Annotated in this window: 41 protein-coding genes (2 of these 41 cut by a window edge); 20 read left to right on the forward strand and 21 right to left on the reverse strand. The window is 72.7% G+C overall.

Annotated features, from left to right (window positions below; translation table 11 throughout):
- A protein-coding gene (locus E1287_RS01465) for a hypothetical protein (protein ID WP_131962733.1) crosses the window boundary here: on the forward strand, positions 1-2,577 show its 3' portion. Its footprint begins 918 nt before the window's first position; only the last 2,577 of its 3,495 coding nucleotides appear in the window; the start codon falls outside the window, past its left edge; the stop codon is at positions 2,575-2,577.
- 16 nt (positions 2,578-2,593) lie between these two features.
- On the opposite strand, the gene E1287_RS01470 is transcribed toward E1287_RS01465, so the two are convergent.
- From E1287_RS01470 to grpE, 13 genes are all read right to left on the reverse strand, one after another.
- Positions 2,594-3,283: a peptidylprolyl isomerase gene (locus E1287_RS01470; RefSeq protein ID WP_131962735.1), complete on the reverse strand. Its 690-nt coding sequence runs from the start codon at positions 3,281-3,283 to the stop codon at positions 2,594-2,596.
- A gap of 75 nt (positions 3,284-3,358) precedes the next feature.
- A complete protein-coding gene (locus tag E1287_RS01475; protein WP_131962737.1) occupies positions 3,359-7,765 on the reverse strand; it encodes a CHAT domain-containing protein in 4,407 nt (1,468 codons plus the stop codon).
- Complete coding sequence (locus E1287_RS01480) at positions 7,749-8,417, reverse strand: RES family NAD+ phosphorylase (protein WP_131962739.1); 669 nt, start codon at positions 8,415-8,417, stop codon at positions 7,749-7,751. Before E1287_RS01480 ends, E1287_RS01475 begins: the two co-directional genes overlap by 17 nt.
- A 1-nt stretch (position 8,418) precedes the next feature.
- Positions 8,419-9,096 carry a hypothetical protein gene (locus tag E1287_RS01485; protein WP_131962741.1) on the reverse strand — a complete coding sequence of 226 codons (678 nt, stop codon included), beginning with the start codon at positions 9,094-9,096 and terminating at the stop codon, positions 8,419-8,421.
- A 25-nt stretch (positions 9,097-9,121) separates the two neighbouring features.
- Entirely contained in the window at positions 9,122-10,777 is a 1,656-nt protein-coding gene (locus E1287_RS01490) for an Hsp70 family protein (protein WP_131962743.1), read from the reverse strand.
- A 10-nt stretch (positions 10,778-10,787) separates the two neighbouring features.
- Positions 10,788-14,843, reverse strand: a complete 4,056-nt coding sequence (locus E1287_RS01495) for a CHAT domain-containing protein (RefSeq protein ID WP_131962745.1) — start codon at positions 14,841-14,843, stop codon at positions 10,788-10,790.
- Positions 14,840-16,072, reverse strand: coding sequence for a VWA domain-containing protein (locus tag E1287_RS01500; protein WP_131962747.1), 1,233 nt, complete (start codon positions 16,070-16,072; stop codon positions 14,840-14,842). The genes E1287_RS01495 and E1287_RS01500 overlap by 4 nt, the downstream gene beginning before the upstream one ends.
- Positions 16,073-16,238: 166 nt before the next feature.
- Positions 16,239-17,909 carry a hypothetical protein gene (locus E1287_RS01505; protein ID WP_131962749.1) on the reverse strand — a complete coding sequence of 557 codons (1,671 nt, stop codon included), beginning with the start codon at positions 17,907-17,909 and terminating at the stop codon, positions 16,239-16,241.
- A gap of 12 nt (positions 17,910-17,921) precedes the next feature.
- Positions 17,922-20,348 carry a GTPase-associated protein 1-related protein gene (locus E1287_RS01510; protein ID WP_131962751.1) on the reverse strand — a complete coding sequence of 809 codons (2,427 nt, stop codon included), beginning with the start codon at positions 20,346-20,348 and terminating at the stop codon, positions 17,922-17,924.
- 1 nt (position 20,349) lies between these two features.
- Positions 20,350-21,567, reverse strand: coding sequence for a hypothetical protein (locus E1287_RS01515; RefSeq protein WP_131962753.1), 1,218 nt, complete (start codon positions 21,565-21,567; stop codon positions 20,350-20,352).
- A 6-nt stretch (positions 21,568-21,573) separates the two neighbouring features.
- The gene (locus E1287_RS01520; protein WP_131962755.1) at positions 21,574-24,291 is read right to left on the reverse strand and encodes a hypothetical protein; all 2,718 of its coding nucleotides are present in this window, start codon (positions 24,289-24,291) and stop codon (positions 21,574-21,576) included.
- 42 nt (positions 24,292-24,333) lie between these two features.
- Positions 24,334-25,962, reverse strand: a complete 1,629-nt coding sequence (locus tag E1287_RS01525; protein WP_131962757.1) for an Hsp70 family protein — start codon at positions 25,960-25,962, stop codon at positions 24,334-24,336.
- 55 nt (positions 25,963-26,017) lie between these two features.
- A complete protein-coding gene (gene grpE, locus E1287_RS01530; RefSeq protein ID WP_131962759.1) occupies positions 26,018-26,728 on the reverse strand; it encodes a nucleotide exchange factor GrpE in 711 nt (236 codons plus the stop codon).
- Between the two features lie 208 nt (positions 26,729-26,936).
- Between grpE and E1287_RS01535 the strand changes: the two genes are divergently transcribed.
- The 5 genes from E1287_RS01535 to E1287_RS01555 all read left to right on the forward strand — a co-directional run bounded on the left by E1287_RS01535 (position 26,937) and on the right by E1287_RS01555 (position 31,621).
- On the forward strand, positions 26,937-27,971 hold the full coding sequence (locus tag E1287_RS01535; RefSeq protein WP_207933958.1) for a macro domain-containing protein: 1,035 nt from the start codon (positions 26,937-26,939) through the stop codon (positions 27,969-27,971).
- A gap of 141 nt (positions 27,972-28,112) precedes the next feature.
- Positions 28,113-28,748 carry a sigma-70 family RNA polymerase sigma factor gene (locus E1287_RS01540; protein ID WP_131962761.1) on the forward strand — a complete coding sequence of 212 codons (636 nt, stop codon included), beginning with the start codon at positions 28,113-28,115 and terminating at the stop codon, positions 28,746-28,748.
- Entirely contained in the window at positions 28,732-29,811 is a 1,080-nt protein-coding gene (locus tag E1287_RS01545) for a hypothetical protein (protein ID WP_131962763.1), read from the forward strand. The genes E1287_RS01540 and E1287_RS01545 overlap by 17 nt, the downstream gene beginning before the upstream one ends.
- A complete protein-coding gene (locus tag E1287_RS01550; protein ID WP_131962765.1) occupies positions 29,808-30,776 on the forward strand; it encodes an ABC transporter ATP-binding protein in 969 nt (322 codons plus the stop codon). Before E1287_RS01545 ends, E1287_RS01550 begins: the two co-directional genes overlap by 4 nt.
- Positions 30,773-31,621 carry an ABC transporter permease gene (locus tag E1287_RS01555; protein WP_131962767.1) on the forward strand — a complete coding sequence of 283 codons (849 nt, stop codon included), beginning with the start codon at positions 30,773-30,775 and terminating at the stop codon, positions 31,619-31,621. Before E1287_RS01550 ends, E1287_RS01555 begins: the two co-directional genes overlap by 4 nt.
- Positions 31,622-31,643: 22 nt before the next feature.
- Here the strand turns inward: E1287_RS01555 and E1287_RS01560 are convergent, their stop codons facing one another.
- Both E1287_RS01560 and E1287_RS01565 read right to left on the reverse strand, forming a co-directional pair.
- Positions 31,644-32,651, reverse strand: coding sequence for an alpha/beta fold hydrolase (locus tag E1287_RS01560; protein ID WP_131962769.1), 1,008 nt, complete (start codon positions 32,649-32,651; stop codon positions 31,644-31,646).
- Between the two features lie 40 nt (positions 32,652-32,691).
- Complete coding sequence (locus tag E1287_RS01565; RefSeq protein WP_131962771.1) at positions 32,692-33,756, reverse strand: substrate-binding domain-containing protein; 1,065 nt, start codon at positions 33,754-33,756, stop codon at positions 32,692-32,694.
- Positions 33,757-33,821: 65 nt separating this feature from the next.
- Here E1287_RS01565 and E1287_RS01570 point away from each other — a divergent pair, with 65 nt between their 5' ends.
- On the forward strand, positions 33,822-34,259 hold the full coding sequence (locus E1287_RS01570) for a MarR family transcriptional regulator (RefSeq protein WP_207933959.1): 438 nt from the start codon (positions 33,822-33,824) through the stop codon (positions 34,257-34,259).
- A gap of 42 nt (positions 34,260-34,301) precedes the next feature.
- Here E1287_RS01570 and E1287_RS01575 read toward each other — a convergent pair whose 3' ends face one another.
- A complete protein-coding gene (locus tag E1287_RS01575; protein ID WP_243718492.1) occupies positions 34,302-34,952 on the reverse strand; it encodes an N-acetylmuramoyl-L-alanine amidase in 651 nt (216 codons plus the stop codon).
- Positions 34,953-35,224: 272 nt separating this feature from the next.
- Here E1287_RS01575 and E1287_RS01580 point away from each other — a divergent pair, with 272 nt between their 5' ends.
- The 10 genes from E1287_RS01580 to E1287_RS01630 all read left to right on the forward strand — a co-directional run bounded on the left by E1287_RS01580 (position 35,225) and on the right by E1287_RS01630 (position 49,832).
- Entirely contained in the window at positions 35,225-36,811 is a 1,587-nt protein-coding gene (locus E1287_RS01580) for an FAD-binding oxidoreductase (RefSeq protein ID WP_131962773.1), read from the forward strand.
- Between the two features lie 340 nt (positions 36,812-37,151).
- Positions 37,152-37,565 carry a hypothetical protein gene (locus E1287_RS01590; RefSeq protein WP_131962777.1) on the forward strand — a complete coding sequence of 138 codons (414 nt, stop codon included), beginning with the start codon at positions 37,152-37,154 and terminating at the stop codon, positions 37,563-37,565.
- 113 nt (positions 37,566-37,678) lie between these two features.
- Positions 37,679-38,983: an erythromycin esterase family protein gene (locus E1287_RS01595; protein WP_131962779.1), complete on the forward strand. Its 1,305-nt coding sequence runs from the start codon at positions 37,679-37,681 to the stop codon at positions 38,981-38,983.
- Positions 38,984-39,272: 289 nt separating this feature from the next.
- On the forward strand, positions 39,273-40,796 hold the full coding sequence (locus tag E1287_RS01600; RefSeq protein ID WP_243718494.1) for a cellulose binding domain-containing protein: 1,524 nt from the start codon (positions 39,273-39,275) through the stop codon (positions 40,794-40,796).
- A 482-nt stretch (positions 40,797-41,278) separates the two neighbouring features.
- Entirely contained in the window at positions 41,279-42,820 is a 1,542-nt protein-coding gene (locus tag E1287_RS01605) for a glycosyl hydrolase family 18 protein (RefSeq protein ID WP_165968840.1), read from the forward strand.
- A gap of 63 nt (positions 42,821-42,883) precedes the next feature.
- Positions 42,884-44,650 carry a glycoside hydrolase family 18 protein gene (locus tag E1287_RS01610; RefSeq protein ID WP_131962785.1) on the forward strand — a complete coding sequence of 589 codons (1,767 nt, stop codon included), beginning with the start codon at positions 42,884-42,886 and terminating at the stop codon, positions 44,648-44,650.
- Positions 44,651-44,705: 55 nt separating this feature from the next.
- Entirely contained in the window at positions 44,706-45,563 is an 858-nt protein-coding gene (locus E1287_RS45340) for a lytic polysaccharide monooxygenase (RefSeq protein ID WP_243718495.1), read from the forward strand.
- 39 nt (positions 45,564-45,602) lie between these two features.
- On the forward strand, positions 45,603-46,508 hold the full coding sequence (locus tag E1287_RS01620) for a DUF305 domain-containing protein (protein ID WP_131962787.1): 906 nt from the start codon (positions 45,603-45,605) through the stop codon (positions 46,506-46,508).
- A gap of 9 nt (positions 46,509-46,517) precedes the next feature.
- Positions 46,518-49,085 (forward strand): glycosyl hydrolase family 18 protein, encoded by a 2,568-nt coding sequence (locus tag E1287_RS01625; RefSeq protein ID WP_131962789.1) that lies wholly within the window; start codon positions 46,518-46,520, stop codon positions 49,083-49,085.
- 201 nt (positions 49,086-49,286) lie between these two features.
- The gene (locus E1287_RS01630) at positions 49,287-49,832 is read left to right on the forward strand and encodes an NADH-quinone oxidoreductase subunit B (protein WP_131962791.1); all 546 of its coding nucleotides are present in this window, start codon (positions 49,287-49,289) and stop codon (positions 49,830-49,832) included.
- A gap of 7 nt (positions 49,833-49,839) precedes the next feature.
- On the opposite strand, the gene E1287_RS01635 is transcribed toward E1287_RS01630, so the two are convergent.
- Positions 49,840-50,469 (reverse strand): TetR/AcrR family transcriptional regulator, encoded by a 630-nt coding sequence (locus E1287_RS01635; protein WP_207933960.1) that lies wholly within the window; start codon positions 50,467-50,469, stop codon positions 49,840-49,842.
- Between the two features lie 272 nt (positions 50,470-50,741).
- Between E1287_RS01635 and E1287_RS01640 the strand changes: the two genes are divergently transcribed.
- The 3 genes from E1287_RS01640 (at position 50,742) to E1287_RS01650 (ending at position 53,737) form a co-directional block, all read left to right on the forward strand.
- Positions 50,742-52,013, forward strand: a complete 1,272-nt coding sequence (locus tag E1287_RS01640; protein ID WP_207933961.1) for an acyltransferase — start codon at positions 50,742-50,744, stop codon at positions 52,011-52,013.
- A 326-nt stretch (positions 52,014-52,339) separates the two neighbouring features.
- Positions 52,340-53,089 carry a serine protease gene (locus E1287_RS01645; protein ID WP_165968841.1) on the forward strand — a complete coding sequence of 250 codons (750 nt, stop codon included), beginning with the start codon at positions 52,340-52,342 and terminating at the stop codon, positions 53,087-53,089.
- A gap of 84 nt (positions 53,090-53,173) precedes the next feature.
- A complete protein-coding gene (locus E1287_RS01650) occupies positions 53,174-53,737 on the forward strand; it encodes a snapalysin family zinc-dependent metalloprotease (protein WP_131962793.1) in 564 nt (187 codons plus the stop codon).
- A gap of 127 nt (positions 53,738-53,864) precedes the next feature.
- Here E1287_RS01650 and E1287_RS01655 read toward each other — a convergent pair whose 3' ends face one another.
- From E1287_RS01655 to E1287_RS45345, 4 genes are all read right to left on the reverse strand, one after another.
- Positions 53,865-55,268 (reverse strand): MFS transporter, encoded by a 1,404-nt coding sequence (locus E1287_RS01655; protein WP_131962795.1) that lies wholly within the window; start codon positions 55,266-55,268, stop codon positions 53,865-53,867.
- A 92-nt stretch (positions 55,269-55,360) separates the two neighbouring features.
- Complete coding sequence (locus E1287_RS01660; RefSeq protein ID WP_131962797.1) at positions 55,361-55,660, reverse strand: hypothetical protein; 300 nt, start codon at positions 55,658-55,660, stop codon at positions 55,361-55,363.
- A 1-nt stretch (position 55,661) separates the two neighbouring features.
- Positions 55,662-56,792 (reverse strand): RHS repeat-associated core domain-containing protein, encoded by a 1,131-nt coding sequence (locus E1287_RS01665; protein WP_243718499.1) that lies wholly within the window; start codon positions 56,790-56,792, stop codon positions 55,662-55,664.
- Between the two features lie 176 nt (positions 56,793-56,968).
- Positions 56,969-57,671, reverse strand: partial view of a DUF6531 domain-containing protein gene (locus tag E1287_RS45345; protein ID WP_131962801.1) — the end only. 1,799 nt of this gene lie beyond the right edge of the window; the window shows 703 of its 2,502 coding nt (coding positions 1,800-2,502); its start codon lies off the right edge, out of view; its stop codon occupies positions 56,969-56,971.

Consider the following 57,671-nt stretch of genomic DNA (forward strand, 5'->3'; position numbering starts at 1 on the left):
GAGGCGGCCGGCGGGGTCCACGGCGCGATCGCCGACACGGCCGAGGAGATCTACCAGCGGCTGTCCGAGCCCGACCGGCGGGCGGTGCGGCGGCTGATGACGCGGCTGGTCGTGGTCGGCGACACGGCGCCGGAGCTGGTCGTCCGGCGGCCCGTGTGCCGCTCCGAGCTGGACGGTGCGCCGCACTCCGCCGCCCTGGTCGAGCGGCTGGCGGACGCCCGCCTGGTCACCCTCCACGGTGACGAGGTGGAGATCGCGCACGAGGCGCTGATCCGCACCTGGCCGCGGCTGCGCGAATGGCTCGCCAAGGACCGCGAAGGGCTGCGCCTGCACGCCCGGCTGGCGGCGGCCGCCGCGGAATGGGACGCCATCGGACGCGACGAGGGCAGCCTCTACCAGGGCCCGCGCCTGACCATGGCCGCCGAGTGGGCCGAGGCGCACGACGAGGACCTCGGCGACCTGGAACGCGACTTCCTGGACGCCTCGTCCGCCGCGCACCGCAGGCGCACGGCCGCGGCCGAGCGGCGGACGCGCGTCCTGCAGGGCCTGGTGTCGGCGCTGTCGGTCCTCCTGCTGGTCGCCGTCGCGTCCGGGGCGCTGGCGCTGAGCGAACGGGCGGAGGCCGACGAGCAGCGGCGGCTGGCCCGGTCGCGGCAGCTCGCCGCCGAGGCGATCGCGCGGCTGCCCACCGACGTGCGCGGGGCCGCCCGCGGCGCCGCCGAGGCGTACCGGACCGCCCCGACCCTGGACGCCCGCAGCGCCGTGCTGAGCATCGCGGCGCGCAGGCCCTACCAGACCAGGCTGGACGGGCACGCGGGCATGGTGAAGGCGGTCGCGATCCGGCCGGACGGCGCGGAGCTGGCCACCGGCGGGCAGGACGGCGCCGTGATCCTCCGGGACGGCCGCACGCACGCCGAGAAGGGCAGGCTCCAGCCGGGCGGCGGCGCCGTCCGCGCCCTGGAGTACAGCCCGGACGGCGGCCTGCTCGGCGCGGCCGACCTGGGCGGCGGCGTCACGCTGTGGCGGACCTCCGACAGGACGCGGGCCGTCCGCATGCAGACCAAGGGCGTTCTCGACGGGCTCGCGTTCAGCCCGGACGGGCGCCTCGTCGCCGCGTCAGGGGCGGCGGGGAAGACCGTGGTCTGGGAGACGTCCACCGGACGGAAGGTCGACGAGCTGGACGGGTACGGCGGCAAGCTGACCGAGGTCGCGTTCGCACCGGACGGCCGCCGGCTGGCGATCGCCGACCGCGGTGGCCGCGTCGCCCTCTGGACCCCGCGCACCGGCGACGCGGAGGTCGAAACACTGAACGTCGGCGACACGCCGCTCTACGCCGTGGCGTTCAGCCCTGACGGCCGCCGCCTGGCCGCCGCGGGCGAGGACGGCGAAGTCCATCTCTGGGAGTTGGAAGACCGCCGCCTGCTGCGGCCGGAGCGGCGTATGTCGCATGACGACCCCGTCCGGGCGCTGGCCTTCACCGACGGCGGCCGGACGCTGATCTCCGCCGGGTACGACCAGGTCGCCAAGCTGTGGGATACGGCCTCGCAGACCTTCGTCACCGAACTCACCGGCCACACCAGCGGGCTGTACGACGTGGCCGCCGCCCCGGACGGATCCGCGATCGCCACCGCCGCCGGGGACCAGAGCGCCTTGATCTGGGACCGGCGGACCATGCCGTACATCGGCCACACCGGGTGGGTCAACGCCGTCTCCCTCGTCGAGGACGGGCGGGCCGCCGTTTCGGCGGACCAGGAGGGCGGCGTCCGCTGGTGGGACACCCGCGACCACCGCCCGGCCGGCGCGCCCGCCACCGTCGGCGAGGCCGGGACGGGGGCCATGGACACCACCTCCGGCGGGCGGACGGTCGCGACCGGCGGCGGCGACGGGACGATCCGGATCTGGCGGGACCGGCGCCACGTCGCCACCCTGGAGGGACACGCCGCCGGAGTGCGCAGCGTCGCGTTCGCCCCGGACGGACGGACGCTGGCCGCAGCCGACCAGAGCGGCGCGGTCATCTGGTGGGACCTGGCCGCGCGCCGCCCGGTCGCCACCCTCAAACGCGGCCGTCCCCTGGTCGGCGACGTCGCGTTCAGCCCCGACGGGAGGACGCTCGTCACCGGCGGCGACGACCGCGCCGTGACGTTCTGGGACCTCGGTGCGCGGCGTCCGGTCGCGCGGCTGCCCGGGCACGCGGGCGACGTCGAGGAGATCGACGTCAGCCCGGACGGGCGCCTCGTGGCGTCCGGCGGCGGCGACGGCAGGGTGCTGCTGTGGGACGCCCGCTCGCGCCGCCGGGTCGGCGTCCTCGCCGGGCACGCGGCGGAGATCCGGGCGATCGAGTTCGGCCCGTCGTCCGGCCGCCTGGCCACCGCGAGCCTCGACCGCTCGGTCGTGGTGTGGGACGTCCCGCGGCGGACGCGATGGGCCACGCTGACCGGGCACACCGACCTCGTCCTGGGCCTGTCGTTCGGGAAGGACGGGCGCACGCTGCTCTCGTCCGGCGGCGACCACACGATCACCGCGTGGGATCTCGCCCCGGAGCGCGCCGCCGTGTCCCTGGCCGCCCTCTCCCGCTGAGAAGGGTTCGGCCGGGTCAGCCGCGGATGAAGACGCGGTGGATCTTGACGGGCTTGGCGGGCTCGCCGTCCTCGGGACCGTTCGGGCCGGGGATGATCCCGCCCTTCACGATCCGGTCGAGGACCGGGAGGCCCCAGGTGACCTTGCCCAGGACCGTGTACGCGGGCGGGATGTTCGCCCGGGAGTGGACGAGGAAGAACTGGCTGCCGTTGGTGTCCGGACCCCAGTTGCCCATGGCGACCGTCCCGCGCGGGTAGGTCTCCTTGCCGGTGAGCTCGTCGTCGAACTTGTAGCCGGGGCCGCCCTCTTCCGCCCGGTAGATGTCACCGCACTGCAGGACGCCGAGCCGCGCCGAGTTGGTCAGCCGCCAGCACCGCGTGTCGTTGTAGAACTTCTGCCGGGACAGGCTCACGAAGCTGTGCACGGCGCACGGGGCGTTCCCCCGGTCCATCCTGATGGCGACGATGCCGAAGTTGGTGACCAGGACGACGTCGACCTTGCCGTGCGCGCGGGCCTTGGAGCGGGGCGGGCGCACCGGCTTCGCGGGCGGGTTGTCGGGCGTGGGCGTGTACACGCACCGGACCGTGTGCCCGCCGCCCGCGGGGATTGCGGGCGGGGCCGCGGGCGATGCCTGGGCGGCGCCCGCGGGGAGGAGTGCGGCGGCCAGGGCGGCGGCCAGCGTGAGGACGGTCCGGCGCGGTCTCATAACGCCCCAACGTAGTGATCATCGAGGTGCCGGGATAGTGGCAAATCACGACGAACATGCGGCGGCCGCGGGAGGTCACCGGCCCTGGCAGGTGAAGGCGGCCCACGCCGCGGGGGCGGCCAGGTCCGCCAGGGCCGTCTCGTCGGCGAGCTTCGGATCGGCTTCCGCGGGGAGGCGCCGCGCGGGGTCGAGCATCCAGAGCTGAGCTGCGCGCAGGGCACGCGCCGGGTCGTCGTACCCGGAGTTCAGGTAGTGGTGGAACATCGCCATCAGCAGGGCCGTCGGGACGTCGTCGACCGGCCAGCGGGCGCCGACCGCGCCGGACGCCCCGGCCGCGAGGAACGCCGCCGCCAGCGTCAGCGCCTCGTCGTGGTCGGTGGCCGTCAGGTCGCTGCCGCAGGCCGCGAGGACGACCAGCCCGCCGGGCGAGCCGGGCGGACGGGCCCGCGCGCGTTCGAGCACCTCGCTCATGCTCAGCTCCTCGCCACGCAGCAGCGCGAGGGCGGCGTCGACGGGACGCGGAGCGGGGTGGGCGTGGCAGCCGAGATGCAGCAGCGACGCGCCACCGGAACCGCGCCTGGGCAGGAGCCCGCTCACGTTGTCCTTGGTCGCGTCCGGGGATCGCGGGCCGCCGCGCCTGCGCCCGCCGAGCAGGACGCCGTGCGGGTACTGGCGCCGGTGGATCTCCTCGATCTCCTTCGACGCCCAGTACAGCGCGCTGCCCCCGACCCGGACGAGCGCGGGCGCGTCGCGGGGCGGGAGCCGGCCGCGGGTGCACGCGTCCGCGAACTGCCGGGCCGAGGCCGCGTAGGAGATGACCGCGTCCTGGCACGCGTACCGCCACCGCCCGTCGGCCACCCGCCGCCGTGCCGCGTGCCACGGCACCTGCCCGAGCCCGCCGACCGGGACGAGGACGACCCGCGCCGGACGCCCGCCGGGCACGGCGGCGAGGACCTCCTCCATCGCCGCCTCCCACGCCCAGTCGCACAGGTCGCCGAGCGCGTGCGTCCAGCGCCGGCGGATGCGCTTCTCGTCCGCCGGGCCAGCCTGGACGAGGTCGCGTTGCGCGGTCGCGAAGGCGTCCACCCTGCTGTTCGGACCGGCGATCAGGCGGGGCAGCGGGACTTCGCGGACGGCTCCGGCCGCGTCCACGACGACGGCCGTGCCGGGCCCGTGCCGGTCGCGCGCCAGCAGGTACACCAGCGCATCCGCCCCGGCGGCCTTCAGCGCGCCCGCGATGTCTGAGACGGACGGCGGCGCGAGCAGGCTCCGCTCCACCTCGGTGCCTTCGATCGCGGTGAGCACGCGATGCCGCAGATCGCTCGGCTCCCTCGATTCGGGCAGCCGCGCCAGGACCTCCGCCACGTCCGGTGTCTCACCGGCACCCGGCCGGAGGTTCCACGGCGCGGGTTCGGTGGCCGTGTGCGGTGCGTCCTCCCACTCCTCGGCGAGGTCGGCCAGGCCCGCGCGGCGGAGCATCTCCGGGACGCCGGAGTCGGTGGTGGCCGCGTGCAGGACCGTCGCCCGGCCACGCTCCAGTGCCTCGACGGCCGCGTCGGCAAGCCCCTCGCCGAGCGCCCAGCGGGCCACTTCCACGGCCTCCGCGGCTACCGAGAAGGCCATCTCGAAGGCGCGCTGCGGACCGGCCTGGAGCAGGACGGCGGCGGCGCGCTCCCCCAGCGCCTCAAGCCCCAGCCGGACGGCGCGCCGCCTGTCCTTCAACGACCGGTCGTTCCGCTGGTGGTAGGCGCGGGCCAGGTTGCCGAGGGTCTCTACGGGGGCGAACGCGAGCGCGACGCCGGTCATGGCTCCGCGCGCCGCCTCCAGCCGGTCGATCCCGTTGCTGAGATCGGCCCGCTCCCCGGTCAGCTCATGCCGGAGGATCAGGCCCATCCCGAGCATGCCGAGCACGCCCGCGAACGCCGGTTCCCAGCGGCGGCCCGGCGGGAGCGCCTGGACGAGCCCGTACGCGTCGCTCACCACCCCGAGGCCCTCGTCGAGCGTCCGCAGGTCCCGCGTGGAGTACCCCGCGCCCACCTTGAGGTTGCCGGCCAGCGCGAGCTGGAGCGGGTAGCCCGTGTTGTCGGTGCCGGTCCCCTTCAGCGATGCGGCCAGCATCTCGGCCACCGCCGCCGTCTCTCCCGTGTCGCCGCCCAGCCCCTGCGGGTTCAGCATCCCGCCGGACCCGACGCGGGCGCGGAAGAAGCGCGCGAACGCCAGGTCCGCCGCGACGTCGGTACGCGCGGACAGTGCCTCCAGTCGCTCGATCGCCTGGTCGAGCACCTCGCGGGTCACCTGCCTCGGGTTCCTGAACACGGGTGAGATCGCGAGGTGGCGCTCGCTCATCAGCACCTCGTCGCTGGAGGTGTCGCCGCTCTCCCGCCCGGCCCGCACGACGAGCTCGGCGTAGTGGTCGGCGGCGTCCAGGAACTCCAGCCCGCCCTCGGCGTCGTGGCGCTGGCCGTACAGCGATGACAGCGCGTTCAGGATGGTGATCCGGAGCCAGTGCCCTTCGGGGACGAGGGCGGCGGCGTGCTTGAGCCGGTCGGCGACTCCGTCCAGCCGCCGCGTGTCCCCGCCGAGGTAGGCCTCGACCTGGTCCACGCGTGCGAGGAGGTAGTGGTTGACCGCCTCGTTCTCCGGGCCGGCGGCCGGGCGGTCGACGGCCTCGCGGAGGAGCCCGCGCACCCGCTCGAATCGTTCCGGGGAGTGGTCGAACTTCGCGTGCCCCATCAGTACCCGGCCGAGGTGCGTCAGCGTCTGGGCACGGGACGGGTGGCCGTCCGGCATCTGCCGCAGCACGCGCTCCAGCAGCGCGACCACGGCGTCGCGCCGCTCGGCCGATCCCGGCTCGTCGGCCCAGGAGCCGCCGAGCGACTCCCCGAGCATGCCGAGCAGCGCAGGACGGAACCTGTGGTCGGGATCGAGTTCCTCGGCGGCCCGCGCAAGGGTCTCGACCACCCGTTCCTCGTCGTCGGGCCGTCCGGACCGGTCGGCCCGGTAGGAGAGCCACTGGGCGAGCAGTCCCAGGCGCATGCCTCGATCGGGATCGTCCTGCCCGGACTGCCGGAAGGCGGCCTCACCGTCCCGGACGGCCCGTTCGACGTCCTCTTCCGTCGGCCCGTCCGGACGCAGGTAGAGCGTGGCGTACGCCCTCAGTTCCAGGACCTCCTCCGGGGGCACGGCGCCGCGCTCGGCGGAGATCATGTCCAGGTTGGCGAGAGCGCGCTCGGCGTCCTCGGGACGCGGCCCGGAGTCCGGCGCGGAACCGAACTCGGCCATCCTCCGGTGGACGTCGTAGTCGTACGTGCCGAGGCTCTGCAGCAGTCCGGACGGCATGGGTTCGACGACGAGCACGCGGGCGAGGTTGAACCTGCAGACGTCCGCGAGGTCGGCGTCGATGCCGGGTGAGGCCGCGAGCGCATCGAGTTCGGCGAGCGCCGCCGCGCGGTCGCCGGCATCGCCGCCGAAGGCCAGGAACCTCAAGGCCAGCGTCATCCCGAGCTGGAACCATGCCTGGGCGCGGAACGGATGCTCGGGGTGCAGCGCGTCCCGGGCGCAGGTCAGAAGGCGGATCACCTCGTCCGCGCGGTCCCGCGTCTCCTCGGCGGCGCCCGTGCCCCACTCGACGTCGGCTCCGACCCAGGACGAGAGCGCCAGGCCCAGCACCGCCGTCAGCTCGTCGGGGGACGGCTCCGGGATCGGCGGCATCGCCAGCGCCCGCCGCAGGCAGCCGACCGCGTCCGCCAGCTCGGCGCGGGGATCCGCCGTCCCCTGCACGGCGCGCCGCAGACGGCCCCAGCCGAGCAGGTAGAGGACGAAGGCCCGATCGGTCTCGGCGTCGTCCGGCAGGACCGCGAGGGCGCGCTCCGCGTACCCGATCGCGGCGGTGTAGCCGGCGGCGTCCATCGTCTCGTCGGCCTTGTCGACCATCAGCTCGGCGAGCCGCTGGACGTTCACCAGCACGTCGCGTCTCCTGGTGAGGAACAACGCGTCGAGCGCCGTCCGGTACCAGCGGATCGCCTGGTCGCGGTCGTCTTCGGCGTCGAAGACGTCGTAGCGGTCCGCGAGCGCGTCGGCGAGGTCGGCCGCCGCGAGCGGGTCCGGTTCCGGGCCCTCGGTCGCGGCGGCCAGCAGGTCGATGGCCGCGTGGAGATCGTCCTCGTCGCGCCGGTGCAGGCGGAACCGGGTGTGGAGCATGTCGCCGCAGGACGCGGCGATCGTCCGCCGGTCCTCCCCGGACGCGTTCGCCAGCGCGTCGCGCATGGTCTCGATCGCTTCGTCCAGGTCGTCCAGCGCCTTCATGGCGTCGTCGTCGCCGGTCGCGGCGTCCAGGGCGCGCCAGAACCGCAGGAAGAGCGCTTCGCCGAGATCCTCCAGGGCGGACGCCTCGCGCAGCAGCTCGATCGCCTCGTCCAGGACGTCCACGTCCCCGTCGAGGGCCTGGAGGAAGAGCTGCCTGCCGTCAGGGGCGCCGGTCATGGCGGGGCCTGGTGACGCGGGCGCGGTAGGCGGCGAGCTGCTCGTTGATCCAGGCGGCTCCTTCGAGATCGTCCAGGTCCTGTCCCGAGGCGGGGTCGGCGACGAGGCAGCCGTCCGGGCAGCGGTCCCGGAACAGCACGAGCGCGGGCCTGCTTCCCTCGCGCTTGGACGGCCAGATCAGCCCCTGCGCCTCCGGGACCTGCTCGCGGATCCAGCCCGCCCAGCGCCGGGTGGCGTGGTACTCCCCGGATTCGGCCTGGACGAGCCAGGTGTCCTGCGCGACGGCCGCGAGCGCCTCGCCGGAGCACAGGTCGACAAGGTTCAGCGCGTCGGTCGTCTCGACGACGCTGGCCCGGCGGCCGTGGACGCGGGCGCGCCGGATGGTCCGGAAGCCCTTGTCGTTGAACGGGACGTCCCGCAGCAGCGTCTCGGCCAGCGCGGTCCCGGCCTCCAGGCCCGCGTAGTACGCCGGGTACGGGGCGCGGTCGGTGCCGTCGAAGCGCCCGCCGCCGAAGTTGTCGTCGGACGGCCTCGGGTTCACCGACGTCGGGTCGTGCCTGCGGTCGTGCACCCGCCACAGCCGCTCGCCGGCCTTCAGCAGGTGCATGTGGGGGGACGGGCGGAAGAGCCGCGGGGGTTCGGCGTTCGGCATCTCACGCTCCCCCGGTCTCGGCGCGGGCGGCGGCGATCAGCTCGTCGTCGGGCAGGCTCCCGATGAGCCGGGCGGGGGCGTCGCCGAGCCTGCCGTTGCCGCCCAGCCACCAGTCGGCCGCGCCGTACGGGTCGTCGGCCGCCGCCAGGATCCGGTTGATCTCCAGGACGATCCGCAGCGGGCCGCCGCCGGCCGCGAACTGGAAGGCGGGCCAGCGGCCGTCGCCGTCGGCGCGGTCGAGGCGGATCAGGCCGGGGTCGCCGGGATCCACGCCGCGGGCGCGCAGCTGGTCGGCGTCCAGTGCGGGCGCGTCCAGCAGCCACGACTCGGCCTCACGCTCGACCTCCGCGGACGTCGGCCCCGGAGCGCGGCCGAGGCGGACCTGCAGCGGGCCGGTCAGGCTGAACCAGGCGGACAGCTCCACGGCCCGGCGGGCGGCGTCGGGCGCGAACCGCTCCTCCCGCGCGCGCAGCGCCACGAGGAACGGGTGGTCGCGGGGCAGGCGGGCGCGGAGCAGGTCGGCGATGTCCTCGGCGAGCTCCTCCGACGCCACCCGGTCGCCCTCCCGGGTGAACGCGTCGACGAGCGCCTGCACCTCGTCGAACTCGCCGGGCGACAGCCGTTCGCGGACGTCGTCCCACTGCTCGGCCAGCGCCGTCAGCGCGTGGCGTAGTCCCATCGTTCTCCTTCGGGCCTTCAGGCGGTCACGAGGTGGTGTCGTGGCGGGCCACGGCGGCTTTGGCGTCGGCCACGGCGGCCTTGTCCATGCCGCCGATCTGCAGGTCGAAGCGGACCTCACGGCCCGACCGCGGCTCCACGGCGTGCACCGAGAGCCGTCCCGTCTCGCTCATGTGGAAGGTGATCTCGATCGGCGTCTTGCGCGGCAGCCTGGGCGGGAGGCCGCGCAGCATGCCGCGCCCGATCATCGTGTTGTCGGCGAGCTCCTCCGTGCCGTCCGGCCGCGTCTGCTCCCACACCTCCACCTCCAGCATCGGCTGGTTGTCGAGGACCGTCCCGAACACGACCGGGCCGGAGTCGGCGGGCAGCGGGGTGTCGGCGGGCAGCAGGTGGACGACGAAGAACCGGGCCCGCATCGGGTCGGTGGCCGCGAGCGGGTCGTGCTCGTCGATGACCTTCACCCCGAAGCCGCGCGGCACGACCGTGGTCACGTTCCGGGACCGCATCGACTCCGCCTGCTCGGCGCTGATGCCGAGCCGGTCGGCGACCCGCTCGTCCCGGCCGTCCGGGCCGTCGCGGCCGTCCGGGCCGTCGTCTTCCTGCTGGACCTGCTTGATCAGGGCGAACAGCGCGGCGCCCTGGGCGACGGCGAGGTCGGGTTCGTGGCGTCTGGGCATGCCGTCCGCGGGGCCGTCCTTGGCCAGCAGGCCCTCCAGCCGGGACGCGACCGCCGGCATCCGCGTCATGCCGCCGACCAGGACCACCTCGTCGAAGCCGGCCACGCCCTGCCGCCGCGCGCGGTCGATCGTGTCCTCGGTGATCTTCAGGGTGCGCTGCAGCAGGTCGGCGGTCAGCTCCTCCAGCCGCTCCCTGGTCAGCTCCACCTGCACGGTCGCGCCCGCGAAGCGCAGGTTCCGGCGCCGGGACCGGGCGCTGCTCAGCTCCTTCTTGAGCTGCTCCGCCATGATCCACAGCTCCTGCATGAACTGCTCGTCGGCGGTGGGGTCGAGCCGTGGGTGCCGCGCGGTGAACTCCTCCAGCAGGAACGCCCGGATCCTGGCGTCCCAGTCGGCGCCGCCGAGGTCACGGTCGCCGCCCGTGCAGACCACGTTGACGTCGTCGCCGTCCACGCGGATCACCGTCGTGTCGAACGTGCCGCCGCCGAGGTCGTAGACGAGCAGGTGGCGCGGGCTTCCGGCGGGGTGCCCGTGCTGGTGCGAGAGCGCCGCGGCGACCGGCTCGGCGAGGACGTCCAGGACGTCCAGCCCGGCGATCTCGCCCGCCCGGCGGGTCGCCTCCCGCTCCGCGACCCCGAAGTACGCGGGCACTGTGATCACCACGTCCCGGACGGGGCGGCCGAGCCGGCGCTCCGCCGCGGCGGCCAGCTCCTTGAGGATCAGCGCGGAGATCGTCTCCGGCGTGTACCGGGTGCCGTGGAAGTGGAAGTCGACGTCCTTGCGGCCCATCCGGCGCTTGACGTGCCGGACGGCCAGCTCCGGGGCGAGCAGCGCGGCGTTGGCGGCGGCGCTGCCGATCACGACCGAGTCGCGCCGCTCGAAGTAGACGACGGACGGCGTGGTGTTCTCGCCGATGGAGTTCCGGACGACCGCCGGCCTCCCCGACTCGTCGATGTAGGCGAGACAGGAGTTGGTCGTCCCGAGGTCGATGCCGAACGCGGTCATGCGGGCCCCCTCATCGGCCTTGGTAGGTGAACGCCGCCCAGGACTCCGGCTCGTCCAGCGGCGCCGCGTCCAGCAGGTCGGCCAGCTCGGCGGACAGGTCCGCCGGGACGCGCCGCCGCGGGTTCAGCATCCACAGCTGGGCCGCGCGGAGCGCGACGGCCGGGTCGTCGTAGCCGGCGTTCAGGTAGTGGTGGAACAGGGTCATGAACAGGGCGGTCGGGAGGTCGTCCACGGGCCAGCGGGCGCCGACCACGCCCACCGCCCCGGCGGCGAGGAACGCCGTCGACAGCGTCAGCGCCTCGTCGTGGTCGCGGCTCGTCAGGTCGCTGCCGCAGGCGGCCAGCACGACCAGCCCGCCGGGCACGCCGGGCGGCCGCACCCGCGCGCGCCGCAGGATGTCGGTCATGCCGAGGGCCCCGCCGCCCGCCAGCATCAGATGCGAGTCCACCGGGCGCGGCGCCGGATGGGCGTGGCAGCCGAGGTGCAGCAGCGACGCGCCGCCCGACTCCGGGCCGGGCAGCAGCTCCCGCACGTTGGCGGCAGTGGCGCCCGGCGCGCGGGCCTCACCCGGACGGCGGCGGCCGCCCAGCAGCTCCCCGTCCGGGTAGTGCCTCCGGTGGATCTGCTCGATCTCCTTCAGGGCCCAGTACAGCGGCGGGCTGCTCCCGCCGACCCGGACCAGCGCCGCCGCGCTCGGCCACGGCCGGTGCCCGTGCCGCCGGGCCTCGATGAACTGGCGCGCGGACGCCGCGTAGGAGACGACCGCGTCCTGGCAGGCGTAGCGGCGGACGCCGTCGCCGACCGTCCGGCGGGCGGCGTGCCAGGGGACGGCGCCGAGCTCCCCGACGGGGACCAGCACCACCCGCGCCCGGTTCCCGTTCCCGGGGCCGCCTGCCGCGGCGTCCAGGACGGGTTCCATCACCGCCGTCCACGCCCAGTCGCACAGGTCGCCGAGCGCGTGCCGCCAGCGCCGGTGGACGCGCTCGGCCTCGTCCGTCCCCGGCCCGGCCCGCTCCCGGTCGTGCTGCGCCCGGACGAACGCGTCCACGCGGCTGCGCGGCCCGGTCATCAGCCGGGGCAGCCGGACCGGGCGCACCTCTCCGGCGTCGTCCACCACGAGGGCGAGACCGCCGCGGCCGTCCTCGCGGGGGACGAGGTAGGCCAGCGCCGCCGCGCCCGACTCCCGCAGCGCCCCGCCGATCTCCGCGGGGACGGCCGGGCTGAACAGCCGCCGCTCGATGTCGCTGCCCTCGATCGCCTCCATCACGCGTTCGCGCAGGTCGCTGGGCACGCGCAGCTCCGCGAGCCCCGGCTGGAGACCGGGCATGCCGTCCGGCCCGCCCGGGAGGTCCCACGGCGCCGGGCCGTTCTCCCCGGTCGCCTCCTCCCACTCGGCGGCGAGATCGTCGTGCCCGCCGTCGCGCAGGAGCGCGGGGAGGTTCGCGTCGGTGGTCGCCGTGTGCAGGACCATCGCGCGTCCCCATTCCAGCGCCTCGACGGCCGAGCCGGTGTACCCGTCCGCGGTGCACTGGTAGGCCACGGCGGCGCCCTCTCCGGCGGCGGCGAGCGCGGCGGTGAAGGCGCGTTCGGTGCTGCTCTGCAGCATCACGCTCCACGCCCTCGCCCGGAGCGCGGCGAGACCGGTCTCGCCGGCGCGGCGCCGGTCGTCCAGGGCCGCGTCGCCGCGCAGGTGGTAGGCGGTGGACAGGACGGCGAGGCTCAGCGCGGTCACGCTGCCGAGCGCACCCGTCTCGCCCGCCCGGACGGCCGCCTCCAGCCGGTCGATGGCGTTGTTCAGGTCCACGCGGTCGAGGGCGATCTCGTAGCGCAGCAGGAACGCCCACCCGAACACGCCGAGCAGCCACGACCGGAGCGGCCACACCGGGTCGGCGGCCCCGTACGCCTCGGCCATCAGCGCCAGGCCCTCGTCGAGCCGGTCGAGGTTCCGGGTCAGGTAGCCGCCGTGCACCTTGCGGAACCCGAGGACGCCCAGCTCGGTGGGGAACAGCGGATGGTCCGCGCCGAGCGCCCGGGCGGTCTCGACCTCGTACTCCTGGACGTCGTCCGGGACCTCCTCCTGCGCCTGGCGGGCGTGCGGTCCCGCCGTGGCCGTCTCGAGTTGCCGCTGGACGAATTCGAGCGTCCGCGTGCTGCTCTCGATCAGGGTCCGGGACGGGTGGCCCTCGGGCAGCCGTTCGGCGAGGGTCCGGTGCGCGCGGGCCGTCCGGTCCAGGAGCTCGGCGTCCGGCGGGCCGGTGGCCCTGGCCATCGGGGAGGCGGCCCGGAACCACTCCATGAGGGCGTGCATGTCCTCGCGCGCCCGGTCGTCGGGTCCCGGCTCGCCGCCGGGCCCCGGCTCGCCGGGCGCGAACGTCTCGGAGGTCAGGCGGGCGTAGTGGTCCGCGGCGTCCAGGTGCTCCAGGCCGCCCGCCTGGAGGTGCCGGTGCATCAGGACGGACGCCAGGAACCCCGGGATCATCTGCTGGAGCGGATGCTCGCGCGGGAGCAGCCGGGCGACCCGCTGGAGCCTCTCGACCGCATCGCTCAGCGGCTGGAGCCCGTGGCCGATCATGCTGCGGAGCCTGTCGACGACGACGAGCAGGAAGTTGTTGAGGGCCTCGTTGTCGGTGTCTGCGGCGGGACGTCCGACCGCCTCCAGCAGGATGCCGCGCACCCTCTCCAGCCGTTCCGGGGAGTGCCTGTGCTCGATGCCCCGGGTCAGGATCGTGCCCAGCCGGCCCAGGGTCGCGGCCCGGTCGGGATGGTCGTCCGGCAGCTCCGTCAGGACGTTCTCCAGCAGCTCCAGCGCCGCCTCGCGCTCCTCGGGCGTCGCGGACCGGGCGCCGCCTGAGTGCCCGTCGGAATGCAGGTCGAGGAGCTGCCCGAGCACGCCCTGCAAGACCTGCTGGAACGGGTGCCCCTCGCCGAACTCTCCGCCGATGCGGGTGATGGCGTCGGCGAGCGCGTTGACGTCCTCGATCCCGTCCCGCCGCACCGTGCGGACGGTCTCCATGAGGTCGCGCAGGGGGCCCAGCTCGTCGTCTTCAGGGTCGGGTTCGGCGGCTCCCAGGCCGGCGAGGACCTCGGTGAGGCCCTCCGCGGTGATGTCCCCGCCGTCGACCGCCAGCACCGTCACCGCCCGCAGGCCCGAGGCCATCGCGGCGGACTCCGGAGCCGTCCCGGTGACGCGGTCCAGGTGGTCGCGCGCGGCCCGCGCGGTCTCCGCGTCGGCGAGGTTCCCGCCGGCGAGCAGGCGCGCGAAGTTGCGCAGCGTCGGTCTCCGGTCCCGCAGCCCGGCGGGCGCCGAGCCGAAGAGGTGCAGGAAGGCGAGGTAGAGGTGGCAGATGTCGGCGATCGCGTCGTCGCACTCGGGCAGGCCGAGGATCGCATCGAGGTCGGCCCGCGCCTCGTCGCGGTCGGCGGTGTCGCCCCCGAAGTAGGTGAAGCGGCACGCCCGCGTCACCGCCCGCCAGTACCGGACGACGGGACGGTACGGATCGTCGCCCGCCATGTCCCGCCAACCCGCGTCCAGGGTCTCCAGCGCGGTGGTGACCTGCCCGGCGAGCGAGCTCCAGTCGCCTGGGGTCTCGTCCCCGAAGAGGTCGAGACCGCCGACGGCGCGCTGCGCGATCGTGGCGAGCACGACGCCGTATCTGGCGTTCACCCAGCCGAGATCCGGGTTCGGTCCGGGTCTCAGATCGATCGAGCGGCGGAACGCGGCGGCCGCCTCGGCGAGGTGCTCGTCCGCGCTGTCGAGTGCGTACTGCCCGCGCAGCAGGTGCGCCACGCCGAGGTTCTCGTACGTCGCGGAGAGGTCGGACGCGCCGATCGCCGCGCCGAGATCCGCCACCGCATGGCGCGTGTACTCGATCGCGGCATCGAGATCCTCGATGCTCTGCGCCCGCTCGCCCCGCTGGACCAGGAATTCGGCCAGCGCCAGCCGGATCCACGCGGGCTTCACGTCCGGGCGGAACGGCGCGTCCAGGGCCGCGCGCAGCCGGGCGATCTGGTCGTCGAGTTCGGCGGGCTCGGTCTTGTCCGCGGGCTGGGTCTCGTCTGTGGTCATCGGTGCTCCAGCCGCTGGCCGGTCATGGCCGCGAAGACCGCGCCGTAGATCAGGCCGAGCTGGTCGGCGTCCGCGAAGTGGTGCACGACGGCGTGGCGCAGCGGGTCGCGGTCGTGCAGGAACACCGGGCCCTCGGGCGCGGGCACCACCAGGTGGACGGAGTCGTACGCGGCCTTACGGAGCAGGGCGTCCAGCGTGCGCGGGTCGTCCCCCAGCCCGACGTCCGTGATCACCATGAGCGCGCGTGCCCCGTACTTCACCGGACCTCGCGGACGCAGCTCCATGAGCATCCGGATGGCGGGCGACAGCTGCGTCCCCCCGCCCACGTCCCGGCTCGGCCGGTCGGTCACCCGCCGCAGCTTGCGGACGTCCACCGGGGAGACCAGGATCGCCGCCCGATTGGCGAACGCCACCGAGGTGAGCAGGTCCCCGGCGGCCATCTCGCGGCGCGCGAACCCCGCCAGCGCGTGCAGGGCCGCTTTGCGCAGTGCCGTGTAGGGCGACATGGAGCCGGACAGGTCGACCGCGACCTCAAGGCTCACCGGGCCGCGTGCCGTGCGCTCGCCGGCGATGCGGGCGGCCTCCAGGTTCGGCGGCGGCAGCGCCCCGACCGGACGCGCCTCGGGAGCCGGGGCGCTCGGCGCCGGACGGTCCGTCGAGCGGAGCTCGTCCGTTGAATGGCGGCGGGTGGGGGCTGGAGGACGGTCCGGTTCCGCCGGACGGGCCAAGGCGGCGGCACGGCGCCGATGGTGGTCGGCGGCGTCGGGGCCCAGCTCACGCGTGATCGCCGCGTCGTCGGCGAGGCCGTAGCCGATCTCGCGGAACCGCCACTCGCCGCGCCGCCGGTAGCACTCGCCGAGCAGGTGCACCGGGTCGGGGCTCGACTCCCCCGCCGCCGCCCCGGACAGGACGGCCAGGTCCGCGCCGTGATCGTCGCGCACGGTGCAGCGCACCCCGCGGATCCGCGCCACCGCGCCGGACGCGGCCTCGACCGCGACGACGATCCGGACGGTCCCGTCCGGCGCCGCGGCCAGGTCGATCATGAGCCCGCGATCGTCGGCGACCAGCGCGAGCCCGCCGCCGGACGCGTCCTGGTACACCGCGAGCAGCGAGGCGCCGTCCGCCTCATCCGTCTCGTCCGGGCCGTGCAACTGGAAGGTGACGAGGGACGTCCGCGCCAGCGGCACGTCCTGCACCTTCCGCAGGGGACCGGTCCGGGGTCGCGTCATCGTCGCTCCTCACACCGTCGCCAGGGACACCAGGAACGACAGGACGACGAACACGACGTAGACCGCGGTGACGCAGAGCACCACCACGAAGACGGCGAGCCGCCACGGGCGGTACGGGTCCGGCGGCATGATCTCTCCCTTCGGCGGGGTTCGTCGGGTCGGCGGCTCAGGTCGAGTGGTGCACCCGCAGCCCCTCGCTGACCAGGAGCCAGCCGGTCAGGTCGAGGACGCCGTCGTCGATCTCGTCGCCGTCCAGCCAGGACGACGTCCGGAAGAACCTGACCTCGGCGAACGACCGGCGCATCGCGCGGACCATGCCGTCGAGCCCGGCGTCGTCCTCCAGCCAGCGGCCGATGTCGTCGCTCTCCTCGCCGACGCCCGCTAGCGCCGCGCACTCGCGCACGAGGTCGTCCTTGGTGAGCGCGACCGCGAGGCGGGCCCGTCCCATCTGGACGCCGTGCCCCTCGATGTTCTGCACGACCTGGGCGAAGACGAAGTCGGGCGCGACGTCCGAGCGCAGCCCCCGGTTCTTGGCGCGCGCGCCGGCCTCCAGCGACTCCCAGACCGCGTCCACCGACAGCAGGTCGAGCGTGAACAGGAACGTCCGCGCGGACTTGATGTAGCGCAGCTCCCGCATCGACTCCGACTTGGCGACCAGCTCGCCTGGCGCGTCGAAGACATGGAAGAGCCGGGCCCCTCCGGTGGGCGGGCGGATGTGCAGCGAGTACGCGCGCAGCGGCGCGTCCTTGGCCTTGACGGTCTTCCAGGTGTGGACGCCCGCGCGGAGCTTGTTCGCGAGGTCCCGGTAGGCGGACTCCGACTGCTCGTCGGCGAACTCCGCCTCCGCCCCGTGCCCGCCCGTGCCGTCGAGAAGGCCCATGACCAGGGCCGTCATCAGCCTGGTCTTGCCGGTCGCGGTGGCGCCGAGCACCGGGATCACGATCTCGGGCACGGCCCCCGACCCCTTGGACATCGGCTCCTTGCAGTGCGGGCAGTACGCCTGCATGCGGCCGTCGCCGGTGCCGGTGAGCAGGAGGGTCGGCAGCAGCGTCCCGCAGGCGCACCGGCGCTTCAGCACCCCGTACCGTCCTGGACGCACGTCGCGGTGACGGCGGCCGCATCCCTGGCCGGAGCACTCATAGGACGGGTAGTTCACGCGCAGATGGCATGACGGGCAGCTGGTCCGGATGCCCTTGATCCGCCGCATCCCGGTGTCGGTGACGCGCAGCACCTGGGCGGACGCGAGCAATGCGAGCACCAGCGCCGCCACCACCCCGAGCTGCAGCAGCCACAGCAGCCCGACCGCGACGAAGCCCATGATGACGCCGACGGCCATGCAGACCCGCAGGGCGATCCCGATCGGCAGCAGCAGCCATTCCGGGTCCCGGTACTGGAAGGCGGTCCGGATCCTGGCCTCGTACTCCCTCGCCACCCCGATGGGAGCGGGGAGCGCGACCCGGACGGTGTGCCGCAGGTCGATCAGCGCGGGCCCGAACAGGTAGTGGGTGAACGCCGGCTCGTCACGTCCGGCCGGTTTGTCCGGCGGCGCGGGGATGGGCGCCGGGGCGGGCGTCTTGCCCAGGCCCATGACCGAGGCCAGCGTCACGAGGTAGCGGTACATGCAGAGCACCGCGAAGAACGACACGACCACCGTCACGGCCGGGACGATGATGAACCAGCCCAGGCACATCGCCGCGACGAGGATCAGGCATCCGCAGCCCGTCGGGAGACCCGCCCCGGAACCGGACGTGTAGGGCGGCGGCGGGTAACCGCCGGTCGGCCCGCCCCCGTAGGTGGACCCACCGCCGTAGGCCGATCCTCCGCCATAGGTCGACATGGTCGGGGCCCCTCACTGTGACAGTCGTCCGGGCAGCCAGCGGCGGCGCCGGGTGTGCTTCTCCCGCCAGCGCTGGAAGTCCTGGGCCGCGGTCATGCGGCCCGTCCGGCGGCGGACCTCGCGTTCCACCGCGCCGAGGTCGCGCTTGCGCCATTCCGGGAGGGCGCGCAGCAGCGCCTCGTGGATGGAGCGGGCGACCGGCAGGGCCCCCAGCTCCTTCTCCGCGGTCCACGCCGTGGCGAACGCGGCGCCGGCGGCGGGGACGGCGGCCGCGCGCTCCCCGCCGAGCGCCCGGCGCAGCCGCTCCAGGTAGGTGTCGACGACCTTGTCGTGCGCGGCGGCGAGGACGCGGGCGAGCGCGTCGTGCCGCAGGTTCGGCAGCAGCACGCCCAGCCGCAGGAGCAGGTAGTCCTCGGCGGGGGACGCGGCGGGCGCCCCGGCGGGAAGGTTGTACGCCTCCACCAGGGCCCGTCCCGCCTGGTACCGCTCCTTCGCGTTCTGCTTGGACTCGGTCGCGAGGAGCGGCTTCTCCGCCAGGTGGATCCAGGCCACCGCCGCGACACGGTCACGCAGCGCGGGCGGCAGCAGCCCGGCCAGCGGCAGGCCGTCGACCAGCCTGCACAGCGCGCCGTAGGACTTCTGCCGGACGGGGTCGCCCATGGACTGCGCCGCGGCCAGCAGCGGCTCCACCCATGGGACGAGCACCGGGTCGGCGGCGGCTCCGTCCGGCAAGCCCGGCAGCAGGGCCAGCGCGTCGTCCGGGGTCCATCCGCCCGGCCAGAGCGCGGTGAGCAGCGCCTCGTCCAGCCGTCCGTCCGGGCCGCGGGCGGACAGCACCGCCAGTGCCGTGTCCACGGGCGGTTCCCCGTCCCTGCGCCCGCGGGCGACCAGCGCCGCCTCGTGCAGTGCGGGCAGCGCGGCCAGCTCCGCCTCGGGGACGGCCTTGTCGAGCCCGGCGTCGAACACCGCGTGCACCCGCGCCCGGTCGGCGGACGCGACCTGGTCGAGGTGGAACAGCGTCCCCGCGCGAAGATCCGGCCACCGCCGGACGGCGGCGTGCAGGTCGTCCTGGTCGGAGAGGCGCAGCAGCCGCGGGCCGACCACCTCGGATCCGCAGGTGCGGAGCGTGTGCGGGTCGGGCTGCACGCCGTGCGCGTCCGCGAGGGCGAGCAGCCGCACCAGGGTCGCGGCGTCCGCGCCGGCCAGCCGCTGCGCGTAGCCGCGCCGGGCCTGCTCGCGCGCACGCGCCGACCGCAGCCGCACGGCGTGCGGGGCCGGGGCGCGCCGATCGGACGCCTGCGCGAGATGGCCCGTGACGAGGCGTCCCTCCGCCAGGGCGAGCAGCTCGTCGAGCCCGGTCGCCGCGGCGGCGTCTGCCAGCCCGGTCATGTGGTCCGGGGACGCGGCGTCGTGGCCGAGCGCGGCGGCGCCGACGCGGCCGACCGTGTCCCGGTCGAGCCGCCGCGCGTTGCTCCCCAGCCAGGCGCAGGCGGCGTCGAGATCGTCCGGGCCGATGCCGGGCCCGCCGTCCAGCAGCGCGGCCGCCGCGATGATCGGGTGCCAGTCCGCGAGCCGCAGCTCGCCGCCCGCGGCCAGGGCGCGGGCGCGGCGCCAGAGCGGCTCGGCGGCGACCGTCCCGGTCCCGGCCAGCAGCTCCGGCAGCGGCCCGGCCGCCACCTCGGACGCCTGGCCCGTGGTGAAGTCGAACAGGAAGAAGCCCGCGAACGCCCGCTCGTCCGGGACGATCTCCGCCCCCGGCACGGTCCCGATCACGTGGTGCCTGCTGTACGAGGGCCGGAACTGGTAGGTGGCGAACGACACCTTCGCGACCAGCGGCGGGGGCAGCAGGAACGAGACCGCCGCGATCCAGCACGCGACCTCGTCATCGTCGGCGGCGAGGATCACCACCGAGCGCTCCTCGTCCAGCGCGGCGCGCTCCACGGCGGCCAGCAGCGCGGGCAGCAGGCGGCGGCGCGGGGTGCCGTCCAGGAAGCGGTCGACGGCGTCGCGGCGCAGCGGGCCCGTGGGCAGCGGGCCGGGCAGGCGCGGCAGGTCGGTGTCCGCGACCGCCTCCCGCGTCCACAGCGGCGCCTTCCACAGCTCGATGGGCAGCGGCCCGCGCCACGTCCCCCCGCTCGCCGGGACGAGCGCGTGCGCGAAGTAGTTGCCGAACCGGCCGGAGTAGTCGGTGCCGGTGAACGCGACGTTCGCGACGATCGGCTCCGGGCCCGGCACGAAGCACAGGTTGACCGGGCAGCCCGCGATCTGCTCGGGCGTCGGCGAATGCCCCAGCGTGCCGGGCGGCTCGTAGGAGCTGACCGCCTCCACCTCGTGCATGACCTCCGGGGACACGCCCGGCGTCACCGCGTTGAACTGGTACCCGGCATAGCCGGACAGGCCCGTCCGGCAGGACGTGTAGTACAGCTGGTGGAAGTCCATGTCACCCCTTCGTGGACGGGAGGGCGTCGAACCTGCTGAGCAGCCACAGGAACGGGTCGGCGACCCGGTGCGGGTGGATGCCGCGCGGGTCGACCCGGTTGTCGGACGTGGGGTTGCCGCCCAGCGACGACAGGCCGAAGTAGCGGTAGTCCGCGAAGTTCTTGCGCATGATCTGGTCGATCTGCGTGCCGTCCCACTCGTGCAGCAGCGCCCGGACGTAGTCGTGCACGGCCAGGCTGTCGGACTGGTCGAACACGGGCCGGTCGGCGGGCGCCTCGCCCAGCAGCGGGCTCCCCTCGGCGAACCCGTGCCACAGCGTGTCGATCTTGGAGAACGCGACCGCGACGGGGACGTCGATCCGCCGGTTGGGGCCACGCCCGTGCGCCTCGTACAGGACGTCGGTCACGCGGGTCAGCACGTTGACGGGGTTGTCGGTCTTGGCGTCGGCCTGCGGCAGCCGGGTGCCTGGCTTCGCGCTCTCCCGCGCCCCGCGCATCTGCAGCGGATCGAGGAGCAGGATGATGCCGTCCGCGCCGCGCAGGTACCGGACGTTGAGGTCGACGCTCTCCTTGGAGATCAGGTCCTCGCCCGCGGTGTCGAAGAACGAGGTGATCGTGTGCCGGTCGCGGGAGCGGAGCAGGCCCCGCCCGTCCAGGGTGACCTTGAAGACCAGCGGGCGGCGCAGCTCCGCCTGGCCCGGCCGCGTCGTGCCGGGCAGCACCTTCTGCCGGTAGAGCGTCTCCTCGTACCGCTTGGCGAACTCGCTGCGGGTGTGGTCGTCCGAGCCGACGACCGCGGCGTCGAAGCGACGCCCGACCGAGTGCATCAGCTCGTGCAGCAGGACCGTCATGTAGACCGTCTTGCCGGCGCCCTTCGCCCCGATCAGCGCGATCAGCCGGCTGTCGATCTTGTCGAAGTGGACGGGCAGGAGGCTGTGGCAGTGCGGGCAGATCCGCTGCGTGGACGCGTCCTTGCAGCGCGGGCAGCGGGCCGCCGACTGCCAGCCGTTGAGGGACGAGAGCCGTCCCCCGGTGAACACCGGCGGGAGCGCCTCGTTCATGCCGAAGCGGCGCGACAGCGCCCGGTCCCGCTCGGGCGGGCACTTGGCGCCCTCCGGTCCGAGCAGCCCGGTGCAGCGCCACATCATCTTCCGCGGCGTGAACGACTGGTAGCAGTACGGGCAGACCAAGGACTGCAGGGACGGCAGGATCGACGGCAACGGCGGTCACCAACTTCGGGGGTCGCGTCGGAGGGTCACCGCGCCCGTGCCGCCGGACGCGGCGCCGGGTGCGGGAAAGCAGGCCAGCCGGAATCGGCGCGCGCCGCCGGGGATCTCGAACCGGAGCGTCAGCGGGGTCTCGGGATCCAGGTCGCGGGCGGGGATCTCGTGGATCACGTCGCCCTGCTCCGGGCGAAGCGGGAGGACGTCGCCCGCGCGGTGCACGACGACTAGCGGCGGCAGCCGGGTGCGCTGGTCGGCGGTCAGCTCCAGGACGGCCGCGCCCCGGCGCCGCCGCCGCGCCGCCCGGAACCGGTAGCGGACCTCCGCCTCCCGCGCCGGGACGCTGCCCAGCACCGGACGCGACCGCACCGCGCCGCCCTTGTTCTCGTCGCGCGCCAGCGTCCGGACGGCCACGAGCGCGGCGCCGGGGCCGACGTCGAGGCGGCAGCCGTCGTCCTCGTACGCGCGGCGACGGCATTCGGAGACGGACGCGGCCGTCCAGGCGTCAGGGTCGCCGAGCGCGCTCCCGGCCAGGTCGGCGGGCGCCCAGACGACCTCCGCGTACCGGGCGCCGTCCGGCCAGATCCAGCTCAGGACCGCGGTGTCGCCCACCCGGCGGACGTCCAGCTCCCGCACCGGCTCGACCGTGACGAGCACGGCCGAGGGGCCGACCAGCGCCTGGCCCGCGCCCACGGTGACGGCGACGAAATGCGCGCTGGTGACGCCGTCGACGGGGGTGCGGAGCGTCATCCGCCCGCCGGAGGCCGGGACTGCCGCGCCCCGCACCTCGCGGCCGTACCGCTCGACGTCGTCGGCGGCGAGCAGCGTGCCGGGCGGCCAGGGCGGCGGCGCGTCCGACGTGCGGATCATCACCCGGCCGCCGGACGGGGCCGTCCAGCTGATCGTGGCGGCCTGCCGCCCAGCGGCGGGCAGCTCGACCGACAGGTCGGAGACGGCGGACGGCGGGCTCTCCGGCAGCCCGGTCACGACGACGCCCTTGGACAGCACGCGGGTCCCGTCGGAACGCTCGTACGACGCCTGCACCCGGTAGCGGTAGGTGCGGCCCGGCCGGACGTCGGCGTCCACGAACCCGCTCCGGTCGACCCGGGCGAGGCGGCGGTCGGCTCCGCCGTCCCCCAGCCGTGTCGCCACCGCGCCGGTCGCCCCCTTGGGGAGCCGCCAAGACACGGCCACCTCGCCTGGACTTGCCACGACCGACGGTTCCTCGACCTCGGGCAGCAGCGTCACCGGACGGCCCGCCGCGGGCGCCGACCAGATGCCTTCCGCCCGTCCCGCGAACACCGAGTAGTGCAGCTCCTGCGCGGCCGGAGGATCGGGGTCGTGCAGCTCGTTGGCGTCGGTCTCGCCGACCGGCGTCCCGGCCGCCGCCCCGCTCGCGGGCGCGCCCGCGGACCGCACCACCCGGTACCGCACCGGCCCGACCCGCGCCGGGCCCGGCGTCCAGGCGATCGTCACCCGGCCCCGCTCGGCCCCGACACGCACGTCACCCGGCGGAGGCGGAGGCAGCGCGCGCAGCCGCTCCGCGATCCCGTCATCGTCGGCCGCCGTGCGGGCGGCCCGGTCGAGGAGTTCGGCGGCGGCCTCGGTGCGCCCGGCCGTGCGCTCGCGGGCGGCCTCGGCGAGCCATCCGGCCACCCGCCGCGCCGCCTCCTCCACCTCGGCGCGCAGCTCCGGCGGGGCGTCGGCGGGCAGGCCGGGGAGCAGCCGCTCGGCCTCGCGCAGCCGCCCGTCCCGGAGCGCCTCCTCGACCTGGCCCGCGACCCCGCCTGGACGGCCGCCGCGGGCCGCCATCGCCATCGCCAGCTCCTCGGCCTCCCCGCGCACGAGACCGAGATCAGCGGCCTGCCCCGCCAGGACCTTCGCCGCCAGCCCCGCCTCCGCGCCCGGCCGCAGGACCTCCATGACCTCCCACAGCAGCAGGTCGTCGAGCCGTCCCGGTTCGCGCGCCGCCTCGGCCAGCGCCGACAGGACGCCGTCGAGCGCCGCCTTGCCCTCGTCCCTGGCCCGTCCGGCGGACCGCTCGACGGCGGCGGCGATCATCTGCGCGGTCAGCGGCCCGGCGGGGCCCGCCGGGGAGGCGGTGACCAGCCGGAACCCGTCGCGGAGGCGGAAGCCGCGGGCGACCGCGTCCGCGCCGACCACGGCCTCGGCCGACAGCCGTAACCGGAGCTGCCGCAGCCCGGCGCTCAGCGTCCGGTACGCGGGCGGCGCCGTGTCGGGCAGTTCCCAGGCGGTCTCCACCACCCGCACGCCGCGATCGGCCAGGATCTTGCGGACCCGGGCGTCGGAGCAGGCGCCGCCCGCGCCGTTCAGCAGGACGTCGAAGGCGGCGCGGTTGATGCCCGTGGTGGTCTCGGCGAGCGTGCCGGCCTGCCGGGTCAGCCATTCCGTGGCCTCGTCCACCCGGCGGCGCGTCTCCTCCGTCAGGCCGTCGCGGGTGAGCAGGCCGGCCCGGTCGAGGCCGGCGTGCTCGATCAGGAGGGCGTCGATGAGCTTGGCGTACGTCTTCTTCTGCTGCCGGAGCGTCCGCCAGTACGCGACGACCTCGGCCAGGCGCGCGGCCACCTGCCGGCCGTCCTGGTCCCTGTCGCGCGCCTCACCGGGCAGGGCGTAGCGGGCGAGCAGGTCGGCGGGCGGCGCGTTGCCCCGGGCGCGGGCCGCGTCGAGCACGTCCCGGCGGTACGCGTCCCTGTCGAACACGGGGATACCTCGTTCGTCCTAGAGGCTTCGGGGCGGGCCGGGTCATTCCGAGACCGCATACCGCGCCACCGCCCGCTTCGCGAGGTCGACCTGCGACTCGTCCAGCCCCTGGATGCGGACCTCGATGTGCAGGTCCTTCCCCGTCTGCAGCTCCAGGGCGTGGACGCGCAGCGTGCCGAGCTCGTCCATGGCGAAGCTGATGTCGATCGGCGACCCCTTCCGCAGCCGCGGCAGGTCAGTGATGATCCCCTCGCCGATCTTGGCGTTGTCGGCCGGCTCCGCGGACTCCACCGCGCCCGCCTGCTCCCAGATCTCCACCTCGATCGCGGTCTGGTCCTCGTAGGCGGTGGCGAACCGCTCCGCCTCCGGCGCCGCGGGCAGCACCGTGTTGGCCTTGAGGACGTGGCTCACCGAGAAGACCTCGCTGCCGTCGTCGGCGAACGACACCGTCTTGACGCCGAACGCGCGCGGCACCACCGTGCTCACCCGCCGTCCGGCCAGCATGCGGACCTTCTCCGGCTCCAGGCCGAGCTGGTCGGCGGCGTCCTGGACGGCCCGCTCCGCCTCGGCCTCGGACACCGGCTCCGCCCCGTCGCCCTCGCCCGGAAGCCGCACCTTGACCGCCTCGATGAGCGCGAACCTGGCCGCGCCCTTCGCGACGGCGAGGTCCGGGTCGTGCAGCTTCGGCTCGAACCCGAAGCGCTCGCGCAGCCCGGCCGCCACCGCGGGCATCCGGGACGAGCCGCCGACCAGCAGCACGTCGTCGAACCTGTCGACGCCCCGCTCGGCGGCCGCGTCGATGGTGCGCCTGGTGATCTCGAAGGTGCGGCCCAGCAGATCCTCGGTCATGCCCTCGAACGCCTCGCGGGTCAGCTCCACCCGGGCGGTGCCGCCGTCGAAGCGCATGTTGTAGCGGCGCGACACCGCCGAGCTGAGGCCCTTCTTCAGGTCCTCGGCGGCGATCGCCAGCTCCTGGAGGAAGTCCTCGCTCTCGGCGGCGGACGAGCCGGGGTTCTCGCTCAGGAACGACTCCAGCAGGTGGTCGGCGATGCGGTCGTCCCAGTCGGCGCCGCCCAGCCGGTGGTCGCCGTCCGTGCACACGACCCGGACGTCGTCGCCCTCCAGCCTGATGACCGTGGTGTCGAACGTCCCGCCGCCGAGGTCGTACACCAGGATCGTGGCGGACCCCTCGGCCGACAGCGTCTCGTAGTGCAGCGCCGCGGCCACCGGCTCCGGGATCAGGTTCAGCACGTTGAGACCGGCGATCTCGCCCGCGTTGCGGGTCGCCTCCCGCTCGGCGACCCCGAAGTAGGCCGGGACGGTGATGACGACGTCGCGCACCTCCGCGCCGGTCTCCTCGGCGGCGGCGCGCGCCAGCTCCTTGAGGATCAGTGCGGAGATCGACTCGGGCGTGTGGGACGTGCCGTGGAACTCCAGCTCGAACTGCTGCCCCATCTGCCGCTTGATCAGCTGGACGACCTGGTCGGGGAACAGCTTGGCCGAGCCCTTGGCGTCCTGCCCGACCACGACGTTGTCCGGGGTCTCGAAGTAGACCGCCGAGGGCGTGGTCTCCTGGCCGATCGCGTTCTTCGCGATGACCGGCCGTCCCGTGTCGTCGACGTGGGCGATGCAGGAGTAGGTGGTACCGAGATCGATACCGTAGGTAGCCATGGACGGTCGTCCCCTCGTCAGGTCGTCGGGTCGGGAGTCGCGGGTCGTGCCGCGGTCAGTCGGCTCGGGCGGGAGCCTCGGCGCGGGTCTCGGCGGGGGTCTCGGTTTCGGCGCGGTTCTCGGTCTCGTCGGACGCCGCGGGGGCGGGTTCGGCATCCGGCTCGGTGTCAGGGGCGGCGTCCGGCTCGGTGTCAGGGGCGGGCGGGTCGTAGCGGTGGAAGCGGGCCCGGAGGGGGCGGCGGACGCGTCCCGTCTCCCGTTCCACGAACCCCGTCGCGACGACCTCGGCCACGGTGTTGTCGAGGGCCTCGTCGTCCACGGGGACGACCGACACCGCCGCGTGCCTGCCCGAGTCGAACGGGTCGCCGGGGTCGGCGGTGAACTCGTCCAGGCCGCAGCGCTCCAGCGTCAGCAGCGTGTCGTCGGCGAAGCTCTCCAGCAGCCTGCCCTGCGCGGGGTCGGCCCCGGCGGCGGCGAGCCGGGCGGCCTCGCGCAGCATCGAGTCGTAGAGGCGGAGCAGGTCGGCGATGACCGGTTCGAGGATCGCGCGGTGGACGCCGTCCCGCAGCCGCTGGTTCTCCTCGTGCAGCCGGTCGATGACCGCCTCGCGGTGCGCGGACCTGCGGTTGAACTCGGCGACCGCGGCCTCGATCGCGGCGAGCCGCTCCGACTGCTCGGACCGCTCCGTCAGCTCGGCCGGTTCGGCGGTCTGTTCAGGCTGTCCGGTCGGCTCACCGACCTCGCCGGCGGCCGTGGAAACCTCCACCCTGAGTCACTCCCTGCGTCGCGCTCGCCCGACTACCGCGCCACGACGGCCCCCGTTACGGGCCCGCCCCGGATGAATTTCACATTGAACACCAGAGCCGCCATTCCCAAACTGGATTTACACTGATCCGTCCCGGATCCGCCCGGATATCGACCACCTTTCGCCCGAAACCGGAGCCATGCCGCCACCGCCCACTCATGATCAGCTCGTGGCCGATCTCAAGAACCTCCGCGAACGGGGGCTGACCCGCCTGCGGGACACTCGGCTGGACGCGCTGGAGACCGCGGTGGCGCTGTACCGTCACGACGGCCCCGCGCCGGGCGCGCGGCCGCCGGCCGAGCCGTACCGCCCCGCCGCCGTGGAGGAGCTGCTGCGGGAGGCGGTCGTCGAGCTGGGCGGGGGCAAGCTGTCCGCGGCGGCCGGGTTCACCTTCGGCCTGGCCGCCGGAGCCCGCGACTGGACGGTCGGCGAGCGCCGCAGGGAGGCCGCCTCGATCTACGGGGTCAGCACCGAGCGCTTCCGCAAGCACCACGAGCAGCTCATCGTGGACCAGACGGCGGAGGCGGTGCTGCGGCTGTGCATGCCCGCCGCGGCGCCCCGCCCGACGCGCCAGGCCGACGTCCCGCAGAGCCCCGCGGTCATCCGCCTCGGACGGGTCACGCTCGACTACATGCCGGTCGAGATGATCAAAGGGGTGGACGCGATCGTCTCCTCGGAGAACGTGTACCTGGAGGCGTCCAAGATCTTCCGGAACTCGCTGTCGGCGGCGCTGCGCCGGGCCTGCGCCGAGACGACCGGCACGGGGGAGATCGTGGACGACGTCGTCCAGCGGGGCCTCGCGGACTGGATGCGCGACCACGGCCGTCCCGGGCTTCCGGTCGCGCCCGGCACCGTCGCGACGACCTCGCCCGGACGGCTCCGCGCGGCGGGCGTCCGCCGGATCTACCACGCCGCGGTGGCCGTCCCGGTCGGCGACGGGAACGAGTACGAGCTGTCCCCCGAGGCGGTGGCCCGCGCGGTGCACAACACCGTCCAGCTGGCGCAGCGCGAGCGTCCGCCGCTCCGCTCCATCGCGCTGCCCCTCTTCGGCGCCGGGCGCGGCGGCCTGGACGCGGCGGAGAGCCTGAGCTGGGTGTGGTCGGCGGTGGAGCGCGAACTCGACGCCGATCCGTCTTGGGACATGCATCTCATCGCCCGGTCACCGGCCACCGCCCAGACCATAATCAGACATTTCTTGCCATAGCGGATATGCACGTGGCCCGCGCCGCGCGAAAGCATTTATCACCCGTGCAATTCGGCCCTTTATGGACGGCACGAAAAAGCGCACCGCACGGCCAACGCGATCTCCGTGTCACATCCGGGCCCGTGGCGGTGCTCTACGGGTATGGACCTTGTAGGGCAAGGTGGGAGCGCACCGGCCGCCGCCCTCCCGGCCGCCCTGTCCGGTGACGGCGGCGGCGTGGCCGGGCGGCGGGCCGAGCGGAAGGACGGCGGCGTGGCGGTATCGGGTCGTCCTGGCCGGGAGGCCGTGCGGGCCGACCTCGAAGAGGTCTTCCGCGCGGCGTATCCGCGGGTCGTCGGCGTCGCGGCCCGCGTGCTCGGCTCCCGGGACGAGGCCGAGGACGTGGCCCAGGAGGTGTTCCTGGCGTTCGCGCGCACCTCGGTCCCGGCGGGCGAGGCGGGGGGCTGGCTGTCGGTCGCCGCGGCGCACACCGCGCTGAACCACCTGCGCACCGGACGCCGCCGCGCGTCCCGGGAGGAGGCCGCGGGCGACGGCGGGACCGTCAGCCCGGACATCGCCGACGCGGTCGTCGCCCTCGACGAGCGCCGCCGCGTGCGGGCGGCGCTGGCACGGCTCCCGCGCAGGCAGGCGGTCGCCCTCGTCCTGCGGCACAGCGGTCTCAGCTACGCCGAGGTCGCCGCCGCTCTCGATCTTTCCCCTGGCAGCGTGGGCACCACCGTGCGGCGCGCCGAGTCCGCTCTGCGGGAGGAGTTGAACCGTCATGCGGCATCCGAGTGACGGCACGCTGCGCCGGATCCTGGACGAGCCGTCCGGCGTCGCCGGCCACGATCGCGATCACGTCGCCGGCTGCGCCGCGTGCCTGTCCGGGCTGGCGGCCGTCCAGGAGGACGCGGACGCCGCCGGGTCGGCGCTGGACGTCGGGTTCACCCCGGACGTCGAGGTGGGATGGAACCGCCTGGTCGCCGCCGTCGCCGCCGGCGAAGCGGCACCGGAGCCCGCCGCGGACCCCCCGGGCCGCTGGCGGACGAAGCTGCGCAACCCGGTGGTCGCGATCGTCGGGGTCGTCGCCCTCCTGGGCGGTGCGGGCGTCGCGGCGGCGGCGGACTGGTTCCAGATCTTCCGCGCCGAGAAGGTCGCCCCGGTCACCGCCCCGCGCGCCGACCTGGTGCGGCTGCCCGAGCTCGACGCCTTCGGCGATCTCGCGGTGACCTCGAAGATCGAGGTGCGCCAGGTCGCCGACGCCGCGGCCGCGCGGAAGGCCACGGGGCTCGCCGTCCCGCGAGTGAGCGGGCTCCCCCGCGGCGTGACGGGCGAACCCGCGTACCGGGTCGGCGGAAAGGCGAGCGCGCTGTTCACCTTCTCGATGGCGAAGACCGCGCAGACCGTCGCGTCGGCCGGGGGGAAGGCGCCGCCGCCACCGCCCGGCCTGGACGGCAGCCGGTACCGGCTGGGCGCGGGCCCCGGGGTCGTCATGGCCTGGTCGCAGGGCCGTCCTGCTCCTGCGCTCATCGTGGCGCGGGCCGTCGCGCCCACCGTGTACTCGTCGAGCGTCCCGTTCGCGACGGCCCGCGACTACCTGCTGTCCCTGCCCACCCTGCCGGAGAACGTCAGGGCGCAGCTGCGCGCCTACTCCGGCACCGGGACGACGCTGCCCCTGTTCGTGTCGGTCGAGAAGATGAAGACGTCCACCGCCGACGTCGGCGGGATCCCGGCGACGGTGCTCACCGCGCGGGACGGCGCGATGGCGGGCGTGGTCTGGGCCGACGACGGGATCGTCACCGCGGTGGCGGGTTCGCTGAGCGCCGGCGAGGTGCTGTCGGTGGCGCGGGGGCTGCGATGACGCCCCGCACGGAGGCCGCGGAACGGCTGCTCGCGGAGCTTCCGCCGGCACCGGCGGCGTGGTGCTCGGGCCTGCGCAAACGGTACCGGCGGCAGACCGCGGTGGACGATGTGTCGTTCGCCGTGGCCCGCGGCGAGGTGGTCGGCCTGCTCGGGCCGAACGGCGCCGGGAAGACGACCGTCATCAAGATCCTGCTCGGGCTGGTCCGTCCGGACGCGGGCGAGGTGCTGCTGCTCGGACGTCCGGCGCGCGACCCGCGCGCCCGCGCCCGCGTCGGCTACCTGCCGGAGCTGTTCCGGTACCAGCCGTGGCTCACCGCCGCCGAGGTGCTGCGGCTGCACGTCCGGCTCGCGGGCGTAACGGTGCCGGACGGAGAACGTCGCGAATGCCTGGCCACCGTGGGCCTCGCCGACCGCGCGGGCGACCGGGTCGGCGGCTTCTCCAAGGGCATGCAGCAGCGCCTCGGGCTGGCGGTCGCGCTGGTCGCCCGTCCGGACCTCGTCGTCCTGGACGAGCCCACCAGCGCCCTCGACCCGATCGGACGGGCCGACGTCCGCGACCTGCTGCTGTCGCTCCGATCCCGAGGAGTCGCGGTGCTGCTGAACTCCCATCTCATCGGGGAGGTGGAGCGGGTCTGCGACCGGGTCGTGATCCTCGACAAGGGGCGGGTGGCCGCGTCCGGCACGCTGGCCGAGCTGCTCGGCGGCCGCGAGCTGCGGCTGCGCCTGGACGGGGTGAGCGACGCGGCGGAGGCACGGCTGGCCGCCGCCGGCCGCCTCACCCGCACCGGCGACGAGTTCGCCGTCGAGCTCTCCGCCGATCAGGACCCGGCGACCGTGCCGGACCTGATCGCCGACCTGGTCGCCCTCGGCGTGCGGGTGCACGCCGTCGAACCCGGGCGGATCAGCCTGGAGGAGCGGCTGCTGGACATCCTCCGCACCGGCCCCGGAGGGGATCGCCGATGACCGCCCGGATCGTGCTCACCATCGCCGCCCTCACCCTCCAGGAGGCTGCGCGCCGGCGCGTGCTGCGCTCGCTCGCCGTGATGACGGTGATCCTGCTCGGCCTCAGCGCCTGGGGCTTCGCCCGGCTCGACGCGGAGTTCGGGACGCTCACCAGCGGAGAGGCCAGGCTGGCGGCGTCCACGGTGCTCAACCTGGTGATGTTCGGCCTGAGCCTGATCGCCGCGCTCGGCACCGCGTTCCTCGCCGGTCCCACGCTGGCGGGCGAGATCGAGTCGGGGACGGCGCTGGCGATCCTGGCGCGCCCGATCCGCCGCTCGGCCGTGCTGCTGGGCAAATGGCTGGGTCTGGTGGTCTTCGCCAGCGGGTTCGTGGCCGTGGCCGGGCTCGCCCAGTTCGTCATCGTCTGGGTCACGATGGACTACTGGCCGCCCGAGCCGGTGACCGGCCTGGCGCTGCTCGCCGCCCAGTCGACCGTTCTGCTGACCCTGGGCTTGCTGCTGTCCACCGTGATCTCGCCGATGGCGTCGGGCATCGTCGCGGTCGGCCTGTTCGGCGCGACCTGGATCGCGGGCGTGGTCGGCGGCGTCGGCCAGGCCCTCGGCAACGAGGGCGTCGAGCGGGTCGGGGCCGTCTCCCGGGTGCTGCTCCCGACGGACGGCCTCTGGCGCGGGGCCATGCACGCGATCCAGCACCCGGCGTTCGCGGGCGGGCTGCCCGGCGGGTTCGACGGCCACCCGTTCCTCAGCGACGCCCCGCTCACCGTTGCCTACGTCGCCTGGACCTTCCTCTGGGCCGCCGTCGTCCTCGGCCTGGCCGGAGTCGCCTTCCAGCGCCGCGACCTCTGAACCACAGCGACCCGGGCCACGGCTACCGGGCGAGGAGTTCCTTCAAGGCGGCGTCGATGAAGGCGGTGTCGACCGGGTTGGTGCCGTGGCCCGCGAAGTGGCCCCAGACGCCGGGGATCACGCGGAGTTCGGCGCCGGGGATGTGCTGGACGGCCCACGCCTCGTCCTCGGGCGGGAAGTAGAGGTCCTTCTCGGCGGGCATGACCAGCGTCTTGGCCTTGATGGACGCGAGCGCCGCCTTGGTGTCGCCGTTGAAGCCCGGGGTCCGGCCGACGTCGGAGTTCTGCCACGTCCACAGCATGGTGAGGAGGTTGTTGGCGTCGCGGTCGTCCAGGAAGAAGCCCTCCCAGAAGCCGACGAGGAAGTCCTCCAGGGAGCTGAAGCCGAGCTGCTCGTAGAGGCGGTCCCAGTAGAACGCCTGCGAGAAGCCCCAGCCGGCGTAGACGCGGGCGGCGGCGCGGAGGCCGCGGGTGGGCGGGCTGGTGTACCAGCCGTACTCGAACGCGCTGTCGGCGGTCAGCGCGGCCTTCACGCCTTCGAGGAACACCTTGTTGTGGTAGCTGCAACGGGACGAGCCGCAGAACGGCGCGATGCGCTCCACCATCTCGGGGTGGCTGACGGCCCACTGGTAGGTCTGGCCCGCGCCCATCGACCAGCCCGTCACGAGGGGCAGGCGCTCGATGCCGAAATGCTCGGTGACGAGGCGGTGCTGCGCCTCGACGTTGTCGTACATGGTGACGTTCGGGAAGCGGGCCCGGTCGTAGGGGGGCGGGGTGTTGCTGGGCGAGCTGGACAGCCCGTTGCCGAGCATGTTCGGCACGATGATGAAGTAACGGGACGGGTCCAGCGCCATGCCCTCGCCGATGAGCCACTCGTTGTCCTGGTGGCGGCCGGAGTACCACGTGGGGTAGACGATCGCGTTGCTCTTGTCGGCGGCCAGGTCGCCGTAGGTCTCATAGGTCAGCTGCGCCCCGCGCAGGGTCGCCCCGCCCTGCAGGACGAGGTCGCCGAGGTCGAACGTCGTGGCCATAAGCCCCCCTTAGTTCAGGATGAAACTATTTCCTGCGGAATCAATGGTCAAGGGGGTCGAGGCGAAGCTGGTGCAGGACGTCGAACTCCAGGCCGTCCGCGGCCGCGAGGAACACCTTCTGCCGCAGATGCCGGTCGCGGACCTCGACGGGCCCGCGCGGGCCGTCGTAGCCGAGGCCCTCCGACATGGCCGTCATCCTGCGGACGTCCGGATCGCCGCCGCTGCGGCGGAACAGCTCGGCGAGCAGCCGCACGCCCTCGTAGCAGGACTCGCCCATGCTGTTGAGCGGCGGCGCCAGCGGACCGAAGCGCCGGTGGTAGCGGGCGCCGAAGTCCAGGCCGTCGCCGGTCGGGAGCGTCTCGAAGAACCCCGCCGCCGCGAACAGCCCGCGGGTGCCCTCCACGCCGGACGCGAGCAGCATGTTCTCGTCCATCAGCGGGCTGAAGCGCAGCTGCTCCAGGCCCGCCGCGCCGAACGCGCGGTTGAAGGCCACCGCGTCGTCGCCGACCAGCAGCATCAGGACGGCCTCGCAGCCGCTCGCCTCGATCCTGCGCAGCGGCTCGCCGAAGTCCTGCGTGCCGAGCCGGACGTAGATCTCGTCGCACAGCACGGCGTCCTGCTCGGCGAGGTAGGACCGCACGGCGCGGGCCGTGCCGCGCGGCCAGACGTAGTCGTCGCCGACGATCGTCCAGCGGCGGATGCCCAGCTCGGACGACAGCCAGCGCAGCGCGGGGCGGAGCTGCCGCTCGGGCGTCTCGCCGGTGAGGAAGACGCCGGGCGAGCGCTCGCCGCCCTCGTAGAGCGCGGTGTAGACGTACGGGACGCGTCCGGCGATCTCCGGGACGAGCCGCTGCCGGACGGTCGAGACGTGCCAGCCGGTCACCGCCTGCACGGCGCCCGACCCGACCAGCGCTCCGACCTGGTCCGCGACCCGCGCGGGCGGCGCGCCGCCGTCCACGACCGTCAGCCGGAGGCGGCGGCCGAGCACGCCGGCCTCCTCGTTGATCTCTTCCTCGGCGAGCCGGGCGCACAGCTCGGCAGAGGGCCCGAAGAGTCCCGCGGGCCCCTGACGCGGCACCACCAGGGCGACGTCCAGGTCGTCCATATCCCGGACGTTAGTGGATCCTCGCCCAAAATAGTTTCGTTGAGACGGTAATCTTGTATCTCGCGATGACTACAACACGTATGGCGCAGGACGAGCTGGACCTCCCCCGGATGCTCGCGCGGGTCGAACGCGGCATCGCCGGACGGCTCGCCGCCGCGCTGAAGACGGCCGGCTCCACCGTCGAGGAATGGCGCGTGATCTCCCTGCTCGCCGACGGCGCCGGGCACACGATGACCGAGATAGCCGAGTTCGCCCTGCTCCCCGCACCGACGCTCACCAAGGTGATCGACCGGCTGGTGTCGGCGGGGCTGGTGTTCCGGCGCGTCGACGAGGCCGACCGGCGCAGGGTGCTGGCGTTCCTGTCCGAGCACGGCCGCGAGTCGTCCGACCGGCTGACCGCGGCGATCGAGGCCGAGTGGCGCGGCGTCCAGGACGCGGTGGGGCAGGAGGAGCTGGCGCTGCTGCGCGTCCTCCTCACGAGGATGTCCGCACGGCTGACCTGATCTTGCTTTCTTCCGAAATACTTTCTGGCGAAAGCGTCCAGGTCAGCGGAGGAAGTTCTCGAACCCGGCGGCCAGGGCCTCGGCCATGCGCTGCCGGAACGGGGCGCTGGACAGCTTGGCCGCGTCCCCCGGGTTCTGCATGTTGCCGCACTCGATGAACACGATCGGCACCGTGGACATGTTCAGCCCGCCGAGATCGCTGCGCCGGTCCAGGCCGTCGCGTCCGCGGTAGGTCGAATAGGGGATGCCGGTCCCGGAGCGGTAGGCGTCCCGGATCGCCGTGCCGAGTCTCCGGGACGGCTCGACGATCGGCGCGTTCTTCCCCACGGCCACCGGCTCGATGACATGGAACCCATGCCCGGACGCCTCAGCGCCATCGGCGTGGATCGACACGGACGCGTCGGCGCGCAGCCGGTTCCCGATGTCCGCCCGCTCTGTGACGCAGGGCCCGACGCCGGTGTCGTCCTTCCGCGTCAGCGTCACTTTCGCACCCCGCTCTTGGAGGACGTGCGCCAGCCGGTTGGCGACGTCCCAGGTGAAGGCGTGCTCGCTGTAACCGTCCCGCGTGTTGGTCCCGACCGTGTTGCACGCCTTGTAACCGTTGCCGACGAAGACCTTCTTGTTGATCTGCTCCGAGTGGTCGGCGTTTCCGCCGTTGTGACCGGGGTCGATGACGATGACCTTCCCGTCCACCGCCGACCCGCCGGTGGCGCTGGCACTGGTCGTCCGTGTACCGCCCGTGGTCGGGGGCGACGGCTCGCGATCAGGAGATCCCCCGCACGCGGCCAGCATCGCGAGGCACAGCCCGGCACCCGTGGCAGCAGGCCCGCACCCATGACTCAGCACCGCGCCCCCCGTGACAGCTCGCTTGCCCCTCTGACAATCTGCGCAGCGGGGGGCCGCCTAAACAAGCAGGTCCGGGCGGCGGCCATCGTGGACGATGGGGCGACGCGGAAGGAGCGGCGATGGCGCGGTCGTGGTGGGGCTGGGGCAACGTCGAGGACGCGGTCCGCGGCGCCGAACTGGACGCGCTGCTCGCCCGGGCGCGTGCGCTGGCGCCCGGCGAGCTGACCGGTCACGAGCCGCCGGGCATCGCCTCGCTCGGCCTGCCCGCGTCCCGGATCTCCCCGCCCGCCGCGCTCGCCGGCCTCTGCTCCGCCGATCCCGCCGACCGCGCCGCGCACGCGCACGGCAAGGCGTTCCGGGACGTGGTCCGCAACCTGCACGGCGACCTGCGCCACGTCCCCGACCTCATCGCCCGGCCGCGCGGCGAACGCGACCTGATCGACCTGCTCGACTGGTGCGGCCGCGGCGGGATCGCCGTGATCCCCTACGGCGGCGGCAGCTCGGTGGTCGGCGGGATCGAGCCGCGGTTCGAGGACGGCCGCGCGGCCGTCACCGTCGACCTGACCCGGATGGGCGACGTCCTGGAGATCGACCCGGTGAGCCGGGCGGCACGCGTCCAGGCCGGGGCGTACGGCCCGCATCTGGAGGACCGGCTCAGGCCGCACGGGCTGACGCTGCGGCACTTCCCGCAGTCGTTCGAGTTCTCCACGCTGGGCGGCTGGCTGGCCACCCGCTCCGGCGGCCACTACGCGACCCTGGACACGCACATCGACGACCTCGTCGAATCGATGCGCGTCGTCACGCCGAGCGGGGTCGGCGAGTCGCGGCGGCTGCCCGGTTCGGGCGCCGGGCCGTCCCCGGACCGGCTCTTCCTCGGCAGCGAAGGGACGCTCGGCATCATCACCGAGGCGTGGATGCGGCTGCGGGAGCGTCCGCGGTGGCGGGCCAGGGCGTCCGTGCGCTTCGCCGACCACTCCGCGGCCGTCGCGGCGACCCGGGCCGTCGCGCAGAGCGGGCTGAACCCGGCGAACTGCAGGCTCCTCGACGCCGCCGAGGCGCTGGTCAACGCAGGCGTCTCCGTCGGCGGCGGGGTCCTGGTGCTCGGCTTCGAGTCCGCCGATCATCCGGTGGACGCGTCCCTCGACCGCGCGGTGGAACTCTGCCGCGATCACGGCGGCGAGGCCGCCGGCGAATCCGCGGGCGGCAGTCCCGGCGACGCGTGGCGCTCATCGTTCCTGCGAATGCCCTACCAGCGGGACGCGCTGGCCCGGCACGCGCTGATCGTGGAGACGTTCGAGACGTCCTGCACCTGGGACGGGTTCGACCGGCTCCACCATGCGGTCACCGAGGCGGCCCTGGCGGCGATCCGCGAAGTGGCGGGTGGCGGCGTGGTGACCTGCCGCTTCACTCACGTCTACCCGGACGGCCCCGCTCCCTACTTCGGCGTCTACGCGCCCGGCCGCTGGGACGGCCTGCTCGCCCAGTGGGACGAGATCAAGGCGGCCGTGTCCGAGGCGATCGCGGCGAACGGCGGCACGATCACCCACCACCACGCGGTCGGCCGCGACCACCGCCCCTGGTACGACCGCCAGCGCCCCGGCCCGTTCGCCGCCGCGCTCACCGCCGCCAAGGCGGCCCTCGATCCGGCGGGAATCCTCAACCCCGGAGTTCTCCTTCCCGATCGGCATTTGTCAGGACACGCCTGATCCATCGCGGCTATCGTCGTACGCCGTGAACGCGCCCCCGCCCCCAGGCGCTCCGGGCCCTTCCGGCCCCGGACCGGCGCCCCCCGAACCCCACGGCCCGACGCCGAGCGCGCCCCCGACGCAGATCCCCGGCGCACCGCCGCCCAGCACGATGCCGGGTACCCCGCACCGACCGGCGTACGGCCCGGCCCATGGCGGGCCTCCCGGCCCCGGACCCATGCCCGGCGGGCCGCCAGGGACGATGCCGGGTGGGATGCAGGGGCCTATGCATGGTGGGCCGCCAGGGGCGATGCCGCCCTTCGGGCGGCCGCCGTTTGCGCCGCGAAAGAAGAAGGGGCCCATGGTGGCCCTGCTCCTGCTGGCGGCGGTCGTCGTCATCCTCGGCGGCGGGATCGGAACCGCCGTCTATGTCTCCGAAGTCCGGCCGCGCAATTACCTCGAAGACTGGCGCCGCCAGATGGGGTACGCCGACACGCTCGTCATGACGAACAGTTTCGTGGAGAGCAAGCGGGTGCACATCACGCTGGAGCAGGGGTGCTCCCCGGCCATCCCCTGCAACCCGCACCCCGCCAAGGACATCGTGGAATGGCTCAGCCGGGGCGGCGTGGCCACCATGACCGAACAGGAAGCGGCGAAGTGCTTCGGCGAGGGCTGCCAGCGCGTCTTCTACTACGAGGGGCACAAGCTCGTCGTCGAATTCGAGAAGGTCTCCTTGACCTGGAATTTCCGGGTACAGATCGACATGTACTGGTGAGCCTCCGGGCGCCCGTACGCCGGGGGGCGTAGGCGGCGAGCAGCCCGCTGGGGGATGTCGGGACGCGGAGGGAGCGGCGATCGTGGCGGCGGCATAGAGCAGAGGAGGCTCTCATGAAACGTCGGACACGCGCCGTCGCGTGGCTCTCTCCGGGTGTCGGGATCGCGGTGCTGCTCGGCAGCGCGCCGGCAGTGAACGCCCAGGCATCGCAGCCGGTGGACAGGTGGATCGCGCGGCATGCCGTCCCGCTCGCGACCGCCGACCCGTCCGCGCCGCTGGACGATCTGGCCCCCCTTCGCCGGTCGGTCGGGGACGCGGCGGTCGTCGGCCTCGGCGAGTCGGTGCACGGCACGGCCGAGGAGACCACGCTCAAGCTGCGCGCCCTCCGCTTCCTGGTGGAGCGGATGGGGTTCCGGTCCATCGCCTGGGAAGAGGACTGGACGATGGGGCTCACGATCAACGAGTACGTCCTGACCGGGAAGGGCGATCCGGACGCGCTCGTGCGGGACATGAGCTTCCAATGGCGGACGCGCGAAATGGCGGACGTCCTGCGGTGGCTGCGCGCTTACAACGCCGGCCAGAAGGAAAAGGTCCGGTTCGTCGGCGTCGAGTACTACTTCACGCGTCCGCTGGCCTACGACGGCATCAAGGCATATGTCGCGAAGACCGCTCCGGAACGCCTTCCCGAATTGCGCAAGCACAAGATCGTGCGTCCGTGGACGTCGGACATGCCCGTATACACCAGCTGGTTCAAAGAAAAGGTCGAGGACAAGCGTTCGTACGTCCGGCATGCGCGCCAGGTGTACGAGCTGGTCAAGGACCTCCCGGACGGGGGCCGCGACCACGAGGTGGCCCTGCACCACGCCAGGCAGATCGTGTCGTTCTACGAGCATTTCCTGCTGGAATTCAACGAGGCCAACGCCTACCGGGACGCCCACGCCGCGAAGAACCTGGCGTGGTGGCGGACGCACAGCGGCGGCGACAAGATCGTCTACTGGGGCGCGAGCGCGCACACCTCCAACGCCCCGGAACTCCACGTCACCGCGCAGAACGGGCAGGACCTGCGCTACCCCACCGCCGGCTCGCACCTGCGGCGCCGGTACGGGCAGCGGTACCGGTCGATCGGCTTCACGCTCGGCCATGGCGAGGCGAGCCTCGGCCCGGGGCAGACGGTCGCCCTCGCGCGTCCGGCCCCGAACTGGTTCGAGCGGCGGTTCGGCGAGGTCCGCGCGGCGCAGTTCGTCCTGGACCTGCGCTCCCCCACCCCGGCGCCGGTCCGCCGGTGGCTGGACGCGCCCGCCGCCACCCGCGGCCTTCCGCATTTCGGGGCGGGCTCGACCACGACCGGGGGCTCGCTGTCCCAGTGGTTCGACGTGATCGTCCACCGCCACGAGGTCTCTCCAGCGCAACCGGCCTGAACTTGCCCAAGGACCAGGGCCCGGATTGGCGAAAAGTGCCGACATTCTCCTGACACCGGCGTGGTTCGGTCCATTAGCTGGGCTGGGCTGACACCACGCCGGCCGGACGGGGTTGCCGGAAAACGGCGGGCTGGTTACGGTTCAGTCGATTAATAGGAAGGTTTCCTATCAGATTTGAGGTCGAACCCGTGCCCCGCTCGCCCCCCGCCGATATCACGCCATGCCGTCCGACGTACCTCGGGGTTCGGGGGATTCCCGCGTGTCCGCATCTCCTTTCCCGGGAGTGAAATTGACAAGATTCCGCCCTGGCCTCCTCTTCACCGCCCTCTGTGCCCTTGTCCTCGCACTGCTCGTCCCGACGCCGGCGAACGCCGCGTCGACGGCGAAGGCGACCTTCACCAAGGCCGCGGACTGGGGTTCGGGGTACGAGGCCCGATACACGATCACCAACGCGACCGAGTCGGCGATCTCCGGCTGGAAGGTCGAGTTCGACCTCCCGTCCGGCACGACCATCGGCTCCTACTGGGACGCGCTGCTCACCAAGTCCGGGCAGCACGCCACCTTCACCAACCGCAACTACAACGCCACCGTCGCCGCCGGCGCGTCCGTCACCTTCGGGTTCCTGGTGAGCGGTTCGGGTGCTCCCACGAACTGCACCGTCAACGGCGGATCCTGCAGCGGCGACACCACCCCCGGAGCGCCCTCCGCTCCCGGCGAGGTCTCGGTGACCGGCAAGACGGACAGCTCCCTGACCCTGTCGTGGGGCCCCGCGTCCGGGACGGTCACCGGCTACCGCGTCTACGAGGGCGACGACGTCCGCGCGACGGTGAACGCGACGAGCACCACCATCTCCGGACTGGAGAAGTGCTCCAACCACACCTACACGGTCAAGGCGTACAACGGTGTCGGCGAGTCCGCGGGATCCGCGGTCTCCGGCACCACGAGCGGCTGCACCGTGCCGGACGTCGGCAAGCACGCCGCCCCCTACCTCTACCTGGGCTGGGGCAACCCGCCCGACCCGGTCACGGTGATGAACGCGTCCGGGATCAAGATGTTCACGATGGCCTTCATCCTGGCTCAGAACGGCTGCAACCCGGCCTGGGACAGCCAGCGCCCGCTGAAGGGCGGCGTGGACGAGCAGGCGATCAACAAGATCCGCGCGGCCGGCGGTGACATCATGCCGTCCATCGGCGGCTGGTCCGGCAACAAGCTCGGCCCGAACTGCTCGACCCCCGAGGCCCTGGCCGGCGCCTACCAGAAGGTCATCGACGCCTACGGCCTCAAGTCCATCGACGTCGACATCGAGAACACCGACGAGTTCGAGAACCCGGCCGTCCAGGACCGGATCCTCGGCGCCCTGAAGATCGTCGAGCAGAAGAACCCCGGCATCCAGACGATCCTGACGCTCCCCGTCCTCGCCAGCGGCCCGAACTCGTGGGGCAAGCGCCTCATCGACCGCGCGGCCGAGCTGCAGGTCCCCGTGGACGTCTGGTCGATCATGCCGTTCAACTTCAACGGCCACTCGGACATGTACGGCAACACCGTCAAGTCGTCCGAGGGCCTCAAGGCGGCTCTGGTGTCGGCCTTCAAGTGGTCCGACGAGGTCGCCTACACCCACATGGGCATCTCCGGCATGAACGGCCGGTCCGACGTGGGCGAGATCACGACCACCGCGATCTGGACCCAGATCCGCGACTGGGCCAAGCAGAAGAACCTGGCCAGGCTGACGTTCTGGGCGGTCAACCGCGACCGTCCCGGCAGCGGCACCGACCAGACCGACTGGCAGTTCAGCAAGATCACTGCCGGTTTCTGACCACCCTCCAGGCGGCCCGCGTCCCAGCTCCGGGGACGCGGGCCGCACCCTTTCCGCCATCCGCCGATTGGCACACCGGGCGGGTGTTCCGCCGAGTTCCTCCAATGGCCTAATTGGCGAGTATCGCCAATGGAACGGGCCATCGCCGGGCAGGTAGTGCCGATATTCGGGCGGGCCCGGGCTGGTTCGGTGTTCAAGCTGGGGTGGTTGCTCTATGCAGGTGGCGAGGTTCCGGAAAGGGCTTGCCCAGGTCACGGAGGCTCGTTACCTTGCTTTCAAAACTGATAGGAAACCTTCCTATCGATTAGCGATCTAGCAGCAGTGACCTACTCGGGGTTCGGGGGAATCCGCCAAGCTTCCTACCGATGGAGTGAGAGTTGCGCCCCCACGCAGACTTGCGCCCCCGTTCCGTTCCCAGTGTCCGGCCGGTTCTCAGTACCCGCTCGGTTATCGGTGTCCGCTCGGTTCTCAGTGTCATAGCCGTGCTCCTCGTCGCGCTCCTCGCGCCGCTCGGCGGCTCCCAGGCCAGCGCCGCGACGCTCGCCGCGACGTTCACCAAGCCCAACGACTGGGGTTCCGGCTGGGAAGGGCGCTTCACGCTGACCAACGCGTCCGACCAGGCGATCAACGGATGGAAGGTCGAGTTCGACCTGCCCGCCGGGACGACCGTCGGCTCGTACTGGGACGCCCTCCTCACCAAGAACGGGCAGCGCCAGACATTCCAGAACCGCAACTACAACGCCGCGGTGCCCGCGGGCGGTTCCGTCACGTTCGGGTTCCTCGGGAACGGTCCCGGAGCCCCTGAGAACTGCACGTTCAACGGCAATCCGTGCGGCGGCGGTGACACCGGCAATCCCGGCGAGCTCGGCGCGCCCGGCAACCCGACCGTCACCGCGCGGACCGACACCTCGCTGACGCTCAGCTGGCAGCCCGCCTCCGGCACGCCGACCGGCTACCGCGTCTACGAGGGCTCCGACCTGCGCGCGACGGTCAGCGGCACCACCGCCACGATCGGCGGCCTCGCGAAGTGCTCGACGCACAGCTACACGATCAAGGCCTACGACGACAACGGTGAGTCGGCCGCCAGCACCGCCGTCACGAGCACGACCAGCGGATGCGTGAGCAGCGCGCTGCCCAAGCACTTCCTGACCGGCTACTGGCACAACTTCGTGAACCAGGCCCGTCCGCTGAAGCTCTCCCAGGTGCCCGCCGAGTACGACGTCATCGCGGTCGCGTTCGGCGAGGCGACGACCCGCTTCGGCGAGGTCAGCTTCAGGGTCGACCCGGGTCTGGCCAGCGCGGTCGGCGGCTACACCGACGAGCAGTTCAAGGCGGACGTGAAGGCGCTCCAGGCCAAGGGCAAGAAGGTCATCCTGTCGGTCGGCGGCGAGAAGGGCGCGATCTGGGTCGGCAACAGCAGCGCCGCGACCCTGTTCACCGACTCCATGAGCTCCATCATCTCCGAGTGGGGCTTCGACGGCGTCGACATCGACCTGGAGAACGGCCTCAACCCGACCTACATGGGGCAGGCGCTGCGGGCGATCCGCGCCAAGGTCGGCAACGAGATGATCATCACGATGGCGCCGCAGACAGTCGACATGCAGTCCACCGGCGGGGCGTACTTCCAGCTCGCGCTGGCCATCAAGGACATCCTGACCGTCGTCCACATGCAGTACTACAACTCAGGGACGATGCTCGGCTGCGACCAGCAGGTGTACTCGCAGGGAACGCTGAACTTCATGACGGCGCTGGCCTGCATCCAGCTCGAGAACGGGCTGCGTCCCGACCAGGTGGCGCTGGGTCTCCCGGCGGGCGCCGGTGCGGCGGGCGGCGGGGTCGTCCAGCCGGGGCTGGTCAACAACGCGCTCGACTGCCTCGCCAAGGGCACGAGCTGCGGCACCTTCAAGCCGTCCAAGACGTATCCGGACATCCGCGGCGCGATGACCTGGTCGATCAACTGGGACGTCACCAACGGCGGCCGGTTCGCCGGGACCGTCGGCCCGCACCTGGACACGCTGCCGTAACCGGTCCCGCTCCCGTGGCGGACACGCCACGGGAGCGGGACACGCTTCGCCAGAGGGACGGACATGAAGAAGATCTGGGCCCCGGCGGTTCTCACCGCCGGGCTGCTCGTCGGGCTCCCGAGCCCGGCGCAAGCTGAGAACGTACTGGCCAACGCCGGTTTCGAGACAGGGTCGCTGAGCGGCTGGACGTGCGCGAGCGGCGGTTCCGTCGTCACCACTCCGGTGCGCACGGGGTCGTACGCGCTCGCCGGCGGTGTGACCGCCGGCAGCACGGGCCAGTGCACGCAGACCGTCAGCGTCCAGCCGAACACGGCCTACACGCTGTCGGCCTGGGTGCGCGGCAGCTACGTGCACATGGGCGTGACCGGCGGGGCGAAGACGTGGATCCCGTCCGCGTCGAACTACACCAAGCTGACGGTGTCGTTCACGACCGGAGCCGACCAGAAGTCCGCGGAGATCTTCCTGCACGGCTGGTACGGCACCGGCGCCTACCACGCGGACGACGTGGAGCTGGACGGCCCCGGCGGCGAACCCCAGCCCGGAGTGCCGGGCGCGCCCGCCGCCCCCAAGCTGGGCGCGGTCACCGACAACTCGATCGCGCTGTCGTGGGAACCGGCGTCCGGGACGGTCACCGGCTACCGCGTCTACGAGGGCACGGCGCTGAAGGCGACCGTGACCGGGACGAGCGCCACCATCTCCGGCCTGGCCAAGTGCAGCTCGCACAGCTACACGGTCGCCGCGTACAACGACGTCGGCGAGTCGGCCAGGTCCGCGCCGGTCAGCGGCCGGACGGGCGGCTGCGTCGACACCGGGCTGCCGAAGCACGCGCTCATCGGCTACATGCACGCGAGTTTCGCCAACGGCTCGGGCTACGTCCGGATGGCGGACATCCCGGACGCGTGGGACATCATCGACCTCGCGTTCGGCGAGCCGACGTCGGTGACGTCCGGCGACATCCGGTTCAACCGCTGCCCGGTGAGCGAGTGCCCGAACGTGGAGAGCGACGAGGAGTTCATCGCCGGGATCCGCGCGAAGCAGGCGCAGGGCAAGAAGGTGCTGATCTCGATCGGCGGCCAGAACGGCCAGGTGCAGCTCACGACGACCGGCGCGCGGGACGCGTTCGTCCGGTCCGTCTCGGCGATCATCGACAAGTACGGCCTGGACGGTCTGGACGTCGACTTCGAGGGCCACTCGCTCTACCTCAACAGCGGCGACACCGACTTCCGCAACCCGAAGACCCCGGTGATCGTCAACCTGATCTCCGCGCTGAAGACGCTGAAGGCCAAGTACGGCGAGAAGTTCGTGCTGACGATGGCCCCGGAGACGTTCTTCGTGCAGGTCGGCTATCAGTTCTACGGCGGCGCCGGCGGCGGGGACAACCGGACGGGCTCCTACCTCCCGGTGATCCACGCGATGCGGGACGACCTGACCGTCCTGCACGTCCAGGACTACAACTCCGGCCCGGTGATGGGGCTCGACGGCCAGTACAAGAACATGGGCGGCGCCGAGTTCCACATCGCGATGACCGACATGGTGAAGGCCGGGTTCCCGGTCGCGAACACCGGTCACACGTTCCCCGGGCTGCGGCCCGACCAGATCGGGATCGGGCTGCCCGCCGCGATCCCCGCGGGCAACGGCCACACCTCGCCGGCCCAGGTGCATCAGGCGGTGAACTGCCTGGTCAAGGGGACGGGCTGCGGCTCGTACACGCTGCGTGGCGGGACGTCCCCGGCGCTGCGCGGGCTGATGACCTGGTCGATCAACTGGGACCACTACTTCAAGTGGGAGTTCATGAACGCCCACGAGCCATTCCTCAACGGCCTTCCGTAGCGCCGAAGACCCCGAAGACCTTTTGAGGAACCCACCCCCACCGGAAGGAAACGAAGTGAGATCGACCCGATCGAGAAAGGTCGCGGCCGTCGCGGTCACGGTCCCCGCGGCGTCCGCGCTGGTGGTGCTCGGCACCTCCTCCGGCGCGAGCGCGCACGGGACCATGTCCGACCCGCCGAGCCGCGTCTACGTCTGCAAGAACGAGGGCCCGGAGACCCCGAAGTCGGACGCGTGCAAGGCGGCCGTCGCCGCCGGCGGCACCCAGGCGTTCTACGACTGGAACGAGGTGTCGCTGCTGGAGGCCGGCGGGCGGCACCGGCAGCTCATCCCGGACGGTCAGCTCTGCAGCGCCGGGCGCGCCAAGTACCGCGGCCTGGACCTGCCGCGCGCCGACTGGCCCGCCAAGCGGATGTCGTCCGGCGCGCAGACGATCACCTACCACGCTTCCGCGCCGCACTCGGCGAGCAACTTCGAGTTCTACATCACCCGTGACGGCTGGAGCCCGACGCAGCCGCTGCGCTGGTCGGACCTGGTGCACATCCAGACGTTCAACCGCCAGAACCCGACCACGTTCACCAAGTGGACGATCAACATCCCGCCGCGCACGGGCCGGCACATCCTGTACTCGATCTGGCAGCGGGTGGTCGGCAGCGCGGAGGCCTTCTACACCTGCTCGGACGTCGACTTCGGCGGAACGACGACGCCCCCGACCGACCCGCCGACCGATCCCCCGACCGACCCTCCCACCGACCCGCCGACGGACCCGCCGAGCGGCACCTGGACGGCCGGCACCGCCTACAGCGCGGGCCAGCAGGTGACCTACAACGGCGCGACGTACAAGTGCCTTCAGCCGCACACGGCGCTGGCCGGCTGGGAACCCGCGAACACCGCGGCGCTCTGGCAGAAGGTCTGAGCGCGACGAGGATGATGCGCACGCGATGAGTTGCCCCATATGAAGCGCCACGCGACCGACCGCCGCGCCACGGGACGGCCCGCGCCCGGGGACCCCGCCACCACGGGGGACCCGGAGCGGGGCCGGCCCGCGGCCGATCCTCCCGCGGCCGACCGCCCGGCGGCCGACCGCCGCGTCACCGTCCGCCACACGGCCGAGCCCACCCCTCCGGCCGAACCCCCTGTGACGGACGGCCGCGCTGCGGGACGCCCCGCGGTGAAGCGCGGTGTCGTGAAGTACGGCGCGCTGGCGCTCCTCGTCGCGTGCGCTCTCCTGGTGTTCGCCCAGTGCGGGGCCGCCGGCGGTTCGCCGTCCGGCGGCTCCGCCCCCGCGTCGCGGGGCGGAGACGGGTTCAATTCCGACGACGTGATGTTCCTGCAGATGATGCTTCCCCATCAGGAGCAGGGCGTGAAGCTGGTCCGGCTGGCGAAGCGGCATCCGGTCAGCCCCGAGGTGAAGACCCTGGCCGCGGCGATCGAGACCACCCAGGTCGCCGAGGCGAGGGAGATGCAGCAGCGGCTGCGCGAGTGGCGGCGGCCGCTGCGCGCGGACTCGCACGAGCACGCCGCGCACGGCGGCATGCCGGAGACGACCGACGCCGAGCTGGCGGCGTTGGAGCGGACCCCGCCAGACCAGTTCGAACGCCAGTTCCTCAACCTGCTGATCGGCCATCAGGACGACGCGGTCCAGATGGCCCGGCTCGAGACCGGCAGGGGCGAGGACGGCTGGACGCGGCGGCTGGCGGAGCGCGTCGACCGGTCCCGGTCGGCGCAGATCGAACAGATGCTGGCCATTCTCCGTCCCCCATCCCAGAAGGCACCCCGATCCCCGCAGGCACTCCCGTCCCTGAAAGCTCTCCGATCCCCGGAAGGAACCCGACCCCCGGAAGACTCCCACCGGAAGTAGGTGTTCGGCATGCGCCGAATAATCGGAATCCTGACCACTTTCATCGTCTTGGCCGCGCTCGCCGTCGCTCCCGCCCAGGCGGCGGACCGGCTGACGGCCGCCTTCAGTTTGTCCGGGACGACCGGAAAATATGTGGTCTCCAATCCCGGCACGGCCGCCGTCAGCAACTGGACGCTGACGTTCGAGCTCCCCGCGGGTGTGACCGCGCGCAACCCGCAGAACGTCACCTTGTCGCAGAATGGGACGAAGGTGACGCTCCGTCCGCTGTTCTATATCAACACCGTCCGCGCGGGCGGGAACACCGAGCCCTACAGCCCGACGTTCACGTTGAGCTCCGCCACCGAGCAGCCGACGAACTGTCTGCTGAACGGCGCGGCTTGCGACGGCTCGGGTGAGGATCCGCCGGAGGCGGCGGGCGTCACCGCGGAATACTCGATCGAGGGATCGCGCGCCAAGTTCATCGTCGCGAACAATTCCGGCGCGACGATCTCGAACTGGTCGATCGTGTTCACCCTGCCGTCCGGCGTGACCGCCAGCGGCGCCGACAACGGCTCGATCACCCAGACGGGCAGCACGTTCACCCTTTCCCCCGCCCACTACAACTCCACGATCCAGTCGGGCCGCACGACCGAGCCGTACAGCCCGACGTTCACGGTCAGCAGAGCGGGCGCGGAACCGGTGACCTGCCGGGTCAACGACGTCAACTGCGACGGGAGCGGCGACGTGCTGCCGTCCGCGCCCGGCAACCTCACGGCCCCGGTGAAGACGACGAAGACCGTCTCGCTGAAGTGGGACGCGGCGACCCCCGGCAGCCTGCCGATCACCGCCTACGAGGTGTACAACGGCTCCGCGCTCGCGACCACGGTGGCGGAGACGAACGCCACGGTCACCGGCCTCACGCCGAACACCGAGTACACGTTCACCGTCAAGGCGCGGGACCGCAAGGGCGGCCTGTCGCCCGCCAGCACGCCGGTCACCGTCAGGACGAACAACCCGGCCGATGACACGACGGCGCCCTCCACCCCGGGCGGCCTGCGCAGCACCGCCAAGGACGCCGGGAGCGTGTCGCTCTCGTGGAGCGCCTCGTCCGACGCCAGCGGCGTGGCGAACTACGACGTCCTGGTCGACGGCAAGGTCGCGACGACCGTGATCGGCACGTCGGCGAAGGTCGGGGGCCTGTCCCCGTCCACCGAGTACACGTTCACCGTCAAGGCCCGCGACACCTACGACAACGTGTCCGGGGCAAGCGACGCCATCAAGGTGAAGACGTCCGACATCGTCGGTGAGGGCTACGCCAGGGTCGGCTACTTCGTCCAGTGGGGCATCTACGGCCGCCAGTACTTCGTGAAGAACCTGGACACCACCGGGAACGCGCGGCGGCTCACCCACATCAACTACGCCTTCGGCAACATCGACCCGGTCAACCTGACCTGCCTGCACGGTGTCACCAAGGGCACCTCGCAGAACCCGCAGGACCCGAACCAGGGCGACGGCGCGGGTGACGCCGAGGCCGACTACGGGCGCCCGTTCAGCGCCGCGCAGTCGGTGGACGGCGTCGCCGACACCGGCTGGGAGAAGCTCCAGGGCAACTACAACCAGCTGCTGAAGCTCAAGAAGAAGCACCCGCACCTGAAGGTGCTGATCTCGCTCGGCGGCTGGACGTACTCGAAGTACTTCTCCGACGCCGCCAAGACCGACGCGTCCCGCAAGAAGTTCGTGCAGTCCTGCCTCGACATCTACATCAAGGGCAACCTGCCCGTGTACAACGGCAAGGGCGGGCCGGGCACCGGCGCCGGGATCTTCGACGGCATCGACCTCGACTGGGAGTGGCCGGGCGCCGAAGGGCACCCGGGCAACCACGTCAGCCCGGACGACAAGCGCAACAACACGCTGCTCATCGCCGAGTTCCGCCGCCAGATGGACGAGCTGACGAAGAGCACCGGCCAGCGCTACCAGCTCACCGCGTTCACCCCCGCGGACCCGGCGAAGATCGAGGCCGGCTGGGAGCTGGCCGAGGTCAACAAGTACATGGACATGTTCAACATCCAGGGCTACGACTTCCACGGCGCGGGCAGCGACAACTCCTGGGAGCCCAAGCGGACGGGCCACCAGGGCAACCTGTACACCGACACCGATGACCCGTACCCGTTCCACTTCAGCGTCGAGAACGCGGTGCAGCCGTACCTCGACGCGGGCATCAACCCGCGCAAGCTGACCATCGGCCTGGCCTACTACGGCCGGGGCTGGCAGCAGGTCAAGGACGGCGGCAAGAGCGGCGAATGGCAGGACGCGAACGGCGCGGCCCCCGGCCAGTTCCAGGAAGAGGCCGGGACGCGCGGTTACAGCAACCTGCTGGCCAGCGTGCCGAACTGCCGGATCGTCCACGACGAACAGGCGGTGGCGACGTCCTGCTTCACCGGAGACAACGGTCAATGGTGGACGTTCGACGACCCCTGGTCGATCCAGAAGAAGGTCGCCTGGCTGAAGAGCAAGAACATGCTCGGCGCGATGATCTGGGAGATGTCCGGCGATCCGGGCATCCTCACCCAGACGCTGGATCAGAGTCTGGGGAGCTGATCTCCTGACCCCCTGATCCCGCGAGACCCAGGGCCGGTGCCGCCTTGCGCCAGCACGGCACCGGCCCTGACCCATTTCGGACGGACGCGCACTCCACCGCGGGAGGCGCGTCCGTCCTTTCATGGGGGGTGTGGACCACGTGGTCCAGTTCACGCGCCGGACTTTGGACCACCTGGTCCACTCTTGGGTATCGTCGTTCCCATGGGACTTGAGGAACAGCTTCCCAGCGGCTTCCTGCTGACCACGGTGGAGAAGGTCGCCGGGTGGGCGCGGTCGAGCTCGCTATGGCCGATGACCTTCGGGCTGGCCTGCTGCTCGATCGAGCTGATGGACGTCGGCATGGCCCGGCACGACTTCGCCCGCTGGGGCATGGAGCGCGCCTCGGCCACGCCCCGGCAGGCCGACCTGATGATCGTCGCGGGCCGGGTGAGCCAGAAGATGGCGCCGGTCCTGCGGCGCCTCTACGACCAGATGACCGAGCCGAAATGGGTCATCGCGATGGGCGTGTGCGCGTCGTCCGGCGGGATGTTCAACAACTACGCGATCGTGCAGGGCGCCGACCACATCGTGCCGGTGGACTTCTACCTTCCCGGCTGCCCGCCCCGGCCCGAAATGCTGCTGGACACGATCCTCAAGCTCCACGACAAGATTCAGAACAGCACGCTCGGCGCGGACCGCAAGGCGGAGATCGCCGAACTCGAAGAAGGCGCCCTTTCGCATCGGCGGCCGTCGAAGATCGGCCTTTGAGGAGATCTCAGGGCGCGGCCGGAGGGGCGAGGAGCCTGCGGAGCATGCCGAGCTGCAGGCCGGCCAGGCGCCGTCCCTCGGCGACGTCGATGTCGTCGAGGTTCTTGAGGGTCCACGCGTCGATCGTCCACAGCAGGGCCAGCGTGACCTCGCTCTGCAGGGACGGCGGCAGGTCGTCGCGGACGGCCCCGACCGAGCGGCCCGCCGCCAGGACGCCGCCGAGCCAGCCGTCGATCCCGGCCTTGACCCGGCCCAGCGGCCCGCCGTCGGGGGCGGGCGCGTCGGAGACGTAGAAGAGCCGCCAGAGGTCGATGAGGCGGCGGTCCCGTCCGGCGGCGCGCATCAGGTCGTCGGAGAGCCGCGCCACCGCGTCCCAGAAATCGGGGACGGCGAATTCGTCCGGATCCGGCACTTTCACGGAGTCGCGGAGGCCGTCCGCGATGGCGGTCACGACCGCGTCGAACAATGCCTCTTTCGACTCGTAGTAGTGGTAGAAAGAGCTCTTGCTCATTCCGCAGGAACGGATGATGCGGTTCAGCGACGCGCCGTCGAAACCGTGGCGCACGAATTCCCGCATCGCCGTGTCGAGCAGTTCACGGCGCCGCTCCGGCGGCAGCACGGCCTTTTCGGATCCCACGTGCAGACCTTAGCCGACGGTGACGCGAGGTCACTCCGTGTCGAGGACCGGGGCGTCCCCGGCCAGGTCGGCGCGGTCGTCGCGCGGGCGGTCGCCACATCTGTGATCTTCAGCCCGCCAGGGGACGGAAACGCGAGTTGATCAAGCGTTTCCCGGCCGACCGGTGCGTGATCGAGGGCCCGGCCCTTGCGACTCGGCGGCAAAGGCGCGGCGGCGGAAACCGTTCCGGTCCATTCCCTGGCGCCCGGCGCGGGGCCGTCTAGTCTGTCGTAATGATTCCCGCTTCGGGTGTTTCCTCCGCGACGTCCCGGCTTGGGTGGCTCGATGCGCTGCGCGGCGGGGCGGCGCTGGCGGTGGCGCTGCACCACGCCAGCTACGTGTACCTGCCGTCCCTGCGGATCCAGATGGCCGACTGGTTCGACCCCGGCATGGCGGGCGTCCTGGTGTTCTTCCTGGTCAGCGGGTACATCGTGCCGGCCTCGCTGGAGCGTCGCGGCAGCGTGCGGGGATTCTGGATCGGCCGGTTCTTCCGCATCTACCCGCTGCTCTCGGTGGCGTGCTTCCTCGCGATCCTGCCGTTCCTGCTGGGCGTGCTCGGGCTCCGGGCGGGGCTGGAGCAGTACTCCCCCGCGACGGCCGTCCTGGCGCACCTGACGATGCTGCAGGACGTCCTGAACGTCCCCAACGTGATGAACGTCCTGTGGACGCTGTCGTACGAGATGGCCTTCTACCTGCTGATCGTCGCGCTGTTCGTGGTGGGCGGGCACCGCCGCTCCGCACCGGCGGCGGCCGTCCTCACCGTCGTCGCGGTCGTGGCCGTCGCGCTCACCGCCACGGGCCTGCTGACCGGCGCGTACGCCCCCGCCGCGCTGCTGTCGCGCACCGCCGGAACCGGCCCGGTCGTCGCCGTGACCGCCGCGGGCGTGGTGGTGGCGATCGCGGCGGCGGTGTCGAAGCGCCCCACGCCGCGCGTCGCCGGGGGGCTGCTCGGCGGGCTGCTCGCCGTCCTGCTGGTCACGGCGAACGGGCGCATCGACGCCTGGGAGGGCCTGATCATGCTGGCGATCATGTTCACCGGGACCGCCGTCCACCGCGCCGAGCACGGCCAGATCGGCCGGCGCACCGCCGTCGCGGCGTGCACGGTCGTCCTGGCGGGCTCGCTCGGCACCGGGACCTGGCACGCGGCGCCCTACGGCTGGAAGGCGCAGCTCGCCTGGTGCGCCACGGTGCTGGCCGCCGCGGCGGCGTTCGCGGCGGCGTGGCGGTGGCGGCACCGGCGGTTCCCCCGCTGGGCCACCGGCCTCGGCACCATCAGCTTCTCGGTCTACCTGCTGCACCCGCTGCTGCTGATGGTGGCGGCGCAGTTCCTGGACATCTCCGGCCGGGAGGACGTCGTCGGCCTGGTGTTCTTCGTCCTGGTGCTGCTGGCCGTGAGCTGGGCGTCGCAGCGCTGGATCGAGGCGCCCGCGCAGCGCCTCGGCCGCCGCCTCACCCGCCCGGCCCGCCAGGACGCCCCCGTCCAGCCCCAGGTCCTCGCCTCCTGACCCGCGGCGCGTTCACAGGCGCCGCCCGGCGCGGACGCCCCGGAGCAGCGTTTTCACAGCTCAGCGGCCGGATTGAAAAAATGGGTCTTCGTTCAGTCACGAGGCGTGCACGTAGAAGATCCGCAGGTCGTCCCCGCTTTCTGCGTAGAAGGCGTTCTATCCGGGGGGCGGGTGCACATTCTGTCATTGGTCATTTCTGCACGGGTGGTAAATAGTCGTGGGCATGGGGCCGGCGCCACGGCACGCCCGTGGCACCGGCCGGGGACCGGCAGGGCCAGGCGGTCACCACGTTTCTTCTTCCACCCCCATGAAAGGACCCCCCGCTCATGAGGAAGCGCAGACTGTTGACTGCTGTACCGCTTGCGTTCCTGACGCTGGCCGGTACGTCCGTCGCGAACGCGAACGCGGACACGCAGCCGTCGCCGCCGCCACGGACCAACATCGTCGGCGGCGTGCCCGCCACGGAGACCTACACGTTCATGGCCTCGCTGCAGAACGGCGGACGGCACGGCTGCGGCGGCTCCCTCGTCGCGCCGACGTGGGTCATCACCGCGACGCACTGCGGCCAGCCCGCCCAGGTGCGGATCGGCACGCAGACCTACAACGCGGGCGGCGAGGTCCGGCAGGTCTCGGGCCGCCAGGTCATCGGCGGCGACCTCGCCATCCTCCGCCTGTCCAGCGCGTCCACGATGAAGCCCATCCCGATCGCGCAGACCGCGCCGGTCGGGTCGGCCACCCGCCTGATCGGCTGGGGCCAGACCTGCCCGACCCGCGGCTGCGGCGGCGCTCCCATCCAGCTCCAGCAGCTCGACACCACCATCGTCGCCGACAGCCGCTGCTCCGGCATCGACGCGGCGAACGAGATCTGCACCGACGGCGGCAACGGCAAGGGCGCCTGCTACGGCGACTCCGGCGGACCGGCCGTGACCGGCGGACCCGGTGCGTGGGAGCTCGTCGGCGCCACCAGCCGCGGCGGCCAGACCTGCGCGCAGGGCCCGGCCATCTACAGCGACACGGCCGCTTACCGCACCCGGATCCTCCAGATCATCGGCGGCGCCGCGAGCGCGACCCGCTGACCGTCTCAGGAATGAACGTGCCCTCCGCCGGAGCGCGGTGCCCGGCGGAGGGCGCCTCATCCGCTCCCACACTGTGAGGTATCCATGGTCGCAAGCAAGTTCTTGAGGGTCTGCGCCGCGCTGCTGCTCGGCCTGGCCTTCCTGACCGGCACCGGCGTGTCCGCTTCGGCGGCGCCCGCGCCGGAGCAGTCCAACGTCCGCACGATCCGGTACGACACAAGCCAGGCCGCCGAGTTCAAGGCGGCGTGGGACGAGGGCGCGAAGATCTGGAACGAGCACGTCCAGAACGTCGAGTTCGTTCCCGGCACGCCCGGCGACGTCCGCATCCTCGCCGACAACGGCTGGCCCCGCGCGCAGGTGACGAGCCTCGGCCGCGGCACCGTCTGGATGGGCCGCCAGGCCACCCAGCAGGGCCACTACGAGATCCGGATCGCGTCCCACGAGCTGGGGCACATCCTCGGCCTGCCGGACCGGCGCACCGGCCTGTGCACGGACCTGATGTCCGGCGCCAGCGCCGGCACGACCTGCAAGAACCCGAACCCCAACGCGGCGGAGATCGCCGAGGTCGAGCGCAACTTCCAGAACGGCCGCATGGGCTTCAAGCCCGGTGCCGTCCTGAGCGAGGCGCCGATCCTGGCTCGCCACTGAACCCCTTCCAGCTCGGCGCGCCCGCACAAACCCTGCACGTGCGGACGGGCCGGATGAAAGAGGTTCACTGATCCCCGCCGCCCCCTCAACGCGACCTGAGGGCGTCCGTTCCTTCCGGCAGGCGCCCTCAGGTTCGCTTTTGGGGACGCGGCAAGAACGCCACCAGCGCCGTTCCCGCCGTGGTGATGACCGCGGCGACGACGAACGCCGTCGAGTATCCGTCCACCAGGTCCGCGCCGGAGCGGGCCGCGGCCGTCCCGAGAACCGTGAGGCCGATGGCGCCGCCGATCGTCCGGGACGTGTTGACGACCCCCGCCACGGCCCCCGCCTCCGACGACGGAGCGCCCGCCGTGGACGCCTGCACCAGCGGCGTCATCAGCAGCCCGAACCCGAGCGCCATCGTCGCGCCGGGGCCGAGGATCGAGCCGGCGAACGTCCCGTCGGCGTCCAGCACCACGCTCTGCCACGCGAACCCCGCGGCGGCCAGCAGCCCGCCCGCACCGGCGAGGAGCCGCGGGTCCATGCGGGCCATGAGCGTCGGCGCGAGCCGGGAGCCGATGATGATGCCCGCCGTGTGCGGCAGGAACGACAGGCCCGTCCGCACCGCGCTGTAGTGCAGGACGTTCTGCATGTAGAGCGACAGGAAGTACCAGAGCGCGAAACCCGCCATCGTCCCGACGAGCGTCGCGAGGTTCCCGACCGCGACGCTGCGCAGCCGGAACAGCCCGAGCCGCACCAGCGGCTGCGAGGTCCGCGCCTCCACCGCGACGAACGCCGCCAGCAACGCGAGCCCCGCCAGAACCGGGAACAGCGCCGACCAGCCGTGCTTCTCGGTCTCGCCGATGCCGAACGCCAGCAGCCCGACGCCCGCCGTGACGAGCACCGCCCCCGGCAGGTCGAGCCGCTGCCGCCCGCCGGCCAGGCGCTCCGCCCGCAGCCACCGGACGGCGATGAACCCCACGACAAGCCCGACCGGGACATTGATCAGGAACACCCAGCGCCAGCTCAGATAGTCGGTGAGCAGCCCGCCGACCAGCCCGCCGGTCGCGCCGCCCGCGGTGCCGACGGCGGTCCACATCGCGATCGCCCGCGTCCGGGCGGGACCGTCCGGGAACGTGGCGGTGATCAGCGAGAGCGTGACGGGCGCGAGGATCGCAGCCCCGAGCCCCTGCACGGCGCGGGCGCCGATGAGCATGCTCGCGTCCTGCGCGAACCCGCCCGCGAGGCTGGCCACGGTGAACAGGCCGAGCCCCGCGATGAAGACGCGCTTGCGTCCGAACAGATCGGCGGCGCGCCCGCCGAGCAGCAGGAACCCGGCGAACGTCAGCGAGTAGGCGTTGACGACCCATTGCAGCCCGGTCGCGCCGAGCCCGAGCCCGGCGCGCATGTCCGGCAGCGCGACGTTGACGACGGAGATGTCCAGGACGACGAGGAACTGCCCGATGGACGCGGCGAGCACCGCCGCCCACCCGGGTGTCGTTAGACGTGGCGCGTCTTTGCCGGCGACTGCGGGCTCATGGGTCGTGGTCATGCCTTACAGGGTGCACTCGCCCGCCCCTCCCCCGCGTCGGCCACCAGACCCAACCCACAAGGTCCCATAGACCTAGGACCCGCCCGCGCGTCTCAGCTTCGGGAGTGCTCCTCGGCTGTTCGGCCCAGGAGGACGGAGTTCTCGGTGAGGACGCCGCCAGAGTCTCCGGTGATCCGCAGTTTTCCGGTCGAGCCGGGGCTGAGCAGGTCGACCTCGCGCTGGAAAAGCCAAATGCGCTGGACCGTCAGATCGGCAGGACGTTCCTTACCGGCGTCGTCTCGTACCGCGTCCAGCCTGACACCCGGCCAAACAGTTCCCTGCAGGGTGCGCACTATGACGAGGAAGGCGCCTTCGCCGTCGGTCTCCACGGGTGCGGAGATCTGCAGCTGCACCTCATGATCCACAAGAACCCGCCCTGTCCATGAAGTCCTGGATTTCGTCCGGCGAGAGTTTCGGAGTCGTTTCCAGAATCCGGTTGAGGTCGCCGGTGGTGATGTTGGGCGGAATATCGTATCCCATGTCCGAGAGGATGGAGCGGGCGCGGGCGGCCGGGATCGTCTGGTTGGCGCGGTCTGCGAGGTCGGACGCCTGGATCCCGAGGCCCATCTCGGCTTCTCTCGGGATGTAGCCGGGGCCGAGTTTCTCCACGTCCTGGAGGTTGCCGGGGCGGTGGATCTGCACGACCCCCTCGCCGCCGTACTCGCTCGCCGACTGCGTGGCGAAGATCGTCGCGACGCCGGGGTCGGTCGTCACGGATGCGACCCCCGCCTTTTGCATGTTCTCGCCGCCGGGCCATCCCTTGGTCGTCCCGCGGAAATAGGGAGGGTCGGTGTCGGTGAGGCCCGAGGGGTCGATTCTGCGGACGGGGTTGCTCACATAGGCGTAAGGATTGGCGCCGCCGAGCAGCCCGATCGGGTCGCTGCTCAAATAGCGGCCGGTCGTGGAGTCGTAATAGCGGTGAAGGTTGTAGTCCAGCCCGCTTTCTTCGTCTCGATACTGACCGGGGAATCGGAACGGGCAGTCCGAAGTGTGCTGGGACGCCCCCCACAGGTCGGCCCTGGACGACTGCGTCAGCCTCCCGTCCGGCTGCACCAGTTCCCGTGGCGTGCCGACGAGATCGGTGATGATGGCGTGGAACTCTTCGTCATATTTCTGCTGCGATTCGTTCCAGGTTCTGCGGGTCTGCGTCGCGGGCCGGAACGATCCGGGGTCGTGCGTCCAGGTCCTGACCTGCCTGCGGCCGTGGCGGGACGAGTCCTCCTCGACCAGCGTCGTCCCGTCCCAGGTGAAATCGACCTGTTCGACGAGCTGCCCCGAGCCGTACCGCCGCTTGCTGACGCGTCGCCCGAACGGGTCATAGAAGTACTGCCAGGTATCGCCGGACGGCGTGCTGACCGAGACGAGCCGGTCGTCGGCGTCCCAGCCGTACCGCCAGCTGTCCCGGCGGCCGGACAGCGTCCTGACGTGGCGCGTGATGACGCGTCCCTGCTCGTCGTACTCGAACGACGTCCGTCCCGAGTGCATCAGCCGGGGGCCGGTGAACGTCCGGTCGGCCGGGAGGCCGGGGCCGTCCGGTCCGCGCGAGCCCGACCCGTGGACGGGGCTGCCGGCGGCGTCGTAGGCGTACCGCTCCGTCCACCCGTGGCCGTGGACGCCCGTCACCCGCCCGGCCTGATCGAGCTCGAACGACTGCGGGCCGTTCAGCCGATCATTGATAGCGGTGACGTTCCCGTCCGCCCGGTATCCGTAGGCCCGATGCTGCAGCAGCTGCGGCTCGGCCGTGGGCACCAGCGACCACAGGGCCTGGTCGATGAGGTGGTGGTCGGCGTCCCACCGCTGATCCACGACCACGCCGGTGCCGATGGCGCGCCGCACCTCCCGGCCGGCCGCGTCGTAGGAGAACCGGAGTGCTTGACCGTCGGTGTGCAGTTCGGCGAGCCGTCCGGCGGAGTCGTAGGCCCAAGACGCCTCGGCCCCGGCCGGTGTGGGCGACGCACGCGGCGGCCGAGCGCGTCGTAGGAGGCGCGCAGCACGCGTCCGTTGCACTCCTGGGTGACGACCCGGCCGTTCGCGTCGTAGCTCAGCCGCAGGTCGACGCCGGGCCCCGTCGCGTGGGTCAGCCTGCCCGCCGGGTCGTAGGCGTACGTGGTGACCGCGTCTCCGGACCGCTGCTCGACGACCTTCCCGAGCGGGTCGCGGACGTACTGCGTGAGCTCGCCTGCACCGTTGCGGCGCGCGACGAGCCGTCCCAGGGCGTCGTGCTCGTAGCGCAGTGTGCGGCCGTTGAAGTCCGCTTCCTGGACGAGCCTGCCCGCGGCGTCGTATTCGTAGCGCCAGACGAGGCCCTGCGGATTGGTGACGGAGGCGAGGCGGAGCTCGGCGTCGTACGCCAGCTCCAACCGG

Origin of the sequence: Actinomadura sp. KC06 (assembly GCF_004348735.1) — a bacterium.
Lineage (GTDB): Bacteria > Actinomycetota > Actinomycetes > Streptosporangiales > Streptosporangiaceae > Spirillospora.

Excerpts from the sequence above, each read along its gene's own strand:
- E1287_RS01655 (WP_131962795.1), bottom strand. The coding sequence starts at position 55,268 with ATGACCACGACCCATGAGCCCGCAGTCGCCGGCAAAGACGCGCCACGT.
- E1287_RS01570 (WP_207933959.1), top strand. The coding sequence starts at position 33,822 with ATGACTACAACACGTATGGCGCAGGACGAGCTGGACCTCCCCCGGATG.
- E1287_RS01590 (WP_131962777.1), top strand. The coding sequence starts at position 37,152 with ATGGTGGCCCTGCTCCTGCTGGCGGCGGTCGTCGTCATCCTCGGCGGC.
- E1287_RS01500 (WP_131962747.1), bottom strand. The coding sequence starts at position 16,072 with ATGACGCGACCCCGGACCGGTCCCCTGCGGAAGGTGCAGGACGTGCCG.
- E1287_RS01475 (WP_131962737.1), bottom strand. The coding sequence starts at position 7,765 with ATGACCGGCGCCCCTGACGGCAGGCAGCTCTTCCTCCAGGCCCTCGAC.
- E1287_RS01480 (WP_131962739.1), bottom strand. The coding sequence starts at position 8,417 with ATGCCGAACGCCGAACCCCCGCGGCTCTTCCGCCCGTCCCCCCACATG.
- E1287_RS01545 (WP_131962763.1), top strand. The coding sequence starts at position 28,732 with ATGCGGCATCCGAGTGACGGCACGCTGCGCCGGATCCTGGACGAGCCG.
- E1287_RS01555 (WP_131962767.1), top strand. The coding sequence starts at position 30,773 with ATGACCGCCCGGATCGTGCTCACCATCGCCGCCCTCACCCTCCAGGAG.
- E1287_RS01525 (WP_131962757.1), bottom strand. The coding sequence starts at position 25,962 with ATGGCTACCTACGGTATCGATCTCGGTACCACCTACTCCTGCATCGCC.
- E1287_RS01490 (WP_131962743.1), bottom strand. The coding sequence starts at position 10,777 with ATGACCGCGTTCGGCATCGACCTCGGGACGACCAACTCCTGTCTCGCC.
- E1287_RS01665 (WP_243718499.1), bottom strand. The coding sequence starts at position 56,792 with ATGCACTCGGGACGGACGTCGTTCGAGTACGACGAGCAGGGACGCGTC.
- E1287_RS01620 (WP_131962787.1), top strand. The coding sequence starts at position 45,603 with ATGAAGCGCCACGCGACCGACCGCCGCGCCACGGGACGGCCCGCGCCC.
- E1287_RS01560 (WP_131962769.1), bottom strand. The coding sequence starts at position 32,651 with ATGGCCACGACGTTCGACCTCGGCGACCTCGTCCTGCAGGGCGGGGCG.
- E1287_RS01470 (WP_131962735.1), bottom strand. The coding sequence starts at position 3,283 with ATGAGACCGCGCCGGACCGTCCTCACGCTGGCCGCCGCCCTGGCCGCC.
- E1287_RS01510 (WP_131962751.1), bottom strand. The coding sequence starts at position 20,348 with ATGGACTTCCACCAGCTGTACTACACGTCCTGCCGGACGGGCCTGTCC.
- E1287_RS01650 (WP_131962793.1), top strand. The coding sequence starts at position 53,174 with ATGGTCGCAAGCAAGTTCTTGAGGGTCTGCGCCGCGCTGCTGCTCGGC.
- E1287_RS01630 (WP_131962791.1), top strand. The coding sequence starts at position 49,287 with ATGGGACTTGAGGAACAGCTTCCCAGCGGCTTCCTGCTGACCACGGTG.
- E1287_RS01645 (WP_165968841.1), top strand. The coding sequence starts at position 52,340 with ATGAGGAAGCGCAGACTGTTGACTGCTGTACCGCTTGCGTTCCTGACG.
- E1287_RS01640 (WP_207933961.1), top strand. The coding sequence starts at position 50,742 with ATGATTCCCGCTTCGGGTGTTTCCTCCGCGACGTCCCGGCTTGGGTGG.
- E1287_RS01580 (WP_131962773.1), top strand. The coding sequence starts at position 35,225 with ATGGCGCGGTCGTGGTGGGGCTGGGGCAACGTCGAGGACGCGGTCCGC.
- E1287_RS01505 (WP_131962749.1), bottom strand. The coding sequence starts at position 17,909 with ATGTCGACCTATGGCGGAGGATCGGCCTACGGCGGTGGGTCCACCTAC.
- E1287_RS01540 (WP_131962761.1), top strand. The coding sequence starts at position 28,113 with ATGGACCTTGTAGGGCAAGGTGGGAGCGCACCGGCCGCCGCCCTCCCG.
- E1287_RS01565 (WP_131962771.1), bottom strand. The coding sequence starts at position 33,756 with ATGGACGACCTGGACGTCGCCCTGGTGGTGCCGCGTCAGGGGCCCGCG.
- E1287_RS01610 (WP_131962785.1), top strand. The coding sequence starts at position 42,884 with ATGAAGAAGATCTGGGCCCCGGCGGTTCTCACCGCCGGGCTGCTCGTC.
- E1287_RS01595 (WP_131962779.1), top strand. The coding sequence starts at position 37,679 with ATGAAACGTCGGACACGCGCCGTCGCGTGGCTCTCTCCGGGTGTCGGG.
- E1287_RS01550 (WP_131962765.1), top strand. The coding sequence starts at position 29,808 with ATGACGCCCCGCACGGAGGCCGCGGAACGGCTGCTCGCGGAGCTTCCG.
- E1287_RS01625 (WP_131962789.1), top strand. The coding sequence starts at position 46,518 with ATGCGCCGAATAATCGGAATCCTGACCACTTTCATCGTCTTGGCCGCG.
- E1287_RS01495 (WP_131962745.1), bottom strand. The coding sequence starts at position 14,843 with ATGACCACAGACGAGACCCAGCCCGCGGACAAGACCGAGCCCGCCGAA.
- E1287_RS01485 (WP_131962741.1), bottom strand. The coding sequence starts at position 9,096 with ATGGGACTACGCCACGCGCTGACGGCGCTGGCCGAGCAGTGGGACGAC.